Origin of the sequence: Gaetbulibacter jejuensis, from assembly GCF_039524015.1 — a bacterium.
GTDB lineage: Bacteria > Bacteroidota > Bacteroidia > Flavobacteriales > Flavobacteriaceae > Gaetbulibacter_B > Gaetbulibacter_B jejuensis.
Genome location: NZ_BAAAGF010000005.1, coordinates 1 through 57,671 on the forward strand (window position 1 = coordinate 1; position 57,671 = coordinate 57,671).

Sequence of the window (57,671 nt, forward strand, 5' to 3'; positions counted from 1 at the left end):
TCAACGTTCCCGTTTTTAGCGGCTGCAAATATACAACCTATTTTTTCTTTATCGCAAACTTTTTTTTACTTTTTTTTAATGTTTTTCTTGAAAAATTTCGCCCAACCTATAAACCAATACTTTACATATAATATTCTTATCATTTATACTTCCTGAAAAACTACATTAAACTAAAATACACACTTTAAACATATATATACATAAACTTAAAACACACAAAATAACTCTACACTATTAATCTCTATTAACTATATGTACAGTATAGGTGTAATAAAAGTTTATAAAAAGAAGTTCCACACAATACCAAATCTTACTGTGAAGTCTCGGTATGGATAGTTGGGAGCCGAGTAATAATTATAACCTGTCAAAGCTGAGTTAAAATGTTCTGCTTTTAAATAGATTCTTGTTTGACGAACTTTTGCATTGATAAAAAAGTCTAGCCTTGGAAAGTTTCCTATTTTAGTATTGTTTTGAACGTAAAATTCTGCAAGTACTGGATCATAAGCATTCATATTGTATTCGGAGAAATAATTAAATATGACTCCTGTTTGTAAATAGAGTGCTTTTTTAAAGAAGTGATTAGAATAGTATAGTGTATTCCTAGTTATTATTTTTGGTACATTTAATATGTTTTCTCCATTTAGTACTTCTTGATACATGATGGTGTTGTCTAATGCAAATTTCCCATACTTAATTTCTTTATTAAGTTTTAATCTAAAATAATTAATTGAGGAATTAGCTTGATATGGTTTTACAAACGTAGTGTCAGTTTCTTTTTGAAAATAGGTGTAATTATCAATTATAGTATAATCAAAAGAAAGGTTTGCAATTTTTTTAGACTGTAATTGAAAAGCTATTTGTTGTGTATTAATATTTTTAAATAAGCTAGTGTTATCCCAATTATAGTTTAAATAGTCGCTTTGGTATAATTGAAAGTTATAATTTGGTGCTCTAGAACTTGAATTGAATGTTGCTAAAGCTTTAGTATTGTCATTAATTTTATAGGAGGCTTTAGCTTTAAAAAAGTTTCCCTCAAAATCTCCAGAAACGTTAACCCCTAGTTCTCCTTCTATACTAAACTTGTTGAAAGATTTATTATATGCTCCTCCTATAGATAAAACATCTCCTTTGATCCTATTAGTGATACTATTGTCATCTAAAAACACAACTGTATCATATCCATAGTTAAAATTATTGTAATCGAGATTTAATCTTAAATGACCAATATCTTTATTATGATAACTTGCATAAAACCTATTGTAGAAATCTTCTAAAGTTACTTTGTCATTAATACTACTGCTTAAAAAAGCGTCACCAAAATAATCGTTTTGGGTAGTTTGTGTAAATTGGTAATATTTATCTTCAAAAGAAATATTATTACCGATTATTAGGGTATTATTAGCTAATGAGTCTTGAGCTTTGGTGATTTGGTATTGGTGCTCTAGATGAAACCTCTTACCTTCTAGTATGCTTTCAGCATTTTCAAAATTTGGATCAAATACAGAACGGTCTAAAAACTCTTCATCTCCAGTTTCAAAATTTACTAAGTCTTCATCTTGCAAACCTCCATTTTCTTGGTTCATTAAATCTTGCATGACAATGTGAGCTCTAACCTTGTATCTACTATTTTTTGTAGTGTAATTGGTAGTAAACCTAAAATTACCAGTACTTGTTAATATGTGCTGGTATTTTCCTAACGAACGAAGTCCTTTGTATGCAATAGAAAAATTTAGTTGTTCAGAAGTATTAACTGTAAAGAAGGCGTCTAATAGTTGACCTTGTTCAAAAGCAGATTTATAAAGAAGTTCTGTAAAAGGGGTTGGAACGTGATAATAATTAATATCTTCAATTTCCATATAATTAAAATGTCTTGCTCTTGCTCCAAAAAGAGGCATTGTTCTCTCTGAGTAAAAATTAGAACTTAATGTATTATATGTCTGTCCAAGATTTGAAAAGTTAAGTAACTCAAAGTTATCCTTTCTTAAATAATTAAACTTATACTCCTTTTTAATTGTTAAAGTAGTATCAACAATAGTGGTGTCGTTTTCAAAAGATATTATTTTATATAAGTCAATTGTGGCATCTTGGTTCTTTATATTTTTATTAGAAGTACTCTTATTTGAACTTCGCATTGTATCATTGACAACTTGATTTCTCTTTAATGCAGCTTTATCAACAGAAATTTCTTGAGCTAATCCTTTTAAACTAAAAAAAAATAATACAATACAAAGAAGGTTTTTCATATGCTTTTGATATACTTGATGCAAAAGTAAATATTTAAAACGAGAATTATAGGTGAATATTATGTATAAAAAAACCCACTTTAAAAGTGGGTTTTTATAAAATATGATTTGTATTTACTGCTTAATAAGCTTGATTACAGCTTCATAATTAGTAGCACAACCAGAATCTGGTTCAAAATCTAAAATATTTACAGTTACTTCAGAATCGTCTGCAGAATCATATGCTCCTGGTGTAGAACCAGTAGATTGACCGATACTACCATTACCACAACCTAATGTACCATTACCTGGTTGAATAGTTCCAGAAACAAATACATTACCACATATTAAGTCTAATGTCATGAAATAAGGAGAATCGAAAGATCCTGGAGCGTATACATAATTAAATGTACGCGTGTTAGCATCTGCAGTTATGTCAACAATTTGATTACCTCCAAAAGCAGAACCGATACCAAAAGGAGCCGTTCCTGATATTTGTTGCATCATGTAAGAACCAGTTAAGAAATCAGAATCTACTGGACATGATCTAAAAATTGACAAATTGAATTGACTTCTAGCTAAAACACTAGTTTCCTCAACACTGTCTAAATTAAGCTTTAATGAGCTACCCGCTAAAGTAGTTCCTGCATAAATACCTGTTACAGTAAAAGTTCCTACAACAGAACCAGCTGGAATTACTAGGTTACTAAGATTAATGCTATAGTCTACACCACTTTGAGCTGTTGATGAAGGATCTACAGAAACTACATATGATCTATCTGTTGCTTGAGCTTCAGATATACCTACTGTAACTGTGTATACTGCAGGAGCCTCTTCTTCAACTAAAAGTGTTCCACTATTTCCTGGCACAAAATATGCTACAGGAGTTCTATTATCTAAATAGCTTGTATCATCATCTGTACTATCACAAGATACAAACCCAATAAATGTTAATAGAACTAAACTTATTTTTAATATTTTCTTCATAATAATAGTGTTAAATTAAATGTTATTGAGGAGTATAAACTGAAACTCCATTTTCTCCATAACCTGTACAATACCAAGATAATGTAATCACACCTGTTCCTGAATCAACAGAATTAGTTCCACCATCTAATGGAATAATATCACCCCATGGATCAGTTTGACCTTCCCAACTTATATTTCCACAGAAATCTGTAAAAACTAATGTGTTATCTGCCGCATCTGTTCCATATGCACCAGCATAAGGACCTTCGCTATACAATCCACCAGAGAAATCAGATACAGAATAAACACCAGCATCAACTTCAGTAATATCAGCATCTATTGTACTTGGATTATAATCTGGTAAAAAGTCATGATAACCATAAGTAGTAGTTACAGAATAAGAACCTGATAAATCAGACTCACATTGCTTAAAGATATCTAAGCTATAAGAATTACTAAAACCTGCTACTTCAGCATTTTCAGAATCTAAGTTTAATATTAAACGTGTTCCGTCAGGATCTGCACCATCGTAAAGACCTTCTATAACTAATGAACCAGAGTACTCTCCAGCAGCAATAGTAATTGAGTTAGTCATTAAATTAAAATCAACACCTTCTTGTGCAGTTGATTCTGCATCAACAGATACAGAGAAAGATCGTGCAGCATCACTCAAATTAGTTGCAACTAATACAACTTCTTTAGTCGCTCCAGCAGTTGGAACTAATAATGAAGAAGTAGTTGCTCCATCAAAATATACAACACTGTTACCAGTATATTGGTGTACGTTATCATCTTCATCACATGATACTAATACCATTGACAAAAGAATGACTGATAAATAAAATATTTTTTTCATTGCTTTGATTTTTATAATTAGTATCCTGGGTTTTGCTCCATGTTAGGATTTACATCAATTTCACTTTTTGGAATAGGTAATTGAAATCTGTGATCAGAAGCAGTAAGTGTTAAGAATAATGGAGGTGTTCCTGTTCCATCAAAAAACTCACCAGCATTAGTTCTGTTGATAGGTAAACCTTGTCTCTTAACGTCAAAGAAACGGTGACCTTCAAAAGCTAACTCAAGTCTTCTTTCTAACTGAATAGCATCTTTAAGTGCTTGTCCAGTTTCTCCACCACTAACAAAACCAGCATATCTGTTAGATCTTACTAAATCTAATGCAGCCAAAGCAGCACCATCTTGTCCTGTCATTGACGCTAAAGCTTCTGCTTTGTTTAATTGAACTTCAGCAGCTCTAATTACCTTAGAGTCTACTACACCTGAACCAGTGTTAACAGAGCTAGATAAATACTTTGCTACGTGGTTGTAAATTCCAGTAGAACCAAATGGACTAGTATCAATATAAGCAAATCTACGGATGTCAGATGGCTGATATAAGTTGTTTAATCCAAATTCAACAACGTACTCAGAATAAATTCCGTCAGTTAATGTTTGACTGTATGGTACTCCTGTTGACACATTAGTATCAGCATCGAAGTTTTTTAATTCAAAAAGCACACCGTCATCACTTGAATCATCCCAAATACTTGGAAAGTTTGCAGTTGTACTAACACTTGCAGTAACTTGATTAGCTGCAGTTACAACATCTGGCATATTTCCTGCATATAAATGAACTCTAGATAATAATCCATATACAGCATTTCTGTTAAATCTTTCAATACCATTTTCAGAGCTAATTTGATTAGCTGCTGTTTGTAAATCAGTTATGATATTATCATAAACTTCGCTAACTGTATTTCTAGCCGGTGTTTGACGAATATCAGAACTAGTTAAGTAAGGCATACCTAAAGCGCTCCCTGCATCAGCAGATTGTGTTGGTATTTTACCAAATAAATTACATAGGTTAAAATGAGATAATGCTCTACCAGCTAAAGCTTGTGCCCTAATATTATTTTTTTGACTTCCTTCTTCAAGTCTGTCAATATTTTCTAAAATAAAATTAGCTTGTTGAATCACTCTGTATGCTTGAGCCATAAAAGCTCCTTGTGTAGCATTTGCATTATATCTCCACTCGTATGTTACTCTTTGAGTTTGTCTCCCATCTGGGTTATAAATCAAATTGTCTGTTAATACGTCTGGAAAAGACATAAAGTTAGCTCCATAATAGTTTGCTGACTCCATTTGAGTATACATACCATTAATGGCGTTCTCAAAATCAGCTGGTGTTACAAGAGCAACCTCTGCACCTGTAGAACCATAAGGATTCAAATCTAATCTTTCATCGCAAGAGAAAAAGATTAAACTTAATGTTAACAAATAAATATATTTTTTCATATCAAATATTTTTTAAAATTTTAAATCGATTCCTAAAGATAGGTTTCTTGTTGTAGGGTAACTGTAAAGTGAGAACTCCCCAGGAATTACATTAGTTCCTTGTGTTTCACCTGAACCAATACCAACTTCTGGATCACCTTTATAGTGAGGTGCATATGTCCATAAGTTAGTTCCAGAAACATAAATTCTTAAAGCATCGATTGACATTTTTTCTGTGAACTTACTAGGAAGATTATATCCTAACTGTAAACTTCTTAATCTAATGTAATCACCTTTTTGTAAAAATCTATCAGATGTTTGATTAGTGTCATTATTTGGTCTAGGAAGTACGTTAGTGTCACCAGGAGTTGTCCAATAGTTAAATGCATCTACTCTTTGGTTTGAATTAGCATTATCACCATCACTTAACATATTCATTTCCATTAAGTTATAAATATAGTTACCTTGCTTGAAATAAAAGTTAGCAGATAAATCCCATCCTTTATAATCTAAAGTTGTGCTAATGCTTCCGTCTAATTCTGCAAATGGAGACTTACCAGACAATGCTACTTCATTACCTGCAGCTTCATTAGTAATATTACCATCAGTATCATAATATAAAGCATCACCATTTGCTGGATTCACTCCTGCATATCTAGGAATGTAGAATGTGTTAACTTCTTCTCCAACTCTAAGAATTGTGTAATAGTTAGAAGTAGTAAATAAATCCTCACCTGTGTTAGTTAACTTAGTAACTTCATTATCATAAAGGTTTAAGTTACCAGATACTGTCCATCTAAAGTCTTGGTTACGGATAATATCAGCTGATAATTCAAATTCCCAACCTTTATTAACCATTTCACCAAGGTTACCTGTAACTGCATATCCACCAGTTGTAAACGGTAATTGCTCGTTAAGTAATAATTCAGAAGTCGTTCTGTTATAATAATCGATTAAACCTCTTACTCTGTTTTTAAATAAACCAAACTCAACACCTACACCGTAGTTAAAGTTCTCCTCCCAACTTAAGTTAGGATCACCAATGTTAAAAGGAACGATACCATTAAGTCCATTGTTATAAGCTACAGGACCATAAGTGGTAATTGAAGCATAACGTCCAATTTGGTCGTTACCAGAAGTACCAGCTGATGCTCTTAACTTTAAGTTGCTTATTATGTCGTTATTTGCTAAAAACTCTTCGTTTGAGATATTCCAAGCAACACTACCACTGAAGAATGTACCGTATTTTGTATTCTTACCAAATCGAGATGAACCATCTCGTCTAATAGTACCTGTAACGATATATCTATCATCGTAGTTATAATCAACGTTTCCTGCAACAGAGAATATTGAGTACTCTGAACGTGCTCCAGCTACTGCAAAAGGAGTTGCTGCTGCATCTAAAACAGATGGTCCTCCTACAGTGAACCCTTGTCCATTAGCAGAATAAGATCTGAAGTTATTAGCAATATATTCAGTTAATGCAGTAACTTCTAAATTGTGTACTTCATTAAATGTATTGTTATACGTTAACTTGTTTAACCAAGTATATGTGAAGTCAAAGCTTCCATTATCAGTTTTACTACCTGTAGGAACTCCTCCGTTAACAATTAAATCTAAAACAGATCCTGGTTGTAAGTAGTTTTCTCTTCTATATTGTTCGTAAACACCTGAACCTTGAGTTCTAAATGTTAAGTTATCATGTAATCTTAAATCTAAGAATAAGTTACCAATCACACGATTGTAGAATCTTGAAGATATATTTTGAGTAAGCTCAGCAAGAACAGGATAACCTGCAGAAGTTGCGTTAAACTGTGGCTGACCGTTAGCATCTAAAATTAAATTACCTGCATCATCCTGTACATATACAGTTTCATAAGGATTGTAATCATAAATAGCTCTAAATGGGTTTTGAACGTTATTTCTATCTCTTGGATCTGTAGTCTCAATAGATGAGAAAGATAAACTTGTTCCAATTGTTGCCCACTCTTTAGCATCATAGTCAACGTTTAAACGACCAGAAAGTCTGTTGTAAGCGTCTAAAGTTTCAATAATACCAGTATCTTCATCATATCCTAATGAGAAGAAATATCTAGTTTTATCTTCTCCACCTTGTGCAGAAAAACTAATAGATTGTACAACACCATCTTGTAATAAATCATCTTCCCAGTTGTGCCCTAAAGCAACTAAACGATTATACTCTGCATCAGAACTAATAGAAGAACCTTCACCTACGTTTAAACCGTAAGCTCCTAATTCTCTTTCATACTGAAGTTTTTGAGCTGCATTCATCATTTCAAAATTGTCTTTAAGTCTTCTGTTAAATCCAATTCTTGAGTTAATTCTAAAAACAGCATCTTTGTCTTTACCACCTCTTTTAGTTGTGATAAGTACAACACCATTACCACCACGAGCACCATAAATAGATGTAGAAGCAGCATCTTTAAGAACACTGATACTTTCAATCTCGTTAGGGTTAATAGCATTTACATCTTCTTCGTTAATCTGAGCACCATCCACAATATATAATGGTTGGTTACCAGCGTTAATTGATCCAATACCACGAACACGTATAAATGCCGTTTGACCAGGCTTACCGTTCTGAGCTGTTACTTGAACACCAGATGCCTGACCCTGAAGCATATTATCAATACTTACAGAAGGTGCAATTCTTTCAAGGTCTTCAGAAGTTACGTTTGATACTGCTGAAGTTAATTGATCTCTAGATTTCGTATTGAAACCTACAACAACAACTTCTTGTAATACCGCAACATCTTCTTCCATTGATAAATTAATAGTATTACTTGCTCCTACTTTTAATTCGGTAGTTTTCATACTTACAAAAGAAAAGACCAAAGTTTCTCCAACATTAGCTTGAATAGAATAATTTCCATCAAAATCTGTTTGAACTCCTCTAGTAGTTCCTTTTACAATTACATTTACACCAGGCAATGGCAAACCATCTGCTGCTGATGTAACTGTTCCAGTGATAGTCTTCTCTTGTGCAAAAGAAAACTGCATCACAAACGCCATAAATAGCGTCATTAACCATGTTAACTTTAATTTCATAAAACAATTATTTGAGTTAGTCTAGCGCAAACATCTTAATAATATATTAAATATCCAAGTGTTTCTCATAAAAAAATGTTAACAAAACCACCATGAAACTTAATGTTTTAGCAATTTTAACATTTACATTAAGTTTTTAGCATTTTTAATTTTTATTTGATTTCTTTCTAATGTTTTATTTTTAACAAAAATTTACTTTTGAGTCTTATACACACCTTTTCAAAACATACTCTTGAATGTGGAACTGACGAAGCAGGCAGAGGCTGTCTAGCTGGTCCTGTTACAGCTGCTGCTGTTATACTTCCTAAATCATTTAAAAACTCATTACTTAACGATTCTAAACAGCTATCTCACAAAAATCGTTTTAAACTTAAGTCTATTATAGAACAAGAAGCTCTTGCTTTATGCTATACTCATGTTTGGCAAGATGAGATTGATAAAATCAATATATTAAATGCGTCTATTTTAGCAATGCACAAATCTATTGAAGGTCTAAGCATAGAACCAGAATTTATAATTGTTGATGGTAACAAGTTTAAACCTTATAATAGTATTCCTCATGAAACCATTATAAAAGGAGATAGTAAATACCTTAGTATTGCTGCTGCTTCAATAATTGCTAAAACCGAAAGAGACTTGTACATGGAGCAAATACATGAAGAATTCCCTCAATACAATTGGGCACAAAACAAAGGATACCCAACAAAACAGCATAGAGAAGCTTTAAAAAAATATGGTATAACAAAGTACCATAGAACCTCGTTTAGATTATTACCCGAACAATTAAAATTAGACTTATAACTTTTTATATTTGCAAAAACCCTCTTAATGAAACACCTATTTGCATTTTTTATGTTTGCTGTATTATTTTCAAGTTGTGACAACAACAGTAATAAAGCAAAGAAACTTGTTGATCTTATTCCTAGCAATGCTACTCTTGTTATAAAATCAAAAAACATTGAAGGTTTAAAAAGCGGACTAAAAAGCAATACGTTAATCGATAAGCTCTCTAGTTATTCTGAATTTAAAAATTTAGAGCAAAACTTCAAACCGCTAGTTTATTTCAATCCAAACAGCGAAGTTTTAATTTGCCTTAGTAAAGATGCTAACGATAGTTTAGAATTTTCTGTTATTAGCAGATTTCATAAAGATATTTTTAAAACCGACTCTATTCCGAATATAATTTCAGAAACGGTTTCATCAAAAACTAAATCTATAACTAAGTCTACTATTAACAATAAGATTATTTACAGCACAATTGTTGATAGTATTTTTATTGCATCCAACAGACTTAAGACTTTAGAGTCCTCTATTGAAAACAACAATACTGTTGATGACGAGTTTAGAAAAATTTACTCAACAACCGACAACTCTAAAACCTTTTCAATAATTTCAAAATCTAAAGGGCAACACTACTTCCCTAAAGCTTTTGTTTCTGACTCCTTAAACAATTTACAGTTTAGCAATTATTTAATGTTAGATGTTGATGTATTGCAAGACGATATTTTAAGCAACGGAATTACAAAAGCAACCGACTCATCACAAAGCTTAATAAACAGTTTTAAAGGTACATTTCCGCAAGAAAATTTGATTAGTAAAATTAGTCCAAAAGATACTGATGCTTTTGTGAGTTATACGTTTAATGATATTAAAATTTTTAAAGAGAATTTAGATAAATTCAAACCTAAAGATTCTACTGAAATTGAAACCGAAATTTTTGACAATATTATAGAGGTTGGCACACTATATTCTAACAATAAAACAGCAGTGTTTTTCAACTCATTAGACCCAACCACAACTGCTGCTAATTTAGACACTTCTAATCCTATTGAAACCTATAGAGACATTGATATTTACGAGTTTAAATCGCCAGAATTAATCAGCAATTATTTCTCGCCTTTAATCACCAATTCTTCGGCTTCGAATTATGTAAAAATTGAGGACTTTTTTGTGTTTTCAAATGACATTGATTTTTTAAAAGAAATCATTTCAAATTATCAAAATAACACTACGCTTTTTGAACAGGATCATTACAGTCGTATCATGCAAAATTTAAGCGACGAAGCTTCTATTTTAATCTACGGAAATGCTTCAAGACTTAACACTGTTTTAAACACCAATTTTTCAGAAGAAAAAACCCTAGACTTATCAGGTTATCAATCGTCTGCAATTCAATATATTTATGACACCGATTTTGCGCATGTAAACGCCATCATTAAAAAGCATAAAGCAAAGCGTATTTCCAATAGTATTTCTGAAGAAACCACGATTACTTTAGAAGATGATTTACTTACCAATCCGCAACTAGTTACCAACCATACCAACAATCAAAAAGACATTGTTGTACAAGATGTAAAAAACAATCTTTACCTCATTTCTAACGATGGTAAAATTTATTGGAAAAAACAGCTAGAAGGAAAAATACTTGGTACTATTGAGCAAATTGATAGCTATAAAAACGGTAGACTTCAACTGGTATTTGCTACTTCAAACAGAGTTTATGTTTTAGATAGAAATGGTAAAGACGTTTCTGGTTTTCCGTTGAAGTTTAATGACCAAATAACGCAACCGCTTTCAGTATTTGACTATGATAAAAAGAAAAACTACCGTTTGCTGGTTACGCAAGGCAAATCGCTTTTAATGTATGATAAAGACGGAAAAATAGTTAAAGGCTTTACGTATAAAAAAGCACCAAGCACTATCAATACACAACCGCAACATTTTAGAATTGGAAACAAAGATTATATTGTGTTTTCACAAGGTGAAAAACTCGAAATCCTAGACAGAACAGGAAAAACAAGAGTTAAAGTAAGTACTGATATCGATTTTTCAAACAACAATATTTACCTATACAACAACAAATTTACCACTACAACAAACAATGGTGTTTTAATACAAATTGACCAAAATGGTAAATTTAGCAGTGCTAATCTTAATTTAAAAGAAAACCATAAGCTTACCACAACCAGTAAGACCTTAGTTACTTTGTCTGAAAATAAACTAGACATAAAATCTAAAACGGTTGAGCTAGATTATGGCGAATACACTGAGCCACAAATTTTCTACATTTACGATAAGATTTATGTCACCACTACCGATCTTCAATCCAAGAAAATTTACTTGTTTGACAGTCAAGCAAAATCCATAGCCAATTTCCCTATTTATGGTAATTCAGCTATTGTATTGGATAATATTGATAAAGACCGAAATCTTGAAGTGATAACTAAAGGCGACACCAATAGCATTATTTTGTATCAAATCAATTAATTAGCGTCATTTTCTTTGTATATAAAAATCAATTTTGTACTTTTAAAAACGCTATTAATCAATCAATTACAATACAATTTTTCAAACACCTTTTATTAACTATACAGCGGACAATCCTCATGTAGGAGATGATTTGTTATGAGATTATAGCAACCAAATCTCAAGTCCCTGAGTCTTCATTGCGCCAAAGGAAACTTTGGCGCTTTTTGTTTAAAATAGCTCTAATTTTAGTACTATTGTATCCTTAAAAAAATACTATGATAAAGCGCAACAAAGCATCTATTTCAAAATGCATCTTACATAAAGTCGGTAATAAGTTCAACAGCACAAAAAATGCGTTTTCTGAGCAACTTATAGATTTTGACGAAGTTAGCTACGACCTTATTGTACCTTATCTTTTAAGGCCTTTTACTAGCGTAGCCGAAACCTACAGGTTCAATCATCATTCTAATATTGAGCTTAACGAAATCAACACCTATTCGTCTCAATTACTTAACGATGACAGCAACTTTATTGAAGTATCAAAACACATTGTTACACATTTGTTTGAGCAAAGTAATTCTGCACAAATAAAAACAGGAGATGTTATTGTGTGCATGCTTCATGATATACAGTATGAAGACTATGTGTGTGACGCTGTTGGTATTTTTAAAATTGAAAACAAAGCGCATTTTTTTCAAACCTATTTAGAAAACAATAGCTACGATATTATTGTACAAAAAGGTATAGCCACCAAAAAGGTTGATAAAGGCTGCATAATACTTAATACTGCTGACACCGAAGGCAAAATTGTGCTAAGTGTGGACAACAATAACTACGACACGCAATACTGGATTAAAAGCTTTTTAAACGTTAAATATCCTGACGACTCTAACCAGCACACTAAAAATTATATCGAAATGTGTCGTGAGTTCTCTAAAGATGTAATGCAACCACAGTTTGGAGGTCAAGAGCAAAGTAACTTTTTAGCTAAAACGGTTGACTTTTTTAAGGAAAACGAAATTATAAACGTTGAAACCTTTAAAGAAGATGTCTTTGAAGACGAAGATAGAATACAGCTTTTTGAAGACTACAAGAAAACCTATGAAAGCGACCACAACCTTGTGCTGAGAAACCAGTTTGATGTCTCTGAGGTCGTACTTAAAAAGCAAAAACAAAAAATAAAAACCGAAATAAAGCTAGACACTAACATACAAATAAAGCTAGATGTTGATGCACCTGATGCCTCTGCCGAATATTTAGAAAGAGGTTATGACGAAGCTAAAAAAATGCACTATTACAAAGTGTTTTTTAACGAAGAAGGCTAAGCTTGACTTTGTGAAAATTTTCAGCTAACTTAGTCTAACGGTCGATATAGATTATTAAAACAGTACATATCTTTCTAAAGTTGTAAATGAACAAAATAAAGAATGTATAGAGAATTTAAGTTTAAAAAAGGTAAAGTCTTATTTGGACTGATTTTTTATGTACTACTGCTTTTAATATTCATTTCTTTTTTAATAAATCCTGAAATTTATATTAGGAAAGTTTTTATGACCGAAAGAAGTATTATAATAATTGGGATAATTGGAATTATATATTCATCTTCTGTACTATATTCCTTTATTATACTACTCTCAAGGAAGTATTCCATAAAAATTACGGAGGAATTTTTAATTGACAATTCAAAGTATGAATCATTGGGAAAAATAGAATGGAAAGATATTTCTAAAATACAAAGGTTTAAGAAAAACAATATAGAGTTGACTCTGAATAGAGATATCCTTAAAAATAAAAATTTACTGAAAAGATTTCTGACTTTTATGCATAATTGGAATTACAATAAAAGCATTCTCATTTCAAGCGCTTTAACTGATTGTAACACTGAAGAACTTTTTGTAACAATTTCAGGAGCTTATGAAAGAAATAAATTGAAATGAAAAAACCACACACAATAATGTATAACCGCAATTTATTCATAGCTTATTACAAAGCGCTTTTTCAACAAAGAAAACTAAACATGGCTTTATAAAGTTGTAACCAATTTGACAAATGAAACGTATACTATTCGGAATTGGAATAATTTTGTTCATCGGCATTTTAATTTTACGATGTGATATTCCAATGTCAAAAAGTAGTGTTGTCGGAGTTTATGCAAATACAAATTACGGAAATGAACCTTGCTGTTTGGAATCACCACAAAAAGCAGATACTCTGACTTTAAAATCTGACGGAACATTTTCAAGCGGATATTACGGCAATGGAACTTATAAAGTTAGTTACGGAATTTTGACAACTGAAATTGATTTAACTTATGAATATGAAATGGGAAAAGCAGGACATAGCACATACTTCAGTAATAAAATCTATGAGAAACCGAAAATAATCCTGAATTACGACTTGAATCACTACTATGAGAAAGTGGAATAAAAAACCGGTTGCAACAATTTATGATCGTTAGACGAAACTTCTAAAAACACTGTTTTATTATCTTCTTCATTAACAACAAACAAGCACCCTTTTTAACTTCTATTTCAACACTAAAAAACACCCTACTACAAAGTACTTTTCAACAAAAAAGACTAAACTTGTCTTAATTAAAATTTTCAGCTAACTTCGTCTAACGGTCGATATAGATTTTCAAAACAATCCATATCTTTATAAAGTTGGCTTTAATTTTGGAATGAAATTTGAAAAAACAATTTATATTAATGGTAGGGTTTTTGCCTGCTAAAGTGTCTTATAGAAGAATTAATAAAATCAAATAAAATGAAAACCTCAAATTTTAAACTACTTACAATTTTTACTGCAATGGTATTATTTGTCGTAACATTTACGTCTTGTTCTGATGACGACGGATCAACAGCTAATATAACTGTTAACGAAGGACCATCAGGCGACATTGGTGGCGATTTTACTGGAAATGGAGGAAATTCCTCCCGAACAATTAGTTGGACTAATAATTTAGCAACAGCTGACTATAATGCTGACATAACTGCTACTGCAACCGGAACATTTAATATGGTAGTTGCTGATTCCGAAGGAACTGTAGTACTTGACAGAACTTTGAATGGTGGAACTGAACCTGACAGTATTGACGGAGTTACACAAGCAGGAGAACCTGGAGAATGGACTGTTACAATAACAATTACTTCATTCAATGGAAACGGAAGTTATTCTTTAAGTGCTGGAAACTAATAAAGTATTGGAAAGGCTGTCTGAATTGATAGCCTTTTCTATTTGAAAATATATAAAAACTACAGCCAACAATGGCTATAATTCATTGCTTGTTATCGCCTACTTCTAAAAAAACACCTTTTTATTGTCTCCTTCTTTAACAACAAGCAAGTACCCTTTTTAACTTCTATTTCAACCCTAAAAACCACTATTACCCTGAAAACATTAGTGTTATATTAACAAAAAATAATGGTGCTTTTTAGTATATTCGTATTTCAAATTGTATATTTTGAGAAATCAATAAAAAAACAATAAATAACACTAATTCAATACTTTACATTATGAAATCAATTCTTATTTTATTTTTAGCACTTTTTTCGTTTAGTATTCAAGCTCAAGACACTGTTAAAGAAGGAGACGTTTTGCTTATTGGTAAAGCTAGTGGCGAAACCTACTCACATGTAGATTTTCCACGTCTAAACACTTTAGTAAAAAGAGGTAGTGTAGCGTCTTACAAAAATGTAGTTGGTGAATTGGCAGTAGTGGAATCTGTAACTAAAAACAAAGACAACACTGTAAAAATCACTTTGAAATTAAAAAGCGGAAAGAAGTTTTTTAACTATTTAAACTCAGTTTCTGCCGATTATGATAAAGCTATAGCTTCAGGCGAGCTTAAGCAAGCAGCATATTAAACTGTAACCGTATTTAGTTCTGCCTCAAATAGAGTTGAAAAATGTTTTAATAATTTTTCCTTCACTTGAGGCATACTTATACGCTCTACGCCCAACTCTACATTAAGCGACGTTACAGCTTTTCCTCTTATACCACATGGTATAATGTTATCAAAATAGCCTAAATCGGCATTGACGTTAAGTGCAAAACCATGCATAGTTACCCAACGACTCGCTCTTACTCCCATTGCGCAAATTTTTCTTGCAAATGGCGTACCTACATCCAACCAAACACCTGTTTCTCCAGGACTACGCTCTGCTTTTAAACCGTATTCGGCAAGCGTAAGAATAATCATTTCTTCTAGTAATCTCAGGTATTTATGAATATCGGTAAAAAAGTTGTCTAAATCCAAAATAGGATAGCCAACAATTTGACCTGGTCCATGATAGGTAATATCTCCTCCTCTGTTTATTTTATAAAACGTAGCCCCTTTGTCTTTTAGCTGCTCCTCGTTTAAAAGAAGGTTAGACATATCACCACTTTTCCCTAAGGTGTACACATGAGGATGCTCTACAAACAAAAAATAATTGCTTGTAGGCTCGTTAGTAGCTTCTCTTCTATTGCGAATCTTTAGGTCTAAAATGCTTTTAAAAAGCGCTTCTTGGTAATCCCAAGTGTCTTTATAGTCTTTTAAACCTAAGTCTTGTATGTCTATTGTTTTGTTCAAAAAATTAGTCTTCTAAAATTACTTCAACATCTAAAAGTGCAGGGTTTTTTAACGACTCCATAAAGTTAACTTCTAGAGTAAAACTTTTACGGTCATCACTAAACATTGCTGCTTCGTTTGATACTGATTTTATAGGTTTAGGGAAATGATAATTCAATGTATAGTTTGAAGTTGCAAACATCATTTCCATTGAGCTTAAACTATCCATAGCTTGTTGGTGTAGTTCTGTATCAATAATTTTAGCAGAACGCTTAAAAACACCTTTCTTGAAAGTATATTTAATATCTGTAGCACTATTGCTTCCTAAGCTAGAAAACGGATTTGAAGCATCGGCAGGTTTCATTCCACCTTCACCTTGCATATTGCCAACACTGTTCATAGCTTGAAACATATCTTGCAGCTCACCAGCATCTTTAAAATCGGTTAGTAAATCAAACTTCATAACGCTAGTTTCAGTATCCATAAGCATGTGCATTTTAAAGTTCTCTAGAGCCTTAAGCTTATCTTGGTCTTCTTGCGGAAGCTTAGAAATACTATCTCTTTTTTCGTCTAAAAAGTCTTTAAATACAATGGTAGAATCCATTCGTTCAGTACCATCTTCTTTCATTTTTTCACCAGCCATTTGCATCAACTCTGAAGCATCCATGGAAAACTCCATTTTACCGCTTCCGTCTTCATTAATGTAAATGTTTTCAGAAAATTGACAACTTGTAAGGCAAACCATTGCCAGAGATACCACTAGTAGGAAAATTCTATTCATTGTATTGAATTTAGATTATGATTAGTGGTACAAAGATACGGTTTATTCTGCTTTAGAAAAAAGGCTTATCGATCAGGATTATTTAAGATAACCAAAGCTGCTATAACTCCAGGAACCCAGCCACAAAGCCATAATAAAAATACGATAATTATTGAGCCACAACCTTTGCCTAAAACTGCCAAAGGCGGACAGATTATGGATAAAATTACTCTCCAAATACTCATTGATGATTAGTTTTAATGATTGATGTACTTATTTGACGTGCTATTTCAGCATTTGTTACAAATCAGTTATCCTTCATTCTTAATTTTAATAAAATATAAAGAAGTGTCAGTTCGAGTAATTTTTAGTTTATAAAAATTGTATCGAGAACTATTTATTAGTACAAATTCTAATTCTCGATACAAATTTTACAATTTATGATTGCAAAATTCACTCGAATTGACAAATTTGCCATTAAGCACATTAAGGTTTAATTTTTTTATAGTAGATTCGTGACATGAGGTTTAAAGCACTTTTTGTAGCCTTCGTTTTAATGTCGTTTTATGGTAAAGCGCAGCATTTATTTTCTGGTCAAATTGATAAAGCACATTGGCACGAAAACGTGTACCTATCTGTTATTGAAGACTACAGAAAAATTTCAGGTGTATATCCTGAACAAATTATAGCTAAGGTTACAGCAGATTCTTTAGGTTATTTTCAGTTTACAGGAAATCAGCTAGAAAACGAACATCGCATTTACAGAATTCATGTTGACAATTGCATTGAAAACGAACAAGACGCCAACCATTTTAGCGGACATTGCGATGATAGCAAAGAAATTGTATTTATCGCCAAACACAACGACACCATTAATTTTCCGTTTTCTTTTAATAAACAAATGTTTTGCGATGTAAAATCTGACAACGAACAAGCTAATGCGTTTATAAAAATTGATTCGCTTAAAGAAGACATGCGTTTTGCTTTTGGTGAATTTAGAAGTGAAGCCAACCGTAAACTGAACAACAAAAAGTGGTTTAAAACACTACAGGATTATGGCAAACAACTTAACGAGCCAATTGCAGAGCTTTACATTTACGCATTCCTCTCAGAAAGAAGTAATAGTGTACATAGTTACTATCTTGAAGATTTAAAAAACAACAACTACTACGACGATTTATTGACTCGTTTAGAAGCGCGTTATCCAAACTCGCCTTATACCAAACAATATAGGAGCGAGCTAACTTCAGATGAATACATACTATCCAACACCAGCGATAATTCTAACTTTAATTGGACCTATTTGCTCTATCTTTTATTAGCGATTTCTATCCTTGGGAACTTATGGTTTTGGTTAAAACTAAAAGCCAATAAAAGTCAATTCAATAAAACAACTAAAGAACAACTTACCAATCAAGAGCAAAAAATACTAGATTTATTGCTTAACGATAACACTAATAAAGAGATTGCTGAAAGACTTTTTGTGAGTTTGAGTACAGTAAAAACACATATAAACAACATTTACCGAAAGCTAAACGTGCAATCTAGAAACGAAGCCAAGTCACTATTTAACAAATAGTTAATGAAATTCAAACCAGGTACTAGTACTCATTTCAAACCCTAAAAATGTTCTTTTTTTAATTGTAATGTTGATGTTTGCGAAAGTATTAATCAAAAACAAACATTATGAATTATTCAACATTACAAAACAAGAACAACAGTTTAATTTTAAAATTATCATTAGTTGTTTGCTTGCTTATCTCAGGGTTCGGTTTTGCACAAGAGACAGCAAAAGCTGGTCAACTTACTTTTGAAACAGAAGAAATCGACTACGGAACAATTGCACAACATGCTGATGGAGAACGCACATTTAAGTTTACCAATACAGGTGAAGCTCCAATAGTAATTTCAAACGTAAAAACCTCTTGTGGTTGCACAGTTCCTGAGTATTCAAGAACTCCTATTTTACCTGGTGAAACAAGTGAAATTACGGTAAAATACGCTACTAACAGACTAGGAGTATTCAAAAAAACAATTACAGTAATGTCTAACGCAGATCAACCTACTAAAGTCCTTAAAATTAAAGGTGAAGTTCTAAAGAGTGATACGGAAGGATAATTATTAAAAACAGTTTGACACTTTTTAGAGTCAAAATGTTAAATCAACCTAAAAAGTTGCGTGCTAGTTGTGTTAAAAAATGTAATTTTGCATTTCAAAATCAAATAGCATGCAGCTTTCAGAACAAGAATTAGTAAGAAGAGAGAAACTCAACAAACTTCGCGATTTGGGAATCAACCCATATCCAGCCGATTTATATCCAGTAAACCATACCTCAAAACAAATAAAATCTGATTTTGAAGAAGGTAAAAAAGTAATTATTGCTGGTCGTTTAATGTCTCGTCGTATACAAGGAAGTGCTAGTTTTGCTGAATTACAAGATAGCGAAGGTCGCATCCAAGTTTATTTTAACAGAGATGAAATTTGCTCTGGTGACGACAAATCAAAATATAACGACGTTTACAAAAAACTTCTAGATATAGGAGACTTTATTGGTGTTGAAGGCACACTTTTTAAAACCAAAGTAGGCGAAAAAACTGTAATGGTAAACGACTTTACTCTACTTAGTAAGGCACTTAAACCATTACCACAACCACGTGTAGATGCCGATGGTAAAGTTCATGACGCATTTACCGATCCTGAACAACGTTACAGACAACGTTATGCTGACTTAGTTGTAAATCCTCATGTAAAAGAAGTATTCGTTAAGCGTACAAAACTGTTTAACGCTATGCGTCAGTTTTTTAATAACGCTGGTTATTTTGAGGTTGAAACTCCTATTTTACAACCTATTCCTGGTGGTGCAGCTGCAAGACCTTTTGTAACACATCACAACAGTTTAGATATTCCACTATACATGCGTATTGCTAATGAGTTATACTTAAAGCGTTTAATTGTTGGTGGTTTTGAAGGTGTATATGAGTTTTCTAAAAACTTCCGTAACGAAGGTATGGATCGTACTCATAATCCTGAGTTTACAGCTATGGAAATCTACGTATCATACAAAGATTATAACTGGATGATGGATTTCTGCGAGCAATTATTAGAGCATTGTGCTGTTGCAGTAAACGGAACTCCTGAAGCTACTTTTGGAGAGCATAACATAAGCTTTAAAGCACCTTACAAGCGTATTACAATGCGCGATTCTATCTTAGAATTTACAGGTTTTGATATTTATAATAAGACTGAAGACGAGATTCGAACTGCTGCAAAAGGCATGGGAATTGAAGTTGATGACACCATGGGTAAAGGTAAGTTGATTGATGAAATTTTTGGTGAAAAGTGTGAAGGCAACTACATACAACCAACCTTCATTACAGACTATCCAAAAGAGATGAGCCCATTATGTAAAGAACATAGAGAAAACCCTGAGTTAACTGAGCGTTTTGAGCTTATGGTTTGCGGTAAAGAAATTGCAAACGCTTACTCTGAGTTAAACGACCCAATTGACCAAAAAGAACGTTTTGAGCATCAATTAAAGCTAGCTCAAAAAGGAGATGATGAAGCTACTGAGTTTATAGATTACGACTTTTTACGTGCGTTAGAATATGGTATGCCACCAACTTCAGGAATGGGAATTGGTATGGACCGTTTAATCATGTTCTTAACCAACAATCAAAGTATTCAAGAGGTATTATTCTTCCCTCAAATGAAACCTGAAAAAAAACAGGTAGAAATGACAGAGGAAGAGAAACTAGTATTCAATATTCTAAAATCTAACTCACCAATTGACCTTAATGAGTTAAAAACTCAGTCTGCACTTAGCAACAAAAAATGGGACAAAACCATTAAAGGGTTAACTGGTAAAAAGTTAGCTAAAGTTAATAAAACTGATGACAGTCTATTGGTTGAATTAGCTTAAAAAACTAACACTATAATTTATTAAAAAGAACCGTTTATTAGCGGTTCTTTTTTTATGTATAAACTAAAAGAAAACATTTTAACAGCTCTTTTTGAGGAAAAAAACTAGCACAACACCGATTTAAACTGCTCATTAACAACTTTTTTTATTACATTCGCTCAGCTATTAATCAATTTTTAACCCAAACAATGAAAAAACTTAGTCTAGCTTTAATGCTTATGTCATTATTTTTTTCGTGTAATAATGACGATGACCAAATTACAGTTCCTGAGTGTATAACTCCCTACAACTTAACCGAAACCAATATTACATATCAATCAGCTATAGCGCATTGGGAAGACGACAATGTAGATGCTGTTTACAAAATTGAATTTGGTGTTAGTGGATTTCAATTAGGCACAGGACAATCATTTACAATTTATGATAACTCCTACTTATTTACAGGCTTATCAGCTAATACAACTTATGATTACTACGTAAAAACCATTTGCGACGTCAGTAACGAGAGTATTTTATCCAGTGTAAAAAGTTTTACTACGTTACCTAATCCTGTGATTCCGGAGTTTAAACCTACACTTTCTGAATTAAATCTTTTTAGTGGAAATTTATCTAACTTACAACCTAGCACTTATACTTTTGAGTACGAATTACATTCAGCACTTTACACTGATTACGCTCATAAACAAAGGCTAATAGCTTTACCGCTTGGTGAAGAAATGATATACAACGGAGACGGTTTACCACTTTTCCCTGACAATACTGTTATTGCAAAAACCTTTTATTACAATGTTGACGACAGAGACGAGTCGTTAGGAAGAAACATTATTGAAACTAGAATTCTTATAAAGTTAAATGGCGAATGGGAAGCTGGTAATTATGTTTGGAATGAAGCACAAACAGAAGCTTATCTAGACAATGATGGTTTAGAACTTCCTGTAAGTTGGATTGACAATAACGGAGATACTAAAAATGTTAATTATAAAGTACCATCTTATGATGATTGCTTTACTTGTCACCAAACTTATGGAGCAATGACTCCAATAGGACCAAAATTAAGAACACTTAATTTTAGCGTTGATGATGTTAACCAACTTCAAGCATTAAAAGACAGAATGTTTCTTGCAGGTCTTTCTGACCCAAGTACAGTAAGCACATTACCTAATTGGGAAGACACTTCTTTATCAACTCAAAAGCGTGTTAGAGCTTACTTTGACGTAAACTGCGCGCATTGTCATTCAGCTGGTGGTTTCCATAACGAAAGTTATTATGAAGCATTAAACTTAGACTACGAATCAGATTTTGAAAATACTTTTATTTACGAAAGACGCTATAGCATAATGGCAAGAATTCAAACTTCAATTGAAGGCTACAGCATGCCTTTTATAGGTGTTACAACACCTCATCAAGAAGCGTTAGATTTAATTATACCATATCTAGAAACCCTAGAATAAGAATAAACTTCACAAATAAAAAAGCAGCTATAAATCAATAGCTGCTTTTTTTATACAACACTAATTTAACGTTAAAAAAATACTAAAAAACTCTAAAAGACCTCTAAAAATTTTCAAGTATTCCGTATTTTCACGCATCTTAATTTAAAACCAACATATTTTGAAACGATTTTCTATTAAATTGCTTTTTGTTGCAACAGCGTTCCTAGCGTTCTCTTGTTCAACAACAAAAAAAGCAAGCAAATCAAAAACCTCAGCAAGTGCTTCAGCCAAAGCACCTTCTAAAAAACCAGGAAAAAACGACCCACAACCTTACAGTAAAGTAATCACAAAAGATGCTAAAAGTGATGCTGGTCTATTTACAGTTCATCAAGTTGATGAAAGTTTCTTTTATGAAATCCCTGATTCTCTGTTTGAGCGTGAAATGTTAATGGTAACAAGAATAGCTAAAACTGCTAGTGGACTAGGTTTTGGTGGTGGAAAACAAAACGAACAAGTATTACGTTGGCAAAAGAAAGGTAACAAAGTAATTTTAAGAGTAGTATCTTACAATGTTGTTGCTGCTGACTCACTTCCAGTGCATGAAGCTGTAGTAAACTCAAACTTTGAGCCTGTATTATTTACGTTTCCTGTAAAAGCTATTGGAAAAGACTCTACAAGTACAGTAATTGATGCGTCTCCTTTATTTGAAAAAGATGTAAAAGCTTTAGGACTACCACAGTTTAGAAGAAGCGGTTATAAAGTTTCTAGAATGGAAAGCGACAAATCTTTTATTGAATCTATTAAAAGTTACCCTCACAACATTGAAGCTAGACACGTAAAAACGTATGCAGCTGGAAATCCGCCTTCAAACTCTAGCACAGGAACTATTTCATTAGAAATCAACAACTCAATGATTTTGTTACCAGACAACCCAATGAAGCGTCGTTATTTTGACGAGCGTGTTGGATGGTTTACAAGCACTCAAACGGATTACGGACTTGGTGACCAAAGAAGTAAAACTCTTGAATACTTAGACCGTTGGAGACTAGAAGTAAAAGACGAAGACATTGAAAAGTTTAAAAGAGGAGAATTAGTTGTTCCTAAAAAACAAATTGTATACTACATTGATAGAGCAACTCCTGTAAAGTGGAGAAAATATATTAAACAAGGAATCGAAGATTGGCAAGTAGCTTTTGAAGCAGCCGGTTTTAAAGAAGCTATTATAGCAAAAGACCCTCCATCTGTTGAGGAAGACCCAGAATGGAGTCCTGAAGACGTTAGATATTCTGTAGTACGTTATTTAGCATCTCCAATTCCAAATGCGAATGGACCTCACGTAAGTGACCCAAGAACAGGAGAAATTTTAGAAAGTGATATTAACTGGTACCACAACGTTATGTCTTTATTACGTGGTTGGTTCTTTGTACAAACTGCAGCTATCAACCCAGATGCTCAAAGCCCAGAGTTTAGAGATGAAGTTATGGGACGTTTAATTCGTTTCGTATCTGCTCATGAGGTTGGTCATACATTAGGTTTACCTCACAACATGGGAAGTAGTGTTGCTTACCCAGTTGAAAAATTAAGAGACGCTGAATTTACTCAAAAGTATGGTACTGCTCCTTCTATTATGGATTATGCACGTTTTAACTACGTTGCGCAACCAGGAGATGAAGGTGTTGCATTAATGCCAAACATTGGTGTTTATGATAAATATGCTATTGAATGGGGTTACAGACCTATTTTAGATAAAACTGCTGAAGAAGAAAAACCAATCTTAAACAGTTGGATTACTAAGCATGCTGGTGACCCAATGTACAGATTTGGACACCAACAAGTAGGTGATATTCACGACCCAAGCTCTCAAACAGAAGATTTAGGTGACGACGCTATGTTAGCAAGTGAATATGGTATTAAAAACTTAAAGCGTATTGTACCAAACTTAATCACATGGACAACTGAAGCTGGAGAAGATTATGATGACTTACAGGAAATGTACGGTCATGTAGTGTCTCAGTTTAACCGTTACATGGGACACGTATCTAACAATATTGGTGGTGTATATGAGCATTACAAAACTGCTGAACAAGATGGTGTTGTTTATACTGCAGTACCTAAAGACCACCAAAAACGTGCAATGAAGTTTATACAAGAACAATTATTTGATACTCCAGACTGGTTGATTGACAAAAACATTTTTGATCGTATTGAATATTCAGGTTCTGTTGACCGTATTAGAGGAATACAAGTAAGAACATTGAACAACATTATGAGCTTAGGTAAAATGCAACGTTTAACCGAAGCTGAAACATATAATGGTAACAATGCATATTCGTTAACAGACATGATGAAAGATATGCGTTCTGGTATTTGGAGTGAATTGCGTACAGGTAGAAAAATTGATACTTACAGACGTAATTTACAACGTGCTCATATTGATAGACTAGGCTATTTAATGACTGCTGATAGTCAAAGAAAAGCTCCAGATTTTGGAGGATACCAAAAGTCTACTGCTGTTAACACAAGTCAGTCAGATATTAGAGCAGTTGTAAGAGCTGAGTTAAAATCACTTCGTAGCCAATTACGTTCGGCTCGTGGTGCTGATGAAATGAGTAGAATTCATATTGCTGATGCCTTAGAGCGTATTGATGCAATTTTAAATCCGAATGGATAATTTACATTAGTAATTAATAACTGAAAAAGCTCCAGATAATTCTGGAGCTTTTTTTATACAATAATAGCATAAATCAACAGTTAAATAGTAATGATGAAGCTTATCAAAAAGTATCGCAACCTCCTTTTAATAGTCTTTGTTATACTGCTTTTAATTCATTTTGTTTTAAAAGACAATTTCCCTTTAATCAGCACTGTATTTTACAGCACACCTCTTATAACCATTATTTTTTATGGTATTGTTTTATGCTTTATTTTTTGTAGAAAAAGAAAACTAGTTCTACTTCTTTCTGCTTTATTAACTCTATTAACTTTCTATTTTTTCAACAACTACTACTTCAACAATAAAGCAAGCGTTAAAAACACAACATCCTTAGTATTTTGGAATGTAGCTAAAAAAAAACATTTTCCTATTGAAATAATTTCTAATATCATCCGCGAACATAACCCAAATATTCTATCATTTGTTGAAGCTGTAGATGTTTCAAACGAGGACTTAAACACTCTTAACAAATTACATTCTGAGTTTGAATTTAAAGTTTTGGAAGGAAACATGCTCATAGGAATTAAAGGTTCAATTATTGAAACCAATTATCTTTCTAAAAGTGATAACTACAGATTCAACTTTATTAAAGCCTTAGTTAAAAACAAAGAACTTTCTATTTTAATGACTGATCTTTATGCAAGTCCGTTAAAAGACAAAACAGAAGCGTTTGAACAAATAGCACTTTACAACAAAACACACTCATTTGATTTTATTCTAGGTGATTTCAATACGCCTTATGAGAGTATTCATTTTAAACAGCTTAAAAACAACTTTACTAGTTTCCACTCTAAAAGCAACGGTTTTACAGCTACATGGCCTTTTGGTATTCCTTTATTGGAGTTAGATCAAATTTGGATTTCAAAAAAATTCAACCCTATAAAGCTAAACAAACACTACTTTCAAAATTCATCTGACCACGCTTTATTAGTCGCATCATACCAATAAATAAAGCGCAAGCATTGAAACAAAAAAAGCTCTAGGTTTCCCTAAAGCTTTCTTTTATGTTAATGACTTTAAATTACAATCCTAATACATCTGCTCCTTGTTCGTAAATAACATCTACAGGAATATTAGCTGAACTTAAACGGTCTAAATCTGATTGTAATTCCTCTGAGATTTTACCTTTTTCAGCAACAAGTTTTGCTACACCATCATAGTCGCCATTTCCTTGAAGTGTTAAAATAAGACTAGATAGATCTTTCATAGCAACAATCATATTTGCATAGTCAATTTTATAAGTTCCGTCAGCATTTCTTGTAAATGCGCCTTTGTCTTTAAAGAAATTAAAACGAATCATGTTTGCTTTACCATGTGCAGATGATGCTCCAAAACGAACAGAACGGAAAATACTAGCCATAAACGTAGTCATGTAGTCTTTCATATCACCATCAATTTCGCCTTTTTCATGTAATTGTTGTACCATATAAAGTCCTAACACGTCTGCTTTTCCTTCTTCTAAAGCACTTGCAAGCTCTTTTAAGGACGTTCTAACTGTTCCTTTACCGTTTATAGTATTTTTTATACCAAGACCATGTGCCACCTCATGAAACATTGTATTGGCAAAAAAAGCATCAAAAGTAATGTGTTGTCTTTGGCTTTCATCTATTAACACATCTGAAATCGGCACTAAAATTTTATCAAACTTAGCACGCATAGCATTTTTAAGCTGAAGACGTCTAGTTCCTTTTTGCAACTGTACTTCCTCATCGTTTGGTAAGTTAATAGCAATTGTTTTACTACCAGAGTTACAGTCTCCAGCATAATACACTACATCGTAAGCATTTAAATCGCTATCTGTTCCTGGAGTTTCTTGTTTGTAAGCGTCAGCTACAGGAATTCCCTTTTGAAGTTCTGGTAAGAAGCTAGCAAAACGCGCTAATTTAGCACTCCACTCTTGGTCTTTAATTAACACATAACCTTCGTGTGCTGCTTTATTACCAAACATTTGGTCTTCATAAGTTTCAATTGGACCAATAACGATATCAAGCGTATTGGTTTTCATATCCATCCAAGCTAAATCACTTGGTTGATAGTTATCATCTAATAACGCTTGTGCTCTTAGCTCTAAGTATGTTTTTAAACCTTCATCTTCTGCTAGTTTAGCTGCTTCTTTTAATAACTCAGAAACCTCCTTAACTTCATTTTCAAATTGTTTGTGATAAGGAATTGAATACAGTTTTCCATTTTCGTCTCTGCGTACAAAATTGTAGATACTTGATTTATCTTCAATATCAGCAGCTTCAAATTCTTTTTTGGTCATATCCTTTGGATAGAAATTTGCACCTAATGGCTTCTCTCCTACACCTTCAACAAATGGTTTATTACCATCTAATCTATCCCAAGGACCATAATTGATTTTTACAAAAGTTTTAGTGTCTTCGTCTTCAATTGAGTTCAACAACTCTGTTTTGTCTCCATAGGCTTCATACCAAAATAAGTCGTTCATTTTTTCAGCAGCTTTAATAAGCAAAGGCAACATTTGTTGTTCTTTTTCGGAAAGCTTATTTACATCTGAAGTTAGTTTAACGCTTACGTATTTACCTAAGTTTTTTTGCATTTCGGTTTGCGTTGGTTCTTCACTTACTACTTCTTTTTTGTCTTCTTTACAAGACGATACAATCACCATAAGTGAAAGCATTGCGAGTATATTCTTCATAAAATTTAATGAGTTAATTTTGATTGTTTCAAAGTTAGTCATTTCAAATATACTATTCAACATAATCAGCAATAGGAATCTCATCAATAAACACATTATCCAACACTGTTTCGCCTTCTTTTATAAACACTAAAGCGTAAGTGTTATTGGGTATTGAATCATTTTGTGCATTGGCATGAGCAATTTCAGCATCATAGGCTTTGTTTTCGTTCATATAAAACTCGTTAAACGGATAGTCTAAACGAAGTGTTTTATCATAATTGCTATAATAACTCACTTTTGCATTTACAAAATTCCCATTACCAGGTTTAGTTCTAGTTACTTTATCAATCATAGCAAACCCTAAACTATCCTCAACAACCGACACGAAAACCGGTTCATGTCTTGACCAGGTAGAATCAGTAGTTTTTATAGTATTAGCTTCAAAATTGAGGTAAATATACTTGCCTTTAAATGGGTTTGAAGGATCTACAGGTTGAGTTTTAAATTTAAAAGCTGTTCCTGTTTTTAAAATATTTTCTTGGTTAAAAATCATTTGAGCTGGCAGTATCAATTGCGCAGCAGCAACCAAAATAAACACGATGAATATATGTATCGTTTTCATGATTTAATTTTTAGAATTAAGTTTAGACTTTTGCTTTTTAAGCATTACATAATTAGTTATAAAAAATCCAGCACCAACACTCACAAAAAGCAAACCTCTAATAACGTAGCTCATATCTGTATCAAAAAAGCGACAGACAACCAAGGCTGTTATAATAAGTAAACCGTAGTTTAAAATTCCGAAGTGAAATTTATCTGTTCCTATTTTTACGGTTATTAATCCTAAAGCAAAAATGATACAGTTAATGGCAATGGTTGGTATAATACTGTTGCTTGTTCCTATAAAAAACAGAACAGTAAACATAATAAACACGATGTGGAACAAATTGAAACCTTTAATCCATTTTTTTGAATACGAATACCCTAAAACCATTGCTGTAACTACAAACAAAAATAAGGCAATAAAAAACTCTTGAGAGGCAAACGTTGAATTGTTTTCGTTGAATTCCCAAATCCAATTAAAACTTGTCCACAATAATAAAATTATTGTTCCTACAGAACCAAAAATCAAGTATCCATTACGTCTCAATTTTTGATGATCAAAAAACGGAATCTTACCAATGTTATAAAACAAACCAAACAAGATAACATACATTAAATACCCATAATCACCTTGATTGTTTACAAAAGCACCTAAGATGATAGTACAACTTAAGGGTAATATCCAGTTAAATATTGAAGTAACGTTGGCTTTTGGATGGTTTTTTAATAGTTGCCAGTAATGTGGCAATACCAAAGCCATTAGCCCTAAATACAACCAAGGTGTTTGTTGCATTGTAAAATAACCGTAACCATAGTTGCATGCATAATATGTTGCAAATACTATGTGAAGCATTGCCAACGCATTGGATTTGAGCAAATAAATTAGTGGTAAGCACAATACAATCCAAGTGAGTAAAAAAGAGCTTAAATTACCTGGTATATTATAAATTTGACTTACCAAAGCTATGCTAGAACCTACTGCAAAAAACAGAAATGTTCCTGAGGCTTCTTTCCAAGTGGCGCTCTTATTTTTTAAAATAGAATAGCCTACAAACAACTGACCTATTACCAAAGGTAAAAATGCAAAAATGGTTTTTGTTGCTCTTGTAAAATTGTCCCAATTATGTGCTAAAATGAGAATAACACCTAAGCCAACCAAAATGGATCCCAACACACCAAATACTGTAAATAATTTATTTGGTTTATCGTCTTGTTTCAACTGGTAATAGACCTCAATATTACGAGCCACGTCTTCTGAAATGACTTGATCTTTCACCAATTGTGGTAATTCTTTTATGAGTTTTGAGTTCATTTTATTTTTTGATATTAAGTTAAAAAATAAACCTATATGATTTTGTTTTAAAACCTCGCAACCAAAAATTTAGCTACGAGGCTTGAGGTTAACTAACCAATCATCAAAACAAAAAAATCATATATACGATGATACCTTCGGCAATTCCTGTTACGATGCTCATTCCTAAAATGTCCTTAATCTTGGTTTTTAAAAAGAATACAGTACTTAGTATCGCTATAATAGCTGCCAATAAAATTTCTAAAGCACCTATTTTAGACAGTAAAAATGTAATACCAGTAAAAGCTGCAGTAATTGCTACTGTAATGATGCAGAACTTTATTATTTCCTGTTTGCTATAATTACCTTCAATAAATCCTTTGCGTAAGTCTCTTAATATTGAGAGTATAAAAAGCAACGGCACTACTGATAAAAATGGTGCAAAAATAACTTTGATGCCTTTTACTATAGACAAATCGTTGTAAAAGAAAAACGCAATTGCGGTAAACGCTAAAAGACCTGTAACAATTATAGATTGAAATGTGAATAGTAGTTCTCTTTTTCCTGAGTTACTTGTTGGTTTTGGAGTATTCATAATTGGATTCATAATATTAAATTTTGATGATTAAACTTTGTTTTGATTTAAGCTGATAAAAAGAATATGTGTATCGCTAATGATAACAACACACCACTTAAAATACCGTTAGCTCTTAAGTTGTTATACAGAATGTAATTAAGCACATAGCTACTAATGGTTGTAGAGTTTATTAAGTGCGCAAAAATTAAATTGTCTTCAAGTTTTTGACTTGTTATTAATTCTACAAACTGCATAAACAGTACACCTATAATAATTGTAGCAATAAGCAACACTGTTGCTGGTTTTTGGTTTTTTGCTTTGTATTCGTCTGTGTTTTGTGGTAAAAAATGTTCTATTAAAATAAAACGCACAAAAAACAACATTGGAATTGGGAATAGTATTGATGCTATAATTTTAATAACATCTTTTAAGGTTTTTATTTCGTCGTATCCTAAAAACACCAAGTAAATAAACACCATTACCGAAATTCCTGTAGTAACAATAAAAGCTGTATTTAAATTTTTGAGTTTCATTACAGCCACTATTGGTTAATACTTGCAACAGTATTATTTGCCATAAAGGTTACACAGTTATTGTATTGGGTTACAACTTCTTTAGAAATAGATTTTGAAAAGATTGTAATTGTAACGAATACGATTACAAATACGCTTACTTTTAAGAATGACTTCATAATATTTTGTTTTGTTGATTACACAGCAAATCTGCGACACTTCACAAAATATCAAAACACGTTTTTAAAATATTACTGACGATATATTTTATATTATACAGTTAAAAAATACTATATTTAATATTATAATTAATTATTTACTGACGATTAAATGACTGACTTAAAATCTATTATTTCTACATTTTCAAGTGAAGACCAACAACGTTTTGTATTGTATTTAGAAAAGAAGAACAAACGCAACGACACTAAAAACATTCAGTTATTTAAGCTATTAACTAAGGACAATTTAACATCTAAAGACATCTGCATAAAACTTTATAAGAGCAACAAAGCAGATGCCTATCATGCGTTGCGCAAGCGTTTGTTTCAATCTTTAATCGATTTTATTGCGAATGCAAATCTAGAAGAAGAAAATTCTGTAGATATGCAAATTATAAAATACATTTTAGCTTCTAGAACATTCCTACTACACAATAACCCTAAAGTTGCTTACAAATTATTAGACAAAGCTGAACTATTAGCACAAGAGCACTACCTATTCCCTATTCTTAATGAAATTTACCATACCAAAATACAGTATGCTTACACCAACCCTACGGTAGATATCAATACACTTATAACCAAGTTTAAAATCAACCAAAAAAATCACTTTTTAGAAGAAGAACTCAATATTGTGTATGCAAAAATTAGACAAACATTACACAACATGACCTACAAAGGTGAGATTGTCGATTTTCAAACCTTATTAAATTCAACGCTAAACGAACACAATATAAGCGTTTCAGAATCTATGTCGTTTAAATCGTTATATCAACTCATGACCATTGTAAGTATTTCAGCTTTTGTCACTAACGACTATCTAAAAATTGAACCGTTTATCATCAATACCTACCAAAGCATTAAATCGCACAAAACTAAAAACAAGCAACCGTTTTATCACATTGAAGTACTTTATTTAATAGCCAATACACTGTTCAGAAACAAAAAATTTAATAGCTCATTAGAGTATTTAAACCTGATGCATGAACAAATGTTACAGCATAAAAAGAAACACTACAATAATTTTAAACTGAAATACAATTTGCTTACTGCTTTAAACTATAATTACACCAACCAACAAGACAAAGCCATAGCATTACTAGAAGGCTTTAGAGTGCCAAAACACCCTGATATAGAATCGTTATTAGACATCTATTTAAGTTTAGTGATGTTTTACATTCAAAAAAACGAGTTCAAAAACGCTTTAAATATCTTTTCAAAATTTTACCATACTGACAATTGGTATATGCAAAAAGCAGGAAAGGAATGGGTTATTAAAAAGAATTTAATTGAAATTATTTTACATATTGAACTCAAAAATATCGACCTAGTAGAATCGCGCTTATTAAGTTTTAAAAGAACATATCGTAGTTACCTAAAAAACATCAACCAAGAGCGTGTAATTACATACTTAAATCTTGTGGAATATTACTATAAAAACCCAGAGCAAGTCACTACAACAATGTTTAAAAACAAAGTAGAAAACTCATTTGTTTGGCTAGATGCAAAACAGGAAGACATTTTTGTTATGAGCTTCTATTCTTGGTTAAAAAGTAAGATGGAACACCAACCACTATACACTACAACGCTTAACTTAATCGCTAAGGCTCAAACTGTTAATTAGTAGTTAAATTTCATCTCAATATTAAACCTTTTAAAACAACAGAAGTCAAAAGAACAAATAACTTTAAAAATAGACACGATGAAAAAAGCAATAATCATTGCGTTGGCACTAGTAGCTTTTCAAGCCAATGCACAGGAAAGAAAAAAAGATTTTAAAAAAGGAGAAAGAAAAGAACGAATGGAAATGATGAAGGATTTGACTCCTGAAGAATTTGCAACATTACAAACTAAACGCATGACACTTGAGTTGGATTTAACCGAAAAACAGCAAGAGCAAATGCAAGCTATTCATCTAGAAGAAGCACAACTTAGAAAAGCACAAATGGAAGAACGTCAAAAACTAAAAGATAGTGATGATGCCGAAAAGCCTTCTAAAGATGAAATGGTAAAACGAATGAACGACAGATTAGATCATCAAATAGAAGTAAAACAAAAAGTAAAAAACATTTTAAACGCTGAACAGTTTGAGAAATGGGAGGAGTCAAAAGCTAAGCATAAAGACAAAAGAGGAAAGCGTAAAATGATGAAAAAAGAACACAATAGAGATTAACATTTTTGATTGGTTGAGTATAGTTTTTTTGTTAATTGAAGCATCGAGATAAAACTCGGTGCTTTTTGTTTGTGATTATATCACAAAAATCATTAATTTAGTCAATCTATTTTTTTAAATACTTTAATCTTATCTATAATGAAAAAAATAATTACGCTTTGCTTATTTGCTTTTGCAATGTTACTTGGAGCACCTCAACTAAGTGCACAAAACAAACTTCAAATAAATCAAGCAGCTTCTGAAAAAGCAAAGGAACTGAAAAAAACCCTCAAATTTGATAACATTCAACAAGAAGAAGTGTATCAAGCATTTCAAGAGTACGAAAAAGTATATCAAAGAATAAGCTCTGACATGGAAAACAATAAAGAGCTTAAGCAAAAGATTGACTTAGTATTGGCTCAAAAAATGAAAAAAATATTAAACGAAGAACAATACACGAGATACAAAGAACTCTACAACGTAGAAGACGAAGAATAAAAAAAAAGCGGTTTTTAAACCGCTTTTTTTATTTTATAATGTTTTAGCAACTCTACTAACAGCCTCAATAGTTTTATCTAAATCTTCATACGATAAAGCATCACATAAAAACCAAGTTTCAAAAGCACTTGGGGCAATATAAACACCTTCGTTTAACATACCATGAAAAAAGGCTTTAAAACTAGCGTTATTTCCTTTAGCCGAAGTTTCAAAATCATAAACCTCATCTTTACAAAAATGAACCGAAATCATTGAGCCCACTCTATTGATTACATGATCTATGTTATGCTCTTGGAGTATTTTTGTCATACCTTTATGAAGGTATTCTGTTTTTTCAGCTAAACGTGTAAACAGCTCATCATCTAAATTAATTTCGGTTAACATTGCTAAACCAGCAGCCATAGCTAATGGATTCCCACTCAATGTTCCTGCTTGATAAACTGCTCCTAAAGGTGCAAGGTGATTCATAATTTCATTACGTGTAGCAAAAGCGCCTACTGGTAATCCGCCTCCAATAACTTTTCCAAAGCAAACAATATCTGCATCCACATTAAACAACTCTTGAGCACCACCTTTAGCAAGTCTAAAACCTGTCATAACTTCATCAAAAATCAATAGAATATTATGAGCATCACATAATGTTCTTAGTTTCTGTAAGAAGTTATCTTTTGGTGGGATACAACCCATATTCCCTGCAACAGGCTCTAATATAATACACGCTATTTCATCTGCATTTGCTTTTATAAGCGCTTCAACATTATCAATATCATTATACCTAGCCAACAATGTATCTTTTGCTGTACCTTCAGTTACTCCAGGACTATTAGGACTACCAAAAGTTACTGCTCCACTTCCTGCCTGTATTAAAAACGCATCGCTATGTCCATGATAGCATCCTGCAAACTTTATTATTTTTTCTTTGCCTGTAAACCCTCTTGCAAGCCTTACCGCACTCATACAAGCTTCGGTACCTGAGTTTACAAATCTAATTTTATCAATATTTGGCACCATACTTATTGCCAATTCAGCAATTTTAGTTTCAATCTCAGTAGGCATACCAAACGATGTTCCTAGTTTCGCTTTTTCAACCACAGCATCTACAACTGGTTTATGTGCATGACCTAAAATCATCGGTCCCCAAGAATTAATGTAATCTATATATTGATTATCATCTTCATCAAAAACATAAGCGCCTTTTGCTGATTTTGCAAAAATTGGAGTTCCTCCAACAGCTTTAAATGCTCTAACAGGTGAGTTTACTCCTCCAGGAATTACATCTTGAGCTTCTTTAAATAAAGCACTACTTCTTTTATATAACATAAATTATTCAGATTTTATAATAAGCACCTGACCTATCGCAAGGTCATTATTACTCATATTATTCAACCGCTTAAGAGTTTCAACAGTTGTATTGTATTTTCTAGAAAGCGAATAAAGCGTATCTCCTTTTACAACTTGATGTGTAAGATGTCCTTCTTCAACAACATCATCATATTTGTTTGAAGGCCTACCAAGCACTTCTTCGTCATAACGATAAAGCTGATAGCGCTCAATTAAACTTATCAGTTTTTCAGGGTATTTTCTATCGGTTGCATATCCAGCAGCTCTTAACCCTTTAGCCCAACCTTTGTAATCATCAATCTTTAACTGAAATAATTTTGAATAACGACTTCTAGAAGTTAAAAATGTAGAATGATCTTCAAACGAAGAATTTGCATGATTGTATTTTCTAAAACATTCCTGAGAAGCATCGTCATCATGGTAAATTTTAGCACCTGTCCATCCGTGACATTTAATACCAAAATGATTATTTGCTTCAACTGCCAAACGTCCTTTTCCTGATGCTGACTCCAGTATTCCCTGAGCTAAAGTAATACTTGCTGGTATTTTATATTTTCGCATCTCCTCCATTGCTATTCCACTATAAGTTGCAATATATGCATCAGTAGGACTAGCATAAGTTTTTGGAGAAGTGTCTTCCTTTTCAGACGGATTAACTACAGTAGGTTCTTTTTCTGTTGGCCTTGAAACTTGTTCTGTTCTTGTAGTATTTCGTTTCTTTTTTGTAACAATTTTCTTTTTTGAACCACAGCTTAAAGCAATGGAACATAATAATAGTACAGCAAGTAGTTTTCTCATAAATTCTTAAACGATTAAAGGCCTATTTTGTTGCTTTAACTTTTGGTTCATTCCTTCAATTCCTTGTAAACCTCCAGTATGAATTGCTAATATTTTGGAACCTTTAGGAAAATAGCCTTTTTCAATTAAATCGTAAATACCAAACACCATTTTACCTGTATAAATAGGATCTAAAGGCACATTATGTTTACCCTTAAAGTTATTGATGAATTTTATTAAATCATCATTAGTCTTTGCGTAACCTCCAAAATGGTAATCGGTTATTAACTCCCAATTATTTTGTGTTGCAAATTTAGCAATTTCTTCTTGTAAAAAATCACCTTTTAACGCAGGAAATCCTAGAATCTTTTGATGTGAATTGCTAGAATTAATAACCCCAGAAATAGTACCTCCTGTTCCAACAGGACAGCAGATGTAATCAAAAACGCTGTCTGCTTCAGTCAAAATCTCTTCACAACCTTTTACAGCAAGTTCATTAGTACCTCCTTCAGGAAGAAGATAAAATTCCCCAAACTCTTCTTTTAAGTTTTTTATAAAATCCTCATTAGTCTTTTCTCTATACTGCTGTCTTGTAACAAACTTAAACTGCATGCCACAAGCGTAAGCAAAAGACAAAGTAGGGTTAGTCTTAAAATTAGTTTTAAGCTCCTCTCCTCTTATAATCCCTATAGTTTTAAACCCAAATTCTTTACCTGCTGCTGCAGTTGCTGAAATATGATTTGAAAAAGCACCACCAAAAGTCAGTAGTGTATCAATATTTTGGTGTTTTGCAAACTCTAGATTGTATTTCAACTTTCTTAGTTTATTTCCAGATACAAATTTATGATTGAGATACTCAGCTCTCACAAACAAACGATTATCAATATTTAAAGTATTTTTAATAGGTTTTTTTTGCATTTAAACAGTTTTTCAGTAAAATTTCAAAAACAAACGTTAAAACTATAATTATTTTTCATAAATTTAACATTATAACTCGCTCCAAATCTATCATTTAAATAACTAATCTAACATTTACAACAAGTAATGTTATGGCTAATTTAATGTTTAGGTTTATGATAAGAAAATTACTTTGTTTTACTATTTGTTTTTTATTATTTGCTATTAATGGTTTTAGTCAAAGCAACAATTGCAGCGGAGCACAAACATTAAGTTTAGGAACCAGTTGCACAACTACTAATTTCACAATCCCTTCTTCATACTCTAGCACCATGGCAAATCCAAGCTGTGGAACTTCATACAGAGACGGTTGGTTTTCTTTTACTACTGGAGCAACAACAAATCAAATAACCATAGAAGGCACAAGTAATGGCGGTCCAAGAATAGGATTAGCATTATACAGCGCATGCAACACTGCCAATGAAATAGATTGTGAAATTATACCTTTTAGTAATTACTCCTCAATTTCAAGTACAGTACTACCAAATAGCACATATTTAATTAGAGTTATACGCACAAATAACGCTAACAACAATAATATGAATGGCACCATCTGCGTGTATTCTTCAACACCCCCATCAAACGACAATTGTGGAGGTATCAATCTCACATCAAATTTACTCACCTGCAACAACACAAGTGGCACCACAGTAGATGCAACTCCATCTGGTTTAACATCATGTTATTTCAGCAATGCAAATGATGATGTATGGTATAATTTTACTGCTTTGACTGACACTCATACTATCACTGTAACCGAAGGAACTCTAGACGATGCTGTTTTTGAAATATTTTCCGGCACTTGTGGCTCTTTGACTAGTGAACTCTGTGTAGATGATTATTACACTAATGAATCAGCAGAAATAACTGGCTTCACACCAGGAAACACTTACTATATAAGAGTACATAGTTATGGTAACAACCCTGGAACTTTTGATATATGTATCACTCACCCTTGCCTTCCTGGTAATGGCACAGGCACCACAGCTTTAGCTTGCCCAAGTGTAGATGTTATGGATAGTGGAGGAAATGACACTATAACTATTAATTGTACTTCACCTTCCTCCGTAGACTTAGAAGCTAACTATCTAGAACTAGGAGAAACCACAAGCTATAACGTTGAAAGTATAGCTTACAACCCACCTTATCAATTTGATTGTTTAGCAAACCCTGTAAGCGTTAATGATGATGATATATTTTCCCCTGTGGTAAACCTTCCTTTTAACTTTTGTTTTTATGGCGCATCATATAATACTTGCACTATTAGCTCAAATGGTGTCATTTCTTTTGACACTTCACTTGCTAACAACTACATAGGCTGGGAAATAAACAACAATTTACCTAGCTTGGTCAACTCTACAGAGCACTTCTTCGGTTTACAATTTGACTATTTCTTTGGCCCCTCAATTTATGGTGTACATCACGACATTGACCCAACAGCTGGAGGCGAAGTAGGTTGGGAACTTATAACTCTTAACACTGGCTGCAGAGCTCTTGTGGCTTCATGGAAAGATGTACCAATGTATAACGACACAAGCACTTTATATACAGGTATGATAGTCCTATACGAAGACACAAACGTAATTGAAGTATATGTCGAAGAAAAAAACATGGACGCTTACGATAGTGGATATGCTGACATTTGGAACTTCGGAAATGCTCAAATAGGCTTGCAAAATGCTGACGGAACACAAGCCACAGTAGCTAGAGATGTTTCCGATGGAGATTGGACTGCAACTAACGAGGCATGGCGTTTTGTTCCATCTGGAAGCTCTATCACTGATTTAAAATGGTATGCTAATTCAATTTCACCTGCTAATGAAATTATTGACCCAGATGATGATGGTATCATTACCGTTTCACCTACATCTACAACAACTTACATAGCCGAAGTAACCTATAATCTTTGCAACAGCTCTACAGTTATTGAAACAGATAATTTCATCGTTACTGTTAATGGTGTAAAAATATGGGATGGTTCTGAAGCTACTAACGATTGGATGGAACCACTCAATTGGTCTGATGACACTATTCCTACTTCAGCAGACTGTGTAGTAATTCCTATCACAGGAAATGACCCAGTACTTTACACCAATGACGATGGAGATGGATTAAATCTTACAGTACACGATGGAGCAACTTTAACAGTACAATCTGACGCCTCTGTCACAATTGTTGATTTTGTAGACATACAAGGGATAGGAACAATTCAAATCAATAGTAGTGGTAGTTTAATTCAAGTTAATGATGCACCAACTATTCCAAATACAGGCAACATCACAATGAACAGGGATGCTAATATAAGAGGTACTGATTACGTATATTGGTCATCTCCAGTCAATAATTTTAATGTAAATAATGTTTCCCCAGGCACCTCAACAAATTATATTTACGAATGGATTACAACTATACCTAATGGTTTTACACCTCCTCCTGTTATTCCTATTTGTTTTGGAAACTGGTCAAACTCAGCAGGATCCTTAATGCAAAACGGGAAAGGATATATTGTAAGAGGTCCAGATGCTTTTACCAACACTCCTGCAACTTTTACTGCAACATTCAATGGTGTAGCCAATAATGGCATCATTACCAAAACCATTAATAGCGGAACCAACACAAGCACAAACGGTAATTTCACATACAATCCATATGGCAATGATTTATTAACCGTAACTCCATTTGATGACAATTGGAACTTACTAGGAAACCCCTATCCTTCAGCTCTTGATGCTCAAGCTTTTTTAACCCATCCTAATAATACCATTATTGAAGGAGCAGTTCATATATGGACCCATGGCAGCATTCTAGGAACTTATACCGATTCATTTTATGAAGACTATGTATTAAATTATAATATCTCTGACTATGTAACATACAATTTCTCTGGAACCAATACCTATCAAGACGAATCATTTAGTGGACAAATAGCCTCTGGTCAAGGATTCTTTGTTTTAGCACTTAATGATAGTGAAACTGGTAGCGTTACATTCAACAATAGCATGAGGCAACTGTCAGCAAGCTATGACAACAGTCAGTTTTATCGAATACCATCAAGTGATAATGTAAACCACAACTCACAATCTAGCCTAGAAAAGCATCGTATTTGGTTAAACTTAGTATCTCCAAGTCAATTATCCTCTAGCATATTAGTAGGTTATATTGAAGGTGCTACAAATCAAAAAGACCGCCTTTATGACGCATACAATAAAGAGTCCAATGCATTAAACTTGTATTCTAAAATTGATGATAAAGGAATGATCATACAAGGAAGAGCTTTACCTTTCGATCAAAATGACCAAGTACATCTAGGTACAGTTTTAACTGAACCAGGGATTCACACTATAGCTATTAGCAATGTAGATGGCTTATTCACTAATGAAGACCAAAACATATATCTAGAAGACACTTACACCAATACAATACATGATTTAAAAATTTCGCCTTATATCTTTAGTGTTAGTCAACCAACAACATTTGACGACCGTTTTATCTTAAGATACACTAATGAAACACTTGACATCGACAAAGATGACGTTAGAGGTCAATTAAGCATCTCTGCTCCTAACAGTGATTATATTAAAGTAAAATCCGAAACAAACACTATAGATTCTGTAATTATCTACGACCTATTAGGCAGAAATTTATTTGAGCAAAACAATATTAACCAATTAGAATTTATCATACGAGATAGTAATCTTTCGGATGCCACATATATTGTAAAAGCTACTCTTACTAAATCTAAAAAACAAAAAATTCAAAGAATCATTTTAAAACAATAAAAAATTAATATAAAGCACTTCTCTAGAAAAGACCTATCCAATTACATTAGGTCTTTTTTTGCATCTAACTTGAATAAAACTATAAATACTTTAAAAAACTATACAACCTACGATACTTTAAATAATCAAGCTGAGCTTCCTGAAAGTAAGCTTCTCGCTCAAAAGAAATATTTCTGTAAGCTAAACTCCATCTTTTATACTGCAAAAGTCTTATAAGAAACTCAAAACCATAAATCACAAAAAAAGGAATAATCAACAATTCTATTTGTTGTTGTAAATGAATTCGCTCATGATTTAAAAGCACAACATCTTCTTTCAAAGCTTTATACTTTAAGAATACAAAAGGGAAAATTGTAACCCCAACATAACCTTTAGGCACTATATATTTCGAAACCAATATCATAGTCTTGAAACTTCAAAAATCAATCCAAATTACATTATCTTTGTTAGATTATGAAAAAAATCATTCCTATTGAAGAAGGAGATTATTACTTAACTCCTGAAGGCTATCGCTGTTTCACAGAGCAATACCACCTAAAACGCGGCTATTGCTGCGAAAGCGGATGCAGACACTGCCCATACGGATTCAATAAAAAGCAATTAAAAAGAAACTAATGTCAACAACAACTAACATATCTTTTAAAGAACAAATACTACAAGGAATACCAAACACATTACCTAATCCTAAACCTTATGAAGCTTCTATTAATCATGCACCTAAACGTAAGGAGATTCTTTCTGATGAAGAAAAAAAATTAGCGCTTCAAAATGCGTTGCGCTACTTTGAACCGCAACACCACGCAACACTTCTTCCTGAATTCAAAGAAGAATTAGAGACTTATGGACGCATTTACATGTATCGTTTTCGTCCAGATTATAAAATGTATGCACGCCCAATTGATGAATATCCTGCCAAATCAAAGCAAGCTGCAGCTATCATGTTAATGATTCAAAACAATTTGGATTATGCTGTTGCACAACATCCACATGAATTAATTACGTATGGCGGCAATGGCGCTGTGTTTTCTAACTGGGCGCAGTATTTATTAACCATGCAATATTTAGCAACCATGACAGATGAGCAAACGCTTGTTATGTATTCTGGTCATCCTATGGGTTTATTTCCATCACATAAAAACGCGCCTCGTGTAGTTGTCACCAATGGCATGATGATTCCTAATTATTCCAAACCAGATGATTGGGAAAAATTCAACGCTCTTGGCGTTACACAATACGGACAAATGACAGCCGGAAGCTACATGTATATTGGACCTCAAGGCATTGTTCATGGTACAACGATTACCGTTCTAAACGGGTTTAGAAAAATAAACAAATCTCCTAAAGGGCACATTTTTGTCACCTCAGGTTTAGGCGGAATGTCTGGTGCGCAACCAAAAGCAGGTAACATTGCAGGCTGTATTACGATTTGTGCAGAAGTGAATCCTAAAATCACTCAAATTCGATTAGATCAAGGTTGGATTGATGAAAAAATTTCAGATTTAGATGAATTAGTAGCACGAGTACAAAAAGCACAGACTAATAAAGAAACAATATCAATTGCATACCTAGGAAATGTTGTTGAAGTATGGGAAAAATTTGATGAATCTAATATTCATATCGATTTAGGAAGTGACCAAACCTCATTGCATAACCCTTGGGCTGGTGGTTATTACCCTGTTGGAATATCTTTTGAAGATGCTAACAATATGATGGCAAATAATCCAGACCTTTTCAAGACTAAAGTTCAGGAAAGTTTACGTCGTCATGCAACTGCTATTAACAAACACACAAAGAAAGGTACTTATTTCTTTGATTACGGAAATGCCTTCTTGCTCGAAGCTTCTCGTGCTGGTGCGGATGTTATGTCTGAAAATCCAACTATAGGTCGCGAATTTAAGTATCCAAGCTACGTGCAAGATATTATGGGACCAATGTGTTTTGATTACGGATTTGGTCCTTTTCGTTGGGTTTGTACTTCGGGTAAACCAGAAGATCTAGCAAAAACAGATGCTATTGCTTGTGAAGTTTTAGAAGAAATCATGAAAAACTCACCTGAAGAAATCCAACAGCAAATGGCTGATAATATTCAGTGGATTAAAGGTGCTCAAGAAAATAAATTAGTCGTAGGCTCACAAGCCAGAATTCTTTATGCAGATGCTGAAGGTCGAATGAAAATTGCTAAAGCATTCAACGATGCCATTGCAAAAGACGAAATAGGCTACGTTGTTCTAGGTCGTGATCACCATGATGTATCAGGTACAGATTCACCTTATCGTGAAACCAGCAATATTTACGATGGTTCTCGTTTCACTTCAGATATGGCTATACACAATGTTATAGGAGATAGCTTCAGAGGAGCCACTTGGGTAAGTATCCACAATGGTGGTGGCGTTGGCTGGGGAGAAGTTATTAATGGTGGATTTGGTATGGTTCTTGATGGTACTAATGAAGCAGAAACACGCTTAAAATCAATGCTTTTCTGGGATGTAAACAATGGTATCTCCAGAAGAAGTTGGGCAAGAAACGAAGGTGCTGTTTTTGCTATAAAACGCGCTATGGAACAAGAACCTAATTTAAAAGTTACGGTTCCTAATATAGTTGACGACAAACTAATGGACTCGTTATAAACTCAAATAAAAAAGAATATGAAAAACACATTAAAACTATTAAGCTTTGTAGTTATTACTACAATCTTCACATCATGTAGCTCAGTGAGAGTTGCATCCGACTATGATAAAAGAGCAAGTTTTGACAACTATAAAACGTTTGCCTTTTTTAAAACAGGTATTGATAAAGCAGAGATTAATGACATTGACAAAAAACGTATTCTACGAGCTATTGAAAGTGAACTTTTGGCCAAAGGATACACAAAATCTGAAAACCCTGATATCCTAGTAAGTATCTTTACCAAATCAAGAGAAAAAGTAAATGTTTACAACAATGGTTGGGGACCTTATGGATATGGCTGGGGCTGGAACCCATGGTATTGGGGACCTTACAACAACACTTCTGTTTCAACTTCAACAGAAGGAACACTATACATCGATTTAATTGATGCCAACAAAAAAGAATTAGTTTGGCAAGGTATGGGAACTGGATATTTGACTAAAAATATTGATAAAAAAGAAGAACGAATCAATGAGTTTGTTGCTAAAATCATGGAAAAATATCCTCCTGAGCTAAATCAGTAAAATCTTTTTACATAATTTTAAAAAGCATCAAACTAACGTTTGATGCTTTTTTATTTATTCTTCAATAACACTCATTTTAGGCTTAACCTATAAAAACTTATATTTGCGGCTTCAAAAAGTAAATTATGATTTTAGGTCAAACTACAAGAAAGAATTTTACCCAAAACCCTAAAGACGATATTTTATCAGGCCTTACAGTTGCATTAGCATTAGTACCTGAAGCTGTTGCTTTTGCCTTTGTTGCTGGCGTAGATCCTTTAGTTGGATTGTACGGTGCTTTTATGATGGGAATCGTTACCGCTTTGTTTGGTGGTCGACCAGGAATGATTTCTGGTGCTACTGGCGCAATGGCTGTAGTTATGGTGCACCTTATTCAAAAAGGAAATGAAGTTGGTATTAATTTAGATACACCTATTGAAAACCTTGGGCTTCAATGGCTTTTTATTACCTTACTATTTGTTGGTGGCATTCAAATCTTAGCAGGTGTTTTTAAACTCGGAAAGTTCGTTAGGCTTATTCCACATCCAGTAATGATGGGATTTGTAAACGGTTTAGCCATCGTCATTTTCTTATCGCAATTAAAATTATTTCCTAATGCTGTACCGCAGGATATTTCATTTTTTGATAATACTTCTGAATGGTTCTCTGCATTATTCTCAAATGCTGCTTTTTGGAAAATGATGGGCTTCATTGGATTGACAATGGGAATTATGTACGGACTACCTAAACTCACCAAAAAAATTCCTGCAGCTTTAGTGGCAATCCTTGTTGTAGCTTGTATTACGATTTTTGGTGGAATTGAAATGAGCACTGTTGGTTCTTTTATTGCAGAAGGCGGCGGAAAAGGTTTAGAAGGTGGATTACCAACATTTCAAGATCAAATTTTCGGATTATTCGGAACACTCGCTGGACATTGGGATATGATTATTTCAACTGCTTTTATATTGGCTGCTGTAGGTTTAATCGAATCTCTAATGACCTTAAACCTTGTAGATGAAATCACAGAAACAAGAGGAAATGGTAATCGTGAATGTATTGCTCAAGGAAGTGCTAATATGCTAAATGGTTTATTTGGTGGAATGGGTGGCTGCGCGATGATTGGTCAATCTATCATCAACGTAGATTCTGGTGGTCGTGGTCGTTTATCTGGCGCATTTGCCGCAGTAGCTTTGTTAGGTTTTATTCTATTTGCAGCACCATTAATTGAACAAATTCCAATTGCTGCTTTAGTTGGCGTGATGTTTATGGTAGTTATCGGAACATTCGCTTGGTCTAGTTTTAGAATCATTCGTAAAATACCTATTGCTGATGCCATTGTACTTATTGCTGTTTCAGCAATTACCGTTTGGAAAGATTTAGCAGTAGCTGTTATCGCTGGTGTAATAATTTCTGCATTAGTATTTGCTTGGAAAAACGCAACAATGATTAGAGCACGAAAACGTATGCAAGCAGATGGCACAAAAACTTACGAAATTTGGGGACCTTTATTCTTTGGGTCTATTCAGAGTTTTAATTCTAAATTTGATGTAAAGAATGACCCTGAAAACGTTGAAATAGATTTTGTAGAGTCTCGCGTCAGTGACCATTCTGCTATGGAAGCTATATTCAATTTAGTGAATAAATATGAAGCTGCTGGCAAGAGCTTAAAATTGAAACATCTTAGTGAAGACTGCAAAGCTTTAATGTATAAAGCAAGCCCTAAGTTTAAAGAAGTTATTGTCGAAGACATCAATGATCCTCGCTATTATTTAGCGGCCAATCCTGAAGAATTTACAAAACCGCTTTCGGAATACGATTTATAAAAGAAAAGCGACTCAATTGAGTCGCTTTTTTATTTAATAGTTCAATAAGGCTTCAATCTTAGCCTTCACCTTTTCAGTTGAAGGAATCATGGTCTGCTCTAATGTTGAGTTCAAAGGAATGGCAGGCATATTTTCACTACCAATAGTCATTACTGGTGCATCTAAATATTTAAAGCATTCTTCTTGAATTTTTCCAGCTAATGCTCTCGCAAAACTATTATCACTTGGCTCTTCGGTTACCACTAAGCATTTACCAGTTTTCTTAACCGACTTCATTATCGTTGCTTCATCTAGAGGATACAATGTTCTTAAATCGATAACTTCTATTTGATCTTTTAAACCCAATTCTTCTGAAGCATTCATTGCCCAATGCACACCCATTCCATAGGTTACAATGGTACACGTTTCTACATCGTCTTGCTTCCAGATTTCTTGTAACAACCAAGCTTTTCCAAAAGGCAATACGTAGTCTTCAGCAGGTTCTACAGAGGTTGCACCTTGTGTTCCTGGTACTTTAGACCAGTACAAACCTTTATGCTCAAAAATAACTACTGGGTTTGGGTCGTGATATGCGGCTTTCATTAAACCTTTTAAATCAGCACCATTACTTGGATAAGCAATTTTTACACCTCTAATATTAGTCACCACACTTTCTACAGAAGATGAGTGGTAAGGCCCACCACTACCATAAGCACCAATTGGCACACGCAAAATCATACTTACAGGCCATTTTCCGTTACTTAAATAACAGCTACGGCTCACTTCGGTAAATAATTGATTGAGTCCTGGCCAAATATAATCGGCAAACTGAACCTCAACAATGGGCTTTAATCCTACCGCACTCATCCCAACCGTAGAACCCACGATAAATGCTTCTTGGATTGGTGTATTAAAAACACGGTCGTCACCAAATTTCTGTGCTAATGTTGCTGCTTCCCTGAACACACCACCTAGTCGGCCACCAACATCTTGTCCATAAAGCAAACACTCTGGATGCTTGCGCATCAATTCTTCTACAGCGAATAAGGCACAGTCTACCATCACAACTTTTTCTGCACCTTCAGGCGAACGCTCACCCTTTTCCTCGGTAATTGGTGTTGGCGCAAAATCGTGCGTAAATAAATCTTCTGGTGTTGGATCTTCAGCTTTTAAAGCTTTTTGAAAATCATTTTCAACCAAGGTTTTTATTTCCGCTTCAATAGTATCAATATCCTTTTGGTTGAAACCATTATCTAACATTTGCTGTTTTAAAACAGGATATGGATCACGAGATTTTGCTTCTTCTAAATCATCTCGATACCATTCCATACGCACACCAGATGTATGATGATTCAATAATGGTACTTTAGCGTGCACCAAAAATGGACGACGCTCTTCTCTTATGGTTTTTATAACTTTTTCTAGAGCTTCGTAACTTTCAATAAAGTTAGCACCATCAATAGAAATGGCTTCTAATCCGTGAAAACCTTTTGCATATTCTGCAGCATTTTGAGCTCTGGTTTCAGCTTCATTGGCTGAAATATCCCAACCATTGTCTTGCACCAAATATAGAATTGGCATTTGCTTTAACGCTGCCATTTGAAAGGCTTCTGCAATTTCGCCTTCGGTAACTGATGCATCACCTAAACTACAAACCGTGATTGGATTTAATTGCGATTCTTTGCTATCCTTCTGAACAACATTTGAATTTTGAAGTCCTTGCTTTTCCAAATATTGCATTCCCATCGCGACACCAGTTGCAGGAATGGCTTGCATACCTGTTGCTGATGATTGATGTGGAATTTTAGGCTTATCAGCATCTTTTAAACTTGGATGCGAATAATAGGTTCTTCCACCAGAAAATGGATCATCTTTTTTAGCTAATACCTGAAGCATTAAATCGTAAGGTGTCATACCAAAAGCTAACAACATTGCATCGTCTCTGTAATACGGAAATGCATAATCTTGAGGTAACAATTGCATTCCTAAAGCTGTCTGAATGGCTTCGTGACCACGTGATGTGGCGTGCACGTATTTTGAAACTACTTTGAAGTTAGCCTCATACAATTCTGCCATTGCTTTGGCGGTTACTAAATTGGTAAATCCTTTTTTTAATATGTCTTTATTCATTGTTTTCTGAACTTATTTTTGCGTTAGGGATTGCAGCGGCATCCTTTTTTGCCATTAAAAGCAAAAAAGATATAGTGTAAAGCCCGACCCTTGTGGTAACGCCCAAATTATTTTAAGCTAGCTCTTCTTCAACCTTTATCATCCAGTTGAATTTATCTTCAATTTTTCCTGTTTTTATGGCATTTAGCGTGTCGTTAACCTCTAATCCTACCGGACTTTCGTCAGAGACGTGAATGTCGCCATTTTCTGTACCAATGCTCTGAATGTAAGCAATACCAACGGCTGTTCCTGTTCCGAAAGCTTCCTCTAAAAGGCCTTTTTCTGATGCTTCACGGATTTCGGTAAGCGTGATTGGACGCTCAATAACTTCAAAACCTTTATCTTTTAAAATATCGATAACGCTCATTCTGGTAATGCCATCGAGAATGGCGCCATCGCGACGCGGTGTGATGAATTTTCCATCGATTTTGAAGAAAATATTCATTGTTCCCACCTCTTGAATGTACTCGTGCTCAACAGCATCTAGCCACAATACTTGGTCATAGCCTTTTGCTTTTGCCAATTCCGTTGGACGAATTGCTGCAGCATAATTTCCAGCTGCTTTTGCTTCGCCTGTACCACCATCTACGGCACGAACGAATTTCTTTTCTGCCCACAATTTTATACGCTTGCTGAAAAATGGTCCTGCTGGTGATGCCATAATGATAAACTTGTAACTTGTGGCTGCACGCATACCGATAAAGGCTTCATCGGCATACATAAACGGACGTAAGTACAAGGCACTACCTTCTTGTGGTGGAATCCACGCTTTATCCATAGCTACAAGCTGTTTTAAACCTTCTACAAACAACTCTTCTGGAACATTTGGCATTCCCATTCGGTCAGCACTAAAGTTTAAACGCGCTGCATTTTTATCGGCACGGAATAGCATTGGTGTTCCGTCGGCATCTACATTAGCTTTCATACCTTCAAAAATGGCTTGTCCGTAATGCAACGCCATTGCTGCTGGATGCGTTGGAATTAAAGCTAAAGGTTCTATTCTTGGGTTTTGCCATTCACCATCTTTATAATCGCAGATAAACATATGATCTGTGAAAGAGGTTCCTAATGGTATGTTGTTGAAGTCGATGGTATCGACTTTTGATTTTTCTATTTTTTTGATTGCTATGTTGTAAGACATAATTTTTATAAATGATGAAATCCTGAATCAAGTTCAGAATGACAGTTAACTATATTTTTCTATTCGTATCAAATTGCTCTAAATAATCAGCAACTCTTCGCACAAAGCTTCCTCCTAGGAAACCATCTACGACACGATGGTCGAAAGACAGTGATAAGTACATCATACTTCTAATAGCGATTTCATCGCCTTTTTCAGTTTCAATGACTTCGGCTCGCTTTTTAATAATTCCTAATGCTAAAATGGCAACTTCTGGTTGGTTGATTATTGGTGTTCCCATAACGCTTCCAAACGTCCCAACATTAGAAATAGTGAACGTGCTGCCTTTGATATCGTCGCCACTCAACTTGTTTTCTCTTGCTTTGCCTGCTAGCTCGTTTACGTTTTCGGCTAACGTTTTTAAGTCTTTGGTATCTGCATTTCTAACTACTGGCACGATTAAATTACCACTTGGTAATGCTGTTGCCATACCAATATTAATGTCTTCTTTTACGATGATATTATTACCATCAACGGACGCATTGATATTTGAAAAATCTTTGACCGCTTTAGCTACGGCTTCTACAAACAATGGTGTAAACGTTAGTTTTTCGCCATATTTTTCTTGAAACGCAACTTTATTTTCATTTCGCCAGTTTACCATATTAGTTAAGTCTGCTTCAACATAAGCAGTGACGTGCGGTGACGTATGCTTGGAATACACCATATGATCTGCAATCATTTGGCGCATACGATCCATTTCTACAATCTTTCCTTTGCCTTTATCGAACGTTAATTGCGGAATGCGATAAGCCGTTGGATCTTGAACCACTGGTTGTGCGAACTTGTATGGTCTACCGTCTTCGATATAATTGAATACATCGCTTTTTCTTAATCGTCCTTCGTTTCCGGTTGCTGGGATTCTTGCTAATTCTTCAAAACTAATATGATGCTCCTTTGCAATGGAAATGATTAATGGTGAGAAGAATGTATTTGTATTATTAACTGAAAATGAATTTGAAGTGGATACCTCAATTGTGCTCGATGTAATAGAACGCTTCTTTTTTGATTGCTTTTTATCTTTTTTAGACGCTTCGCTATCGTTCTGAATGACATCAGTTTTCTTTGTTGATTTTACTTCTTCAGAAACTTCTAAAATAGCGATAACCTCACCAACTTTTACCACATCTTTTGCTTGGTATTTGGTTTCTAACAACGTTCCTGCTGCTGGTGCTGGCACTTCGTTATCCACCTTATCTGTGGCTACTTCTAATATGATATCGCCTTCATCAAAAGAATCGCCTTCATTGATTAACCAATTAATGATGGTTCCTTCTGTGATGCTCTCGCCCATTTTGGGCATTTTTAGTTCAAATTTAGACATAGTCTTTATCTTCAATTTAGATTCCACATCAAGTGCGGAATGACTAAACGCATTAACTAGCGTTTGTTAGTTTTTATTTCTTACGCGTTAGCGATTGAAACGGCATCCTTTTTTGCTATTAAAAGCAAAAAAGATATAGCACTTCGACTTCGCTCAGTATAAATTACAAGCGCGACCCTTGTGGTAACGCCCAAATTATTTTACTTTTTCATAAAATCCCTCAAAGTGTCATATGCACCTTCTTGGATTTTCATATTTTCAGGAACTTCGCGTAGTGGCTCAACGGCTTTTAAACTGTTGTGACAATCTTGCGGCAACTGCTGATATAACTGCGTTCCTTTAGTTTTCCAAGCAATCATCTCGTCGCTTACTTGCTTGATGACTTTTGCTGGATTACCAACCACCAAACTACGAGGTGGAATTTTAGTTTCTGCCTTAACAAATGCCATTGCTCCAACAATACTTTCATCTCCAATTTCGGCATCATCCATAATTACGGTATTCATACCAATAAGACAGTTTCGACCCAAATTGGCTCCGTGAATGATGGCTCCGTGACCAACGTGCGCACTTTCTTTTAGGGTAATAGATTTACCCGGAAACATATGCACTGTACAGTTTTCTTGCACATTAACACCATCCTCTAAAATGATTTGTCCCCAATCTCCACGAATGGCAGCACCTGGACCGATGTAACAGTTTTTGCCAATGATGACATTGCCAGTGACTGCAGCCAATGGATGCACGAAACTACTTTCGTGTACGACTGGTGTGTATCCTTGGAATGCGTAAATCACTATTTAAATCGTTTTAATGTTTCTTTTGTAAAATCACTTAATACCAAGCGACCACTAATGGCTGCTCTTTCAGCTAGAAGCTTGTCCCAATCTTCGGTACCTTGCCAGAAGATTTTCTTCATTTCTTTCATTGCTTCTGGATTGTAGTTACAAAGATTTTCAGCAAAGGTTTTTATGGCTTCGTCTAAAGCTTCTGTAGTATCAAAAACCTGCGTAAATAAGCCTTTTTGTTTTGCCCATTCTGCAGGATAAAATGTATTGGCATCAATGGCGATTTGTGACATTCCGCTTAAACCTAACTTACGTTCTACGGCTGGACCAACCACAAATGGACCGATACCAACATTTAGCTCGCTTAACTTTATAGCTGCAAATTTTGTTGCCATACAATAATCGGTTGCCGACGCAACTCCTACTCCACCACCAACGGTTTTTCCTTGCACGCGACCAATAATGAATTTTGGACATTTTCGCATCGCATTAATCACGTTAGCAAATCCTGAAAAGAAGACTTTCCCTGTGGCTTCATCATTAATATTGATAAGCTCGTTAAAACTTGCCCCAGCACAAAACGTTCTATCGCCTCCACTTTTAAGAACGATGACTTTAATGTCGTCATTATTGCCTGCATCGGTAATAGTCTGTGCTAGTTCAGCCAGAATATTTCCTGGTAATGAATTATGCGCAGGATGAAAAAATTCGATGTATCCTACTTGGTTTTCTATGGTTTGTTTTACGTATGGTTGTTGTTCTGACATAATTATATTAATCCAAATTGTTCAAAATGATGATTTAAATGTTTTCTTTCTAGTAAGTAAGATTCGTAACGATTCAACTCTCCAAACACTAAATTCTTCAATTTAGCACCTGGATTTTCCTTGAAAAACTCGATGTATTTTTTGCGTTGTTCCTTAAACTTCTCAATCGCTGTTTCTAAATCTTGATGTTTTAAATCGTCTAGTGTGTCTTTTTCTAACTGTGGAAATTGAGAATTTTGTGGAAACTTTCTATAGTTATATAAACTTGCGTGCACCTTGTCTAAAATCTTTTCTGGTGTGGCAATTTCAAAATCTTGAATTTCGCCAGACGCAATTTTATAAGTGTATTCTAAATGCTCCACCATATGTTGAGGCGTCATAATGCCCCATTTTGGTTTGGCATCTGCTTTTAATTTTGATAAACATTCGTTTATTTTTTCTTCAGTCATTTCAACAAAGGTTTCTTGCTTTTTCTGAACCATTGTTAAGATGGTAGCCACTGCAACCAACGGACTGTCTTTGTCTGATTTTTGGCTTTCTGGTCGGTTTTCAAAATTAGCATCAAAAACCTCAACGTGCCATTTTACAATACCACTTGGATGCTCTGTTGATGACACATCTCGATCCACTTTTTCCTTACAGGTTAAACGCACATAAATGGTATCGTTGTGATATAACGGTCTTAAAAATCGGATAGAATCCAAACCGTAATTTGCTGCTACAGGGCCTTTATTAGGATACACAAACAAACCAGCTGCAGCCGAAATTATAAAATAACCGTGAGCTGTTCGCTTTTCGAAAATACTTCCATCTAAAGAAGTAATATCTGTATGTGCGTAAAAATGGTCCCAAGTTAAATTGGCAAAATTCTGAATATCAGTATCCGTAAGTGTACGCTTATGCGTTTTTAAAGACATTCCTGGTTGAATATCTTCCCAATGGTACTTAAACGGATGGTCTTCAGCTTCTTTATATTTTGCATTTTGCTGATATATGCCAGTGATTTCGGTAATTGTTGATGGTGTTCCTTGAATCGCAGTTCGTTGCAAATAGTGTTTAATACCGCGCATTCCACCCATTTCTTCTCCACCACCAGCACGTCCTGGACCTCCGTGAACCAAGTACGGTAACGGCGAACCGTGACCTGTACTTTGTTTTGCCATTTCGCGATTAATCACCAATATTCTTCCGTGATGACTTGCTGCATTTACCACATAATCAGTCGCGATGTTATCATCATAAGTTGCAATAGAAGACACTAACGAGCCTTTACCCATTTGCGCTAATTGCACAGCTTCGTCCATTGATTTGTATGGCATAATGGTACTTACTGGTCCGAATGCTTCGCGCTCGTGAACAACATTATTTTGGAAAGGATTATCAGTTCTAAACACCACTGGACTGATGAATGCACCTTTATTAGCATCCGCACCAATGGTTTCGATATTATCGAGATTGCCATAAACCATTTCAGCTTCTTTGCTGATGTCTGCAATGGAACTTTTAACGGCTTCAACTTGCTGTTTGCTTACCAATGAGCCCATTCGTACTTCCTTAAGTCTTGGGTCTCCAATGGTTACTTTATCGAGTTCTTTTGCTAATGCAATTTGAACATCTTCAACTAAATTTTCAGGAACAATAATGCGTCGGATGGCTGTACATTTTTGTCCGGCTTTTACGGTCATTTCCTTTCGAACTTCCTTAACAAACAAATTGAATTCTGGTGTTCCAGGAACTGCATCTTCTCCTAAAATAGAGGCGTTAAGCGAATCGGCTTCCATAGTAAAAGGCACAGATTCTTCAATTAATCTTGCGTGTGCTTTTAACAAACGACCTGTTGCTGCCGAACCTGTAAAAGTTACGACATCTTGAGATTCAACCGTATCTAAAACAGTTTTTACGGTTCCGTTTATGATTTGAAGTGCGCCTTCTGGTAAAATACCTGAATTGATAATTTCTCTCGCTACAGCTTCAGCTAAATAAGCCGATGATGGCGCTGGCAAAACCACTGCTGGTACACCAGCCATCCAATTGACAGCACACTTTTCTAACATTCCCCAAACCGGAAAATTAAATGCGTTGATATGTACTGCAACACCTTTTTTGGGCACCATAATATGATGCGCCATAAAGCGTCCCCCTCGAGACAAATCGATTGGGTCGCCTTCTACGTGAAACGATTTGTTTGGAAACAATTTTCGTAATGATGCGTTGGCAAACAGGTTACCAAAACCACCTTCAATATCTATCCAACTATCTACACGTGTTGCGCCAGTTCTGTAACTTAAATCGTAAAATTGTTCTTTGCGTTTTGTAAGGCAAAGTGCTAATTTTTTGAGCATATTACCTCGCTCTTGAAAGGTCATTTTACGAAGTACTTCACCTCCTTTTGTGCGTCCGTAGTTAAGAACTTCAGGAATATCTAATCCTTCAACAGCCCAATTTGTGAAGTGTTCGCCTGTTATGGCGTCGTAAATTGGTGCTCCTTCTTCTTTTCCTGTGGTCCATTGTCCTTGGACGTAGTGTTGAATTTTGTTCATCTTAATGCCCACGAAAGTGGGTATCTATTTAAATTAAACTTCTTTTCGTGTTGGCGCTACCTAAAGGTCGGGCTTTCCGTTATATCTTTTTTACTTGTTCTCGATACATCCCGATCTTTATTGTCGGGACACTCGACCTGAGGTAAAAAAAGATGTCACTTCAATCCCTAACGCACTTACTTGCTATGTTTTTTCTTAACCAAAGTTTGTTTTCTTTTTGCTAAGAGATTCCTGCCTACGCAGGAATTCGTTCAATCACAGCGGCATAGCCTTGACCCACGCCAATACACATTGTTACCAATGCGTAACGTTTGTTTTGCTCTTTGAGCTCTAAAGCCGCTGAATAGGCGATTCTGGTGCCTGTAACGCCAAGCGGATGGCCTATTGCGATAGAGCCTCCATTTGGATTGATTCTTGGGTCATTGTCTGCCAATCCCCAAGCTCTGGTACACGCCAATGCTTGCGCTGCAAAGGCTTCGTTGAGCTCTATGATGTCGATATCATCCATTGTTAATCCGGCTTTTGCCAAAGCTTTGTTGGACGCCTCGACTGGACCAATGCCCATAATTCGAGGTTCTACACCTACGACAGCCGAACTCACGATGCGCGCTAAAGGCTTTAGATTGTATTTTTTCACAGCCTCTTCACTAGCGATAATGGTTGCTGCTGCTCCATCGTTTAATCCTGATGCATTTCCTGCGGTTACGCTTCCGCCTTCTTTTTTAAAGGCTGGTCGTAATTTGGCTAAAATCTCTTTTGATGTTGTTGGTTTTACAAATTCGTCTTTTGCAAAAACGATTGGGTCTTTTTTGCGTTGAGGAATTTCGACAGGTAGAATTTCTTTTTCTAATCGCCCGTTTTCTTGTGCTTGTGATGCTTTCATCTGACTCCAGTATGCGAATGCATCTTGGTCTTCTCGCGAAATGTTATATTTCTCGACAAGATTTTCGGCTGTCATTCCCATTCCGTCTGTGCCATACATTTCGTGCATTTTTGGGTTTACAAAACGCCATCCGAATGTGGAATCGTAAAGTTTTGAATCGCCTCCAAAAGCGCTTGATGGTTTTGCCATAACGTATGGTCCGCGTGTCATATTCTCAACACCTCCAGAAATAAACACATCGCCATCGCCTGCTTTTATCGCTCTGTTAGCGTGAATAATTGCTGACAAACCTGAACTACACAGTCTATTCACGGTTTCTCCTGGAACTGTAAATGGTAATCCTGCTAAAAGTGATGCCATACGAGCTACGTTACGATTGTCTTCTCCTGCTTGATTAGCACAACCCAGAATAACATCGTCGTATGCTTCTTTTGGAATGTTTGGGTTTCGTTTTACGATTTCTTTAATTACTAAAGCTGCTAAATCATCTGTACGTACAGCCGATAATGTGCCTTTGTAATTTCCTATTGGTGTTCTTATGCCATCTATTATGTATGCTTCCATATTATTTTGAAATCGAAGCCGAAATCGAAATTGAAGTCGAACTTCTTACTTTTTATTTTTCTCTATTCTTTTTTTAGATCCTGAATCAAGTTCAGGATGACAAGTCTTTTTTACTCCCAATCTTTTTGAGTGCGATAAACAACACCTTTAAAAAGTGCTACCAGTTCATCTCCTCGTTTTACTTCTACGATATTAAATCCGAGTCTGTTTTTTACGTTTTCTATCACAGATTCAGCGACTAAATAATCTCCTTCATTTAATGCTTCTATATGGTTGATGCTGGTTTCTATAGACACAGCAAATTTTCCGTGTGTATTTGCCGCAAAACCAAAAGCGGTATCTGCCAATGCATAACTGATTCCACCGTGTGCTTTTCCCATACTATTAAGCATTTCCTTGCGAACCGTCATTGCCACGCGACAACGACCGATTTCGCATTCTAGGATTTCGATGCCTAACCAAGTGCTGAATGCATCTTGACTTAACATTTTATGTGGAATTTGTTCTCCTTGCATTAAAAGAATGTTTTATTTTCTTTATTCATTTTACGCAACAACGGACTACAACGGTAGCGGTCTTCGTGATACTCATTGTACAATTCATCTAATTTTGTTACACACCAATCAATGCCTTTTTCATCTGCCCAGGCTAATAATCCTTTTGGATAGTTAACACCTTTAGTCATAGCGTTGTCTATATCTTCTGCTGATGCGATGTTTAAAAACAAAGCGTCTGCTGCTTCGTTGATTAACATTACTAGAACACGGTCGAAAATGTTTTTTGCTAATTCGCTATCTTCTTTTGGTTCTTGCTTTACAGCTCCTTCAGAATAATCATAGTAACCTTTTCCTGTTTTTCTTCCTAAATAGCCTGCTTCACTTAAACGCTTTTGTGTGAAACTTGGCTTGTATCTTGGGTCGAAATAAAAGGCTGTAAATACGGTTTCCGTTACTGTGTAATTGACATCATTGCCAATAAAATCCATTAATTCGAATGGTCCCATTCTGAAACCTCCCAATGTTTTTAAACTATGGTCAATGGTTTCAAAATCAGCGATACCTTCTTCGTAAATTCTTAACGCTTCTCCATAAAATGGTCGCGCTACGCGGTTTACGATAAAACCAGGTGTATCCTTGGCAACAGCTACTGTTTTTTTCCAACTTTTTATGGTTTCAACCGATTTGTCTAAAACCGCTTTTGAGGTTTGCACTGCTGGAATAACCTCAACCAATTTCATTAATGGTGCTGGGTTGAAAAAGTGTATACCGATGCAACGTTTTGGTTTTTGTAATGATGATGCTATGGATGCTATGGATAAACTCGATGTGTTTGATGCTACAATACAATCATCCGCAACATAGCTTTCCAATTCTGAAAAAACTTTCTTCTTGATATCGATATTTTCTACGATAGCTTCAATCGTAATATTTGAATCTGCTAATGCTTTTAGACTATCGACATACGTTATATTTGACTGAATTCTGTTTTTTTCTTCGGCATCTATTCGACCTTTTTCAATGAGTCTATTTAATATTTTTTCAAGGCTTGCTTTAGCTTTGTCTAAAGCCGCTTGGTTGGTATCGTATAATTTCACAGAACAACCTGCAGTTGCCGCTACTTGAGCGATACCGCTTCCCATTGTTCCTGAACCGATTATTCCTACGTTCATTATTTTCCTTTAAAAGTTGGTTTACGTTTTTCTACAAAAGCTGAAACACCTTCTTCGTAATCTTCCGTTTGAGCTGCTTCTATTTGTAATTTTGATTCTAATGCTAATTGCTCTTCCAAATTATTGGTTAAGGATTGATTAAAGGCTTCCTTAATTTTCCCTAAAGCTAATGTTGGCATATTAGCGAGTTTCAATGCTAATTTATTCACGTCTTCTTCAAAACTTTCTAATGGCAACACTTTGTATATCATTCCCATTTTTTCGGCTTCATCGGCAGACACTTTATCACCTAACATCGCTAATGCTGATGCT

At 34.3% G+C, this 57,671-nt stretch carries 49 protein-coding genes (1 of these 49 running past the window's edge); 21 read left to right on the forward strand and 28 right to left on the reverse strand.

Annotated elements, in window-relative coordinates:
• Window positions 1-278 precede the first annotated feature (278 nt).
• The 5 genes from ABD011_RS14055 to ABD011_RS14075 all read right to left on the reverse strand — a co-directional run bounded on the left by ABD011_RS14055 (window position 279) and on the right by ABD011_RS14075 (window position 8,531).
• Window positions 279-2,243 carry a putative porin gene (locus ABD011_RS14055; RefSeq protein WP_343799267.1) on the reverse strand — a complete coding sequence of 655 codons (1,965 nt, stop codon included), beginning with the start codon at window positions 2,241-2,243 and terminating at the stop codon, window positions 279-281.
• Between the two features lie 114 nt (window positions 2,244-2,357).
• Entirely contained in the window at window positions 2,358-3,209 is an 852-nt protein-coding gene (locus tag ABD011_RS14060; protein ID WP_343799269.1) for a DUF4843 domain-containing protein, read from the reverse strand.
• Between the two features lie 22 nt (window positions 3,210-3,231).
• Window positions 3,232-4,047: a DUF4843 domain-containing protein gene (locus tag ABD011_RS14065; protein WP_131508995.1), complete on the reverse strand. Its 816-nt coding sequence runs from the start codon at window positions 4,045-4,047 to the stop codon at window positions 3,232-3,234.
• 17 nt (window positions 4,048-4,064) lie between these two features.
• Window positions 4,065-5,483, reverse strand: coding sequence for a RagB/SusD family nutrient uptake outer membrane protein (locus ABD011_RS14070; protein ID WP_262733740.1), 1,419 nt, complete (start codon window positions 5,481-5,483; stop codon window positions 4,065-4,067).
• 12 nt (window positions 5,484-5,495) lie between these two features.
• Window positions 5,496-8,531, reverse strand: coding sequence for a SusC/RagA family TonB-linked outer membrane protein (locus ABD011_RS14075; RefSeq protein ID WP_129761004.1), 3,036 nt, complete (start codon window positions 8,529-8,531; stop codon window positions 5,496-5,498).
• A gap of 198 nt (window positions 8,532-8,729) precedes the next feature.
• On the opposite strand from ABD011_RS14075, the gene ABD011_RS14080 reads away from it, so the two are divergent.
• The 7 genes from ABD011_RS14080 (at window position 8,730) to ABD011_RS14110 (ending at window position 15,646) form a co-directional block, all read left to right on the forward strand.
• Window positions 8,730-9,332 carry a ribonuclease HII gene (locus tag ABD011_RS14080; RefSeq protein ID WP_335977636.1) on the forward strand — a complete coding sequence of 201 codons (603 nt, stop codon included), beginning with the start codon at window positions 8,730-8,732 and terminating at the stop codon, window positions 9,330-9,332.
• 27 nt (window positions 9,333-9,359) lie between these two features.
• Complete coding sequence (locus tag ABD011_RS14085) at window positions 9,360-11,798, forward strand: DUF3352 domain-containing protein (RefSeq protein WP_343799277.1); 2,439 nt, start codon at window positions 9,360-9,362, stop codon at window positions 11,796-11,798.
• 257 nt (window positions 11,799-12,055) lie between these two features.
• Window positions 12,056-13,105, forward strand: coding sequence for a nucleoid-associated protein (locus tag ABD011_RS14090; protein WP_343799279.1), 1,050 nt, complete (start codon window positions 12,056-12,058; stop codon window positions 13,103-13,105).
• 102 nt (window positions 13,106-13,207) lie between these two features.
• Entirely contained in the window at window positions 13,208-13,717 is a 510-nt protein-coding gene (locus tag ABD011_RS14095; RefSeq protein WP_343799281.1) for an STM3941 family protein, read from the forward strand.
• 112 nt (window positions 13,718-13,829) lie between these two features.
• Window positions 13,830-14,207: a hypothetical protein gene (locus tag ABD011_RS14100; RefSeq protein WP_343799282.1), complete on the forward strand. Its 378-nt coding sequence runs from the start codon at window positions 13,830-13,832 to the stop codon at window positions 14,205-14,207.
• Between the two features lie 339 nt (window positions 14,208-14,546).
• Entirely contained in the window at window positions 14,547-14,975 is a 429-nt protein-coding gene (locus tag ABD011_RS14105; RefSeq protein WP_343799284.1) for a hypothetical protein, read from the forward strand.
• A 320-nt stretch (window positions 14,976-15,295) separates the two neighbouring features.
• Window positions 15,296-15,646, forward strand: a complete 351-nt coding sequence (locus ABD011_RS14110; RefSeq protein ID WP_343799286.1) for a hypothetical protein — start codon at window positions 15,296-15,298, stop codon at window positions 15,644-15,646.
• Here ABD011_RS14110 and lipB read toward each other — a convergent pair.
• From lipB to ABD011_RS14125, 3 genes are all read right to left on the reverse strand, one after another.
• On the reverse strand, window positions 15,643-16,353 hold the full coding sequence (gene lipB, locus ABD011_RS14115) for a lipoyl(octanoyl) transferase LipB (RefSeq protein WP_343799288.1): 711 nt from the start codon (window positions 16,351-16,353) through the stop codon (window positions 15,643-15,645). The genes ABD011_RS14110 and lipB overlap by 4 nt on opposite strands.
• Window positions 16,354-16,357: 4 nt before the next feature.
• The gene (locus ABD011_RS14120; RefSeq protein ID WP_343799290.1) at window positions 16,358-17,113 is read right to left on the reverse strand and encodes a hypothetical protein; all 756 of its coding nucleotides are present in this window, start codon (window positions 17,111-17,113) and stop codon (window positions 16,358-16,360) included.
• A 65-nt stretch (window positions 17,114-17,178) separates the two neighbouring features.
• Window positions 17,179-17,337 carry a YqaE/Pmp3 family membrane protein gene (locus tag ABD011_RS14125; protein ID WP_343799292.1) on the reverse strand — a complete coding sequence of 53 codons (159 nt, stop codon included), beginning with the start codon at window positions 17,335-17,337 and terminating at the stop codon, window positions 17,179-17,181.
• 275 nt (window positions 17,338-17,612) lie between these two features.
• Between ABD011_RS14125 and ABD011_RS14130 the strand changes: the two genes are divergently transcribed.
• The 6 genes from ABD011_RS14130 to ABD011_RS14155 all read left to right on the forward strand — a co-directional run bounded on the left by ABD011_RS14130 (window position 17,613) and on the right by ABD011_RS14155 (window position 26,105).
• Window positions 17,613-18,671: a response regulator transcription factor gene (locus ABD011_RS14130; RefSeq protein ID WP_343799294.1), complete on the forward strand. Its 1,059-nt coding sequence runs from the start codon at window positions 17,613-17,615 to the stop codon at window positions 18,669-18,671.
• Window positions 18,672-18,778: 107 nt separating this feature from the next.
• Window positions 18,779-19,210, forward strand: a complete 432-nt coding sequence (locus tag ABD011_RS14135; protein ID WP_335977615.1) for a DUF1573 domain-containing protein — start codon at window positions 18,779-18,781, stop codon at window positions 19,208-19,210.
• A gap of 109 nt (window positions 19,211-19,319) precedes the next feature.
• Entirely contained in the window at window positions 19,320-21,011 is a 1,692-nt protein-coding gene (gene lysS, locus ABD011_RS14140; protein WP_129761018.1) for a lysine--tRNA ligase, read from the forward strand.
• Window positions 21,012-21,199: 188 nt separating this feature from the next.
• A complete protein-coding gene (locus ABD011_RS14145; RefSeq protein ID WP_343799298.1) occupies window positions 21,200-22,462 on the forward strand; it encodes a hypothetical protein in 1,263 nt (420 codons plus the stop codon).
• Window positions 22,463-22,619: 157 nt separating this feature from the next.
• Entirely contained in the window at window positions 22,620-25,115 is a 2,496-nt protein-coding gene (locus ABD011_RS14150; protein ID WP_343799657.1) for a zinc-dependent metalloprotease, read from the forward strand.
• 90 nt (window positions 25,116-25,205) lie between these two features.
• Window positions 25,206-26,105 (forward strand): endonuclease/exonuclease/phosphatase family protein, encoded by a 900-nt coding sequence (locus ABD011_RS14155; RefSeq protein ID WP_343799300.1) that lies wholly within the window; start codon window positions 25,206-25,208, stop codon window positions 26,103-26,105.
• Between the two features lie 73 nt (window positions 26,106-26,178).
• Here the strand turns inward: ABD011_RS14155 and ABD011_RS14160 are convergent, their stop codons facing one another.
• From ABD011_RS14160 to ABD011_RS14185, 6 genes are all read right to left on the reverse strand, one after another.
• Window positions 26,179-27,816 (reverse strand): dipeptidyl-peptidase 3 family protein, encoded by a 1,638-nt coding sequence (locus ABD011_RS14160; RefSeq protein ID WP_343799302.1) that lies wholly within the window; start codon window positions 27,814-27,816, stop codon window positions 26,179-26,181.
• A gap of 52 nt (window positions 27,817-27,868) precedes the next feature.
• Window positions 27,869-28,420, reverse strand: a complete 552-nt coding sequence (locus ABD011_RS14165; protein ID WP_343799304.1) for a GDYXXLXY domain-containing protein — start codon at window positions 28,418-28,420, stop codon at window positions 27,869-27,871.
• 3 nt (window positions 28,421-28,423) lie between these two features.
• Window positions 28,424-29,713, reverse strand: a complete 1,290-nt coding sequence (locus ABD011_RS14170; RefSeq protein WP_343799306.1) for a DUF2157 domain-containing protein — start codon at window positions 29,711-29,713, stop codon at window positions 28,424-28,426.
• Between the two features lie 103 nt (window positions 29,714-29,816).
• Complete coding sequence (locus ABD011_RS14175) at window positions 29,817-30,299, reverse strand: hypothetical protein (protein WP_343799308.1); 483 nt, start codon at window positions 30,297-30,299, stop codon at window positions 29,817-29,819.
• Window positions 30,300-30,334: 35 nt separating this feature from the next.
• Window positions 30,335-30,802: a hypothetical protein gene (locus ABD011_RS14180; protein ID WP_343799310.1), complete on the reverse strand. Its 468-nt coding sequence runs from the start codon at window positions 30,800-30,802 to the stop codon at window positions 30,335-30,337.
• 8 nt (window positions 30,803-30,810) lie between these two features.
• Window positions 30,811-30,960 (reverse strand): hypothetical protein, encoded by a 150-nt coding sequence (locus tag ABD011_RS14185; RefSeq protein ID WP_343799312.1) that lies wholly within the window; start codon window positions 30,958-30,960, stop codon window positions 30,811-30,813.
• Between the two features lie 151 nt (window positions 30,961-31,111).
• Here ABD011_RS14185 and ABD011_RS14190 point away from each other — a divergent pair, with 151 nt between their 5' ends.
• From ABD011_RS14190 to ABD011_RS14200, 3 genes are all read left to right on the forward strand, one after another.
• A complete protein-coding gene (locus tag ABD011_RS14190) occupies window positions 31,112-32,623 on the forward strand; it encodes a hypothetical protein (protein WP_343799314.1) in 1,512 nt (503 codons plus the stop codon).
• A 78-nt stretch (window positions 32,624-32,701) separates the two neighbouring features.
• Complete coding sequence (locus ABD011_RS14195) at window positions 32,702-33,172, forward strand: hypothetical protein (protein WP_131508974.1); 471 nt, start codon at window positions 32,702-32,704, stop codon at window positions 33,170-33,172.
• A gap of 138 nt (window positions 33,173-33,310) precedes the next feature.
• Window positions 33,311-33,649, forward strand: coding sequence for a hypothetical protein (locus ABD011_RS14200; RefSeq protein WP_131508973.1), 339 nt, complete (start codon window positions 33,311-33,313; stop codon window positions 33,647-33,649).
• Between the two features lie 33 nt (window positions 33,650-33,682).
• On the opposite strand, the gene hemL is transcribed toward ABD011_RS14200, so the two are convergent.
• The 3 genes from hemL to ABD011_RS14215 are packed head-to-tail and all read right to left on the reverse strand — an operon-like array spanning window position 33,683 to window position 36,685.
• Window positions 33,683-34,969, reverse strand: a complete 1,287-nt coding sequence (hemL, locus tag ABD011_RS14205; RefSeq protein ID WP_343799317.1) for a glutamate-1-semialdehyde 2,1-aminomutase — start codon at window positions 34,967-34,969, stop codon at window positions 33,683-33,685.
• A 3-nt stretch (window positions 34,970-34,972) separates the two neighbouring features.
• On the reverse strand, window positions 34,973-35,788 hold the full coding sequence (locus tag ABD011_RS14210) for a glucosaminidase domain-containing protein (protein ID WP_262733770.1): 816 nt from the start codon (window positions 35,786-35,788) through the stop codon (window positions 34,973-34,975).
• Window positions 35,789-35,794: 6 nt separating this feature from the next.
• Window positions 35,795-36,685, reverse strand: a complete 891-nt coding sequence (locus ABD011_RS14215; RefSeq protein ID WP_343799321.1) for a 1-aminocyclopropane-1-carboxylate deaminase/D-cysteine desulfhydrase — start codon at window positions 36,683-36,685, stop codon at window positions 35,795-35,797.
• A gap of 311 nt (window positions 36,686-36,996) precedes the next feature.
• Between ABD011_RS14215 and ABD011_RS14220 the strand changes: the two genes are divergently transcribed.
• The gene (locus ABD011_RS14220) at window positions 36,997-40,503 is read left to right on the forward strand and encodes a T9SS type A sorting domain-containing protein (RefSeq protein ID WP_343799323.1); all 3,507 of its coding nucleotides are present in this window, start codon (window positions 36,997-36,999) and stop codon (window positions 40,501-40,503) included.
• A gap of 79 nt (window positions 40,504-40,582) precedes the next feature.
• Here the strand turns inward: ABD011_RS14220 and ABD011_RS14225 are convergent, their stop codons facing one another.
• A complete protein-coding gene (locus ABD011_RS14225) occupies window positions 40,583-40,906 on the reverse strand; it encodes a hypothetical protein (protein WP_129761034.1) in 324 nt (107 codons plus the stop codon).
• A 50-nt stretch (window positions 40,907-40,956) separates the two neighbouring features.
• Between ABD011_RS14225 and ABD011_RS14230 the strand changes: the two genes are divergently transcribed.
• The 4 genes from ABD011_RS14230 (at window position 40,957) to ABD011_RS14245 (ending at window position 45,496) form a co-directional block, all read left to right on the forward strand.
• Window positions 40,957-41,118 carry a C1orf53 family protein gene (locus ABD011_RS14230; protein WP_161566758.1) on the forward strand — a complete coding sequence of 54 codons (162 nt, stop codon included), beginning with the start codon at window positions 40,957-40,959 and terminating at the stop codon, window positions 41,116-41,118.
• Between the two features lie 17 nt (window positions 41,119-41,135).
• Window positions 41,136-43,130 (forward strand): urocanate hydratase, encoded by a 1,995-nt coding sequence (locus ABD011_RS14235; protein WP_343799659.1) that lies wholly within the window; start codon window positions 41,136-41,138, stop codon window positions 43,128-43,130.
• Between the two features lie 18 nt (window positions 43,131-43,148).
• The gene (locus ABD011_RS14240) at window positions 43,149-43,694 is read left to right on the forward strand and encodes a DUF4136 domain-containing protein (protein WP_131508967.1); all 546 of its coding nucleotides are present in this window, start codon (window positions 43,149-43,151) and stop codon (window positions 43,692-43,694) included.
• A gap of 125 nt (window positions 43,695-43,819) precedes the next feature.
• Complete coding sequence (locus ABD011_RS14245) at window positions 43,820-45,496, forward strand: SulP family inorganic anion transporter (RefSeq protein ID WP_343799328.1); 1,677 nt, start codon at window positions 43,820-43,822, stop codon at window positions 45,494-45,496.
• Between the two features lie 33 nt (window positions 45,497-45,529).
• On the opposite strand, the gene ABD011_RS14250 is transcribed toward ABD011_RS14245, so the two are convergent.
• The 10 genes from ABD011_RS14250 to ABD011_RS14295 form a co-directional block, all read right to left on the reverse strand.
• Window positions 45,530-47,605, reverse strand: a complete 2,076-nt coding sequence (locus tag ABD011_RS14250; RefSeq protein WP_343799329.1) for an alpha-ketoacid dehydrogenase subunit alpha/beta — start codon at window positions 47,603-47,605, stop codon at window positions 45,530-45,532.
• Window positions 47,606-47,717: 112 nt separating this feature from the next.
• Entirely contained in the window at window positions 47,718-48,785 is a 1,068-nt protein-coding gene (locus ABD011_RS14255; RefSeq protein ID WP_343799331.1) for a branched-chain amino acid aminotransferase, read from the reverse strand.
• A gap of 49 nt (window positions 48,786-48,834) precedes the next feature.
• Window positions 48,835-50,118 (reverse strand): dihydrolipoamide acetyltransferase family protein, encoded by a 1,284-nt coding sequence (locus tag ABD011_RS14260; RefSeq protein ID WP_425545560.1) that lies wholly within the window; start codon window positions 50,116-50,118, stop codon window positions 48,835-48,837.
• 230 nt (window positions 50,119-50,348) lie between these two features.
• Window positions 50,349-50,945 (reverse strand): acyltransferase, encoded by a 597-nt coding sequence (locus tag ABD011_RS14265; RefSeq protein ID WP_134200967.1) that lies wholly within the window; start codon window positions 50,943-50,945, stop codon window positions 50,349-50,351.
• Entirely contained in the window at window positions 50,945-51,703 is a 759-nt protein-coding gene (locus ABD011_RS14270) for an enoyl-CoA hydratase/isomerase family protein (RefSeq protein ID WP_343799337.1), read from the reverse strand. The genes ABD011_RS14265 and ABD011_RS14270 overlap by 1 nt, the downstream gene beginning before the upstream one ends.
• A gap of 2 nt (window positions 51,704-51,705) precedes the next feature.
• Window positions 51,706-54,243 (reverse strand): phenylacetic acid degradation bifunctional protein PaaZ, encoded by a 2,538-nt coding sequence (paaZ, locus tag ABD011_RS14275; protein WP_343799338.1) that lies wholly within the window; start codon window positions 54,241-54,243, stop codon window positions 51,706-51,708.
• Window positions 54,244-54,478: 235 nt separating this feature from the next.
• Complete coding sequence (gene pcaF, locus ABD011_RS14280) at window positions 54,479-55,690, reverse strand: 3-oxoadipyl-CoA thiolase (protein WP_343799340.1); 1,212 nt, start codon at window positions 55,688-55,690, stop codon at window positions 54,479-54,481.
• A gap of 110 nt (window positions 55,691-55,800) precedes the next feature.
• The gene (locus tag ABD011_RS14285; RefSeq protein ID WP_343799342.1) at window positions 55,801-56,205 is read right to left on the reverse strand and encodes a PaaI family thioesterase; all 405 of its coding nucleotides are present in this window, start codon (window positions 56,203-56,205) and stop codon (window positions 55,801-55,803) included.
• The gene (locus ABD011_RS14290; RefSeq protein WP_343799344.1) at window positions 56,205-57,359 is read right to left on the reverse strand and encodes a 3-hydroxyacyl-CoA dehydrogenase NAD-binding domain-containing protein; all 1,155 of its coding nucleotides are present in this window, start codon (window positions 57,357-57,359) and stop codon (window positions 56,205-56,207) included. The genes ABD011_RS14285 and ABD011_RS14290 overlap by 1 nt, the downstream gene beginning before the upstream one ends.
• Window positions 57,359-57,671: the final stretch of an enoyl-CoA hydratase-related protein gene (locus ABD011_RS14295; protein WP_343799346.1), read on the reverse strand. The gene runs 467 nt beyond the window's last position; the window shows 313 of its 780 coding nt (coding positions 468-780); the start codon falls outside the window, past its right edge — the gene reads right to left on this strand; it ends in the stop codon at window positions 57,359-57,361. Before ABD011_RS14295 ends, ABD011_RS14290 begins: the two co-directional genes overlap by 1 nt.

What these genes read in the sequence shown, in the direction of transcription:
- ABD011_RS14055 (WP_343799267.1), bottom strand. Translation starts at nt 2,243, where the DNA reads ATGAAAAACCTTCTTTGTATTGTATTATTTTTTTTTAGTTTAAAAGGA.
- ABD011_RS14060 (WP_343799269.1), bottom strand. Translation starts at nt 3,209, where the DNA reads ATGAAGAAAATATTAAAAATAAGTTTAGTTCTATTAACATTTATTGGG.
- ABD011_RS14065 (WP_131508995.1), bottom strand. Translation starts at nt 4,047, where the DNA reads ATGAAAAAAATATTTTATTTATCAGTCATTCTTTTGTCAATGGTATTA.
- ABD011_RS14070 (WP_262733740.1), bottom strand. Translation starts at nt 5,483, where the DNA reads ATGAAAAAATATATTTATTTGTTAACATTAAGTTTAATCTTTTTCTCT.
- ABD011_RS14075 (WP_129761004.1), bottom strand. Translation starts at nt 8,531, where the DNA reads ATGAAATTAAAGTTAACATGGTTAATGACGCTATTTATGGCGTTTGTG.
- ABD011_RS14085 (WP_343799277.1), top strand. Translation starts at nt 9,360, where the DNA reads ATGAAACACCTATTTGCATTTTTTATGTTTGCTGTATTATTTTCAAGT.
- ABD011_RS14090 (WP_343799279.1), top strand. Translation starts at nt 12,056, where the DNA reads ATGATAAAGCGCAACAAAGCATCTATTTCAAAATGCATCTTACATAAA.
- ABD011_RS14095 (WP_343799281.1), top strand. Translation starts at nt 13,208, where the DNA reads ATGTATAGAGAATTTAAGTTTAAAAAAGGTAAAGTCTTATTTGGACTG.
- ABD011_RS14100 (WP_343799282.1), top strand. Translation starts at nt 13,830, where the DNA reads ATGAAACGTATACTATTCGGAATTGGAATAATTTTGTTCATCGGCATT.
- ABD011_RS14105 (WP_343799284.1), top strand. Translation starts at nt 14,547, where the DNA reads ATGAAAACCTCAAATTTTAAACTACTTACAATTTTTACTGCAATGGTA.
- ABD011_RS14110 (WP_343799286.1), top strand. Translation starts at nt 15,296, where the DNA reads ATGAAATCAATTCTTATTTTATTTTTAGCACTTTTTTCGTTTAGTATT.
- ABD011_RS14120 (WP_343799290.1), bottom strand. Translation starts at nt 17,113, where the DNA reads ATGAATAGAATTTTCCTACTAGTGGTATCTCTGGCAATGGTTTGCCTT.
- ABD011_RS14125 (WP_343799292.1), bottom strand. Translation starts at nt 17,337, where the DNA reads ATGAGTATTTGGAGAGTAATTTTATCCATAATCTGTCCGCCTTTGGCA.
- ABD011_RS14130 (WP_343799294.1), top strand. Translation starts at nt 17,613, where the DNA reads ATGAGGTTTAAAGCACTTTTTGTAGCCTTCGTTTTAATGTCGTTTTAT.
- ABD011_RS14135 (WP_335977615.1), top strand. Translation starts at nt 18,779, where the DNA reads ATGAATTATTCAACATTACAAAACAAGAACAACAGTTTAATTTTAAAA.
- lysS (WP_129761018.1), top strand. Translation starts at nt 19,320, where the DNA reads ATGCAGCTTTCAGAACAAGAATTAGTAAGAAGAGAGAAACTCAACAAA.
- ABD011_RS14145 (WP_343799298.1), top strand. Translation starts at nt 21,200, where the DNA reads ATGAAAAAACTTAGTCTAGCTTTAATGCTTATGTCATTATTTTTTTCG.
- ABD011_RS14155 (WP_343799300.1), top strand. Translation starts at nt 25,206, where the DNA reads ATGATGAAGCTTATCAAAAAGTATCGCAACCTCCTTTTAATAGTCTTT.
- ABD011_RS14160 (WP_343799302.1), bottom strand. Translation starts at nt 27,816, where the DNA reads ATGAAGAATATACTCGCAATGCTTTCACTTATGGTGATTGTATCGTCT.
- ABD011_RS14165 (WP_343799304.1), bottom strand. Translation starts at nt 28,420, where the DNA reads ATGAAAACGATACATATATTCATCGTGTTTATTTTGGTTGCTGCTGCG.
- ABD011_RS14170 (WP_343799306.1), bottom strand. Translation starts at nt 29,713, where the DNA reads ATGAACTCAAAACTCATAAAAGAATTACCACAATTGGTGAAAGATCAA.
- ABD011_RS14175 (WP_343799308.1), bottom strand. Translation starts at nt 30,299, where the DNA reads ATGAATCCAATTATGAATACTCCAAAACCAACAAGTAACTCAGGAAAA.
- ABD011_RS14180 (WP_343799310.1), bottom strand. Translation starts at nt 30,802, where the DNA reads ATGAAACTCAAAAATTTAAATACAGCTTTTATTGTTACTACAGGAATT.
- ABD011_RS14185 (WP_343799312.1), bottom strand. Translation starts at nt 30,960, where the DNA reads ATGAAGTCATTCTTAAAAGTAAGCGTATTTGTAATCGTATTCGTTACA.
- ABD011_RS14190 (WP_343799314.1), top strand. Translation starts at nt 31,112, where the DNA reads ATGACTGACTTAAAATCTATTATTTCTACATTTTCAAGTGAAGACCAA.
- ABD011_RS14195 (WP_131508974.1), top strand. Translation starts at nt 32,702, where the DNA reads ATGAAAAAAGCAATAATCATTGCGTTGGCACTAGTAGCTTTTCAAGCC.
- ABD011_RS14200 (WP_131508973.1), top strand. Translation starts at nt 33,311, where the DNA reads ATGAAAAAAATAATTACGCTTTGCTTATTTGCTTTTGCAATGTTACTT.
- hemL (WP_343799317.1), bottom strand. Translation starts at nt 34,969, where the DNA reads ATGTTATATAAAAGAAGTAGTGCTTTATTTAAAGAAGCTCAAGATGTA.
- ABD011_RS14210 (WP_262733770.1), bottom strand. Translation starts at nt 35,788, where the DNA reads ATGAGAAAACTACTTGCTGTACTATTATTATGTTCCATTGCTTTAAGC.
- ABD011_RS14215 (WP_343799321.1), bottom strand. Translation starts at nt 36,685, where the DNA reads ATGCAAAAAAAACCTATTAAAAATACTTTAAATATTGATAATCGTTTG.
- ABD011_RS14220 (WP_343799323.1), top strand. Translation starts at nt 36,997, where the DNA reads ATGGCAAATCCAAGCTGTGGAACTTCATACAGAGACGGTTGGTTTTCT.
- ABD011_RS14225 (WP_129761034.1), bottom strand. Translation starts at nt 40,906, where the DNA reads ATGATATTGGTTTCGAAATATATAGTGCCTAAAGGTTATGTTGGGGTT.
- ABD011_RS14230 (WP_161566758.1), top strand. Translation starts at nt 40,957, where the DNA reads ATGAAAAAAATCATTCCTATTGAAGAAGGAGATTATTACTTAACTCCT.
- ABD011_RS14240 (WP_131508967.1), top strand. Translation starts at nt 43,149, where the DNA reads ATGAAAAACACATTAAAACTATTAAGCTTTGTAGTTATTACTACAATC.
- ABD011_RS14245 (WP_343799328.1), top strand. Translation starts at nt 43,820, where the DNA reads ATGATTTTAGGTCAAACTACAAGAAAGAATTTTACCCAAAACCCTAAA.
- ABD011_RS14250 (WP_343799329.1), bottom strand. Translation starts at nt 47,605, where the DNA reads ATGAATAAAGACATATTAAAAAAAGGATTTACCAATTTAGTAACCGCC.
- ABD011_RS14255 (WP_343799331.1), bottom strand. Translation starts at nt 48,785, where the DNA reads ATGTCTTACAACATAGCAATCAAAAAAATAGAAAAATCAAAAGTCGAT.
- ABD011_RS14260 (WP_425545560.1), bottom strand. Translation starts at nt 50,118, where the DNA reads ATGGGCGAGAGCATCACAGAAGGAACCATCATTAATTGGTTAATCAAT.
- ABD011_RS14270 (WP_343799337.1), bottom strand. Translation starts at nt 51,703, where the DNA reads ATGTCAGAACAACAACCATACGTAAAACAAACCATAGAAAACCAAGTA.
- paaZ (WP_343799338.1), bottom strand. Translation starts at nt 54,243, where the DNA reads ATGAACAAAATTCAACACTACGTCCAAGGACAATGGACCACAGGAAAA.
- pcaF (WP_343799340.1), bottom strand. Translation starts at nt 55,690, where the DNA reads ATGGAAGCATACATAATAGATGGCATAAGAACACCAATAGGAAATTAC.
- ABD011_RS14285 (WP_343799342.1), bottom strand. Translation starts at nt 56,205, where the DNA reads ATGCAAGGAGAACAAATTCCACATAAAATGTTAAGTCAAGATGCATTC.
- ABD011_RS14290 (WP_343799344.1), bottom strand. Translation starts at nt 57,359, where the DNA reads ATGAACGTAGGAATAATCGGTTCAGGAACAATGGGAAGCGGTATCGCT.